The organism is Lacinutrix sp. C3R15 (genome assembly GCF_018860825.1).
Lineage (GTDB): Bacteria > Bacteroidota > Bacteroidia > Flavobacteriales > Flavobacteriaceae > Oceanihabitans.
Genome location: NZ_JAHKPZ010000004.1, coordinates 461371 through 519041, shown reverse-complemented (window position 1 = coordinate 519041; position 57671 = coordinate 461371). Strand labels below are relative to the sequence as shown.

Annotated in this window: 44 protein-coding genes and 1 tRNA gene; 24 read left to right on the top strand and 21 right to left on the bottom strand. The window is 32.0% G+C overall.

Annotated features, from left to right (window positions below):
* Positions 1–783: 783 nt before the first annotated feature.
* The gene (locus KO494_RS02275) at positions 784–1065 is read right to left on the bottom strand and encodes a hypothetical protein (protein WP_215965959.1); all 282 of its coding nucleotides are present in this window, start codon (positions 1063–1065) and stop codon (positions 784–786) included.
* 31 nt (positions 1066–1096) lie between these two features.
* Here KO494_RS02275 and KO494_RS02270 point away from each other — a divergent pair, with 31 nt between their 5' ends.
* The 10 genes from KO494_RS02270 to KO494_RS02225 all read left to right on the top strand — a co-directional run bounded on the left by KO494_RS02270 (position 1097) and on the right by KO494_RS02225 (position 12626).
* Positions 1097–1990: a hypothetical protein gene (locus tag KO494_RS02270; RefSeq protein WP_215965958.1), complete on the top strand. Its 894-nt coding sequence runs from the start codon at positions 1097–1099 to the stop codon at positions 1988–1990.
* Positions 1991–2001: 11 nt separating this feature from the next.
* Complete coding sequence (locus tag KO494_RS02265; protein WP_215965957.1) at positions 2002–2586, top strand: DUF6705 family protein; 585 nt, start codon at positions 2002–2004, stop codon at positions 2584–2586.
* A gap of 245 nt (positions 2587–2831) precedes the next feature.
* Complete coding sequence (pyrH, locus tag KO494_RS02260) at positions 2832–3539, top strand: UMP kinase (protein WP_215965956.1); 708 nt, start codon at positions 2832–2834, stop codon at positions 3537–3539.
* A gap of 205 nt (positions 3540–3744) precedes the next feature.
* Complete coding sequence (gene frr / locus KO494_RS02255; RefSeq protein ID WP_215965955.1) at positions 3745–4302, top strand: ribosome recycling factor; 558 nt, start codon at positions 3745–3747, stop codon at positions 4300–4302.
* Between the two features lie 64 nt (positions 4303–4366).
* The gene (locus KO494_RS02250; protein WP_215965954.1) at positions 4367–5107 is read left to right on the top strand and encodes a peroxiredoxin; all 741 of its coding nucleotides are present in this window, start codon (positions 4367–4369) and stop codon (positions 5105–5107) included.
* 5 nt (positions 5108–5112) lie between these two features.
* Positions 5113–6390 carry a DUF5686 family protein gene (locus KO494_RS02245; RefSeq protein ID WP_252730234.1) on the top strand — a complete coding sequence of 426 codons (1278 nt, stop codon included), beginning with the start codon at positions 5113–5115 and terminating at the stop codon, positions 6388–6390.
* A gap of 119 nt (positions 6391–6509) precedes the next feature.
* Positions 6510–8921, top strand: coding sequence for an RND family transporter (locus KO494_RS02240; protein ID WP_215965953.1), 2412 nt, complete (start codon positions 6510–6512; stop codon positions 8919–8921).
* A gap of 40 nt (positions 8922–8961) precedes the next feature.
* Positions 8962–10395: an asparagine--tRNA ligase gene (asnS, locus tag KO494_RS02235; protein WP_215965952.1), complete on the top strand. Its 1434-nt coding sequence runs from the start codon at positions 8962–8964 to the stop codon at positions 10393–10395.
* A 162-nt stretch (positions 10396–10557) separates the two neighbouring features.
* Entirely contained in the window at positions 10558–12018 is a 1461-nt protein-coding gene (gene rpoN, locus KO494_RS02230) for an RNA polymerase factor sigma-54 (RefSeq protein WP_215965951.1), read from the top strand.
* A complete protein-coding gene (locus tag KO494_RS02225; RefSeq protein WP_215965950.1) occupies positions 12018–12626 on the top strand; it encodes a hypothetical protein in 609 nt (202 codons plus the stop codon). The genes rpoN and KO494_RS02225 overlap by 1 nt, the downstream gene beginning before the upstream one ends.
* Here KO494_RS02225 and KO494_RS02220 read toward each other — a convergent pair.
* The 8 genes from KO494_RS02220 to KO494_RS02185 form a co-directional block, all read right to left on the bottom strand.
* Positions 12623–13321: a porin family protein gene (locus KO494_RS02220; protein WP_215965949.1), complete on the bottom strand. Its 699-nt coding sequence runs from the start codon at positions 13319–13321 to the stop codon at positions 12623–12625. The two genes, KO494_RS02225 and KO494_RS02220, sit on opposite strands and share 4 nt — an antisense overlap.
* 62 nt (positions 13322–13383) lie before the next feature.
* Positions 13384–13869, bottom strand: a complete 486-nt coding sequence (locus KO494_RS02215) for a biopolymer transporter ExbD (protein WP_215965948.1) — start codon at positions 13867–13869, stop codon at positions 13384–13386.
* 15 nt (positions 13870–13884) lie between these two features.
* Positions 13885–14517 (bottom strand): biopolymer transporter ExbD, encoded by a 633-nt coding sequence (locus tag KO494_RS02210; RefSeq protein ID WP_215965947.1) that lies wholly within the window; start codon positions 14515–14517, stop codon positions 13885–13887.
* Between the two features lies 1 nt (position 14518).
* Positions 14519–14956 (bottom strand): hypothetical protein, encoded by a 438-nt coding sequence (locus KO494_RS02205; RefSeq protein ID WP_252730228.1) that lies wholly within the window; start codon positions 14954–14956, stop codon positions 14519–14521.
* 30 nt (positions 14957–14986) lie between these two features.
* Complete coding sequence (locus KO494_RS02200) at positions 14987–15757, bottom strand: MotA/TolQ/ExbB proton channel family protein (protein WP_215965946.1); 771 nt, start codon at positions 15755–15757, stop codon at positions 14987–14989.
* 164 nt (positions 15758–15921) lie between these two features.
* Positions 15922–16009 (bottom strand) — tRNA-Ser (locus tag KO494_RS02195).
* 74 nt (positions 16010–16083) lie between these two features.
* On the bottom strand, positions 16084–17115 hold the full coding sequence (locus KO494_RS02190; RefSeq protein WP_215965945.1) for an asparaginase: 1032 nt from the start codon (positions 17113–17115) through the stop codon (positions 16084–16086).
* A gap of 1 nt (position 17116) precedes the next feature.
* Positions 17117–17884: a TatD family hydrolase gene (locus tag KO494_RS02185; RefSeq protein WP_215965944.1), complete on the bottom strand. Its 768-nt coding sequence runs from the start codon at positions 17882–17884 to the stop codon at positions 17117–17119.
* Positions 17885–17935: 51 nt separating this feature from the next.
* Here KO494_RS02185 and KO494_RS02180 point away from each other — a divergent pair, with 51 nt between their 5' ends.
* Together KO494_RS02180 and KO494_RS02175 are read left to right on the top strand one after the other, a co-directional pair.
* The gene (locus KO494_RS02180; RefSeq protein ID WP_215965943.1) at positions 17936–18379 is read left to right on the top strand and encodes a retropepsin-like aspartic protease; all 444 of its coding nucleotides are present in this window, start codon (positions 17936–17938) and stop codon (positions 18377–18379) included.
* 60 nt (positions 18380–18439) lie between these two features.
* Positions 18440–19072 (top strand): response regulator transcription factor, encoded by a 633-nt coding sequence (locus KO494_RS02175; protein ID WP_215965942.1) that lies wholly within the window; start codon positions 18440–18442, stop codon positions 19070–19072.
* 933 nt (positions 19073–20005) lie between these two features.
* On the opposite strand, the gene odhB is transcribed toward KO494_RS02175, so the two are convergent.
* Complete coding sequence (gene odhB / locus KO494_RS02170) at positions 20006–21214, bottom strand: 2-oxoglutarate dehydrogenase complex dihydrolipoyllysine-residue succinyltransferase (RefSeq protein WP_215965941.1); 1209 nt, start codon at positions 21212–21214, stop codon at positions 20006–20008.
* Between the two features lie 21 nt (positions 21215–21235).
* Positions 21236–23992: a 2-oxoglutarate dehydrogenase E1 component gene (locus KO494_RS02165; RefSeq protein WP_215965940.1), complete on the bottom strand. Its 2757-nt coding sequence runs from the start codon at positions 23990–23992 to the stop codon at positions 21236–21238.
* A 115-nt stretch (positions 23993–24107) separates the two neighbouring features.
* Here KO494_RS02165 and KO494_RS02160 point away from each other — a divergent pair, with 115 nt between their 5' ends.
* Positions 24108–24656 (top strand): alpha-ketoglutarate decarboxylase, encoded by a 549-nt coding sequence (locus KO494_RS02160; RefSeq protein WP_252730226.1) that lies wholly within the window; start codon positions 24108–24110, stop codon positions 24654–24656.
* Between the two features lie 4 nt (positions 24657–24660).
* Here the strand turns inward: KO494_RS02160 and KO494_RS02155 are convergent, their stop codons facing one another.
* Together KO494_RS02155 and KO494_RS02150 are read right to left on the bottom strand one after the other, a co-directional pair.
* On the bottom strand, positions 24661–25011 hold the full coding sequence (locus tag KO494_RS02155; RefSeq protein ID WP_215965939.1) for a hypothetical protein: 351 nt from the start codon (positions 25009–25011) through the stop codon (positions 24661–24663).
* Positions 25012–25087: 76 nt separating this feature from the next.
* Positions 25088–26062: a polyprenyl synthetase family protein gene (locus KO494_RS02150; protein ID WP_215965938.1), complete on the bottom strand. Its 975-nt coding sequence runs from the start codon at positions 26060–26062 to the stop codon at positions 25088–25090.
* 123 nt (positions 26063–26185) lie between these two features.
* Between KO494_RS02150 and KO494_RS02145 the strand changes: the two genes are divergently transcribed.
* The 4 genes from KO494_RS02145 to KO494_RS02130 all read left to right on the top strand — a co-directional run bounded on the left by KO494_RS02145 (position 26186) and on the right by KO494_RS02130 (position 32918).
* Positions 26186–26791 (top strand): TetR/AcrR family transcriptional regulator, encoded by a 606-nt coding sequence (locus tag KO494_RS02145; RefSeq protein WP_215965937.1) that lies wholly within the window; start codon positions 26186–26188, stop codon positions 26789–26791.
* A gap of 6 nt (positions 26792–26797) precedes the next feature.
* On the top strand, positions 26798–28165 hold the full coding sequence (locus KO494_RS02140; RefSeq protein ID WP_215965936.1) for a TolC family protein: 1368 nt from the start codon (positions 26798–26800) through the stop codon (positions 28163–28165).
* A gap of 22 nt (positions 28166–28187) precedes the next feature.
* Complete coding sequence (locus tag KO494_RS02135) at positions 28188–29360, top strand: efflux RND transporter periplasmic adaptor subunit (protein ID WP_215965935.1); 1173 nt, start codon at positions 28188–28190, stop codon at positions 29358–29360.
* A gap of 69 nt (positions 29361–29429) precedes the next feature.
* Entirely contained in the window at positions 29430–32918 is a 3489-nt protein-coding gene (locus KO494_RS02130; protein WP_215965934.1) for an efflux RND transporter permease subunit, read from the top strand.
* 77 nt (positions 32919–32995) lie between these two features.
* Here the strand turns inward: KO494_RS02130 and KO494_RS02125 are convergent, their stop codons facing one another.
* The 3 genes from KO494_RS02125 to KO494_RS02115 all read right to left on the bottom strand — a co-directional run bounded on the left by KO494_RS02125 (position 32996) and on the right by KO494_RS02115 (position 39552).
* Complete coding sequence (locus KO494_RS02125) at positions 32996–33817, bottom strand: hypothetical protein (protein WP_215965933.1); 822 nt, start codon at positions 33815–33817, stop codon at positions 32996–32998.
* A gap of 6 nt (positions 33818–33823) precedes the next feature.
* A complete protein-coding gene (locus tag KO494_RS02120) occupies positions 33824–36700 on the bottom strand; it encodes a TonB-dependent receptor domain-containing protein (protein ID WP_215965932.1) in 2877 nt (958 codons plus the stop codon).
* A 227-nt stretch (positions 36701–36927) separates the two neighbouring features.
* On the bottom strand, positions 36928–39552 hold the full coding sequence (locus tag KO494_RS02115) for a TonB-dependent receptor (protein WP_215965931.1): 2625 nt from the start codon (positions 39550–39552) through the stop codon (positions 36928–36930).
* A 193-nt stretch (positions 39553–39745) separates the two neighbouring features.
* On the opposite strand from KO494_RS02115, the gene aspS reads away from it, so the two are divergent.
* From aspS to KO494_RS02100, 3 genes are read left to right on the top strand one after another with little or no spacing between them, the layout of a single operon-like run.
* Positions 39746–41500, top strand: a complete 1755-nt coding sequence (gene aspS / locus KO494_RS02110; protein WP_215965930.1) for an aspartate--tRNA ligase — start codon at positions 39746–39748, stop codon at positions 41498–41500.
* A 44-nt stretch (positions 41501–41544) separates the two neighbouring features.
* Entirely contained in the window at positions 41545–43335 is a 1791-nt protein-coding gene (locus tag KO494_RS02105; protein WP_215965929.1) for a chloride channel protein, read from the top strand.
* A gap of 51 nt (positions 43336–43386) precedes the next feature.
* Positions 43387–43635 (top strand): hypothetical protein, encoded by a 249-nt coding sequence (locus tag KO494_RS02100; protein WP_215965928.1) that lies wholly within the window; start codon positions 43387–43389, stop codon positions 43633–43635.
* Between the two features lie 221 nt (positions 43636–43856).
* Here the strand turns inward: KO494_RS02100 and KO494_RS02095 are convergent, their stop codons facing one another.
* Entirely contained in the window at positions 43857–44306 is a 450-nt protein-coding gene (locus KO494_RS02095) for a nucleoside deaminase (protein WP_215965927.1), read from the bottom strand.
* Positions 44307–44399: 93 nt separating this feature from the next.
* Between KO494_RS02095 and dxs the strand changes: the two genes are divergently transcribed.
* A complete protein-coding gene (gene dxs / locus KO494_RS02090; protein ID WP_215965926.1) occupies positions 44400–46166 on the top strand; it encodes a 1-deoxy-D-xylulose-5-phosphate synthase in 1767 nt (588 codons plus the stop codon).
* On the opposite strand, the gene KO494_RS16030 is transcribed toward dxs, so the two are convergent.
* From KO494_RS16030 to KO494_RS02080, 3 genes are all read right to left on the bottom strand, one after another.
* Positions 46163–46291 (bottom strand): hypothetical protein, encoded by a 129-nt coding sequence (locus KO494_RS16030; protein WP_256447826.1) that lies wholly within the window; start codon positions 46289–46291, stop codon positions 46163–46165. The genes dxs and KO494_RS16030 overlap by 4 nt on opposite strands.
* 230 nt (positions 46292–46521) lie before the next feature.
* Positions 46522–49710, bottom strand: a complete 3189-nt coding sequence (locus tag KO494_RS02085) for a PA domain-containing protein (RefSeq protein WP_215965925.1) — start codon at positions 49708–49710, stop codon at positions 46522–46524.
* A gap of 58 nt (positions 49711–49768) precedes the next feature.
* On the bottom strand, positions 49769–51115 hold the full coding sequence (locus KO494_RS02080) for a deoxyguanosinetriphosphate triphosphohydrolase (protein WP_215965924.1): 1347 nt from the start codon (positions 51113–51115) through the stop codon (positions 49769–49771).
* A 207-nt stretch (positions 51116–51322) separates the two neighbouring features.
* On the opposite strand from KO494_RS02080, the gene KO494_RS02075 reads away from it, so the two are divergent.
* Together KO494_RS02075 and KO494_RS02070 are read left to right on the top strand one after the other, a co-directional pair.
* Positions 51323–52606: a hypothetical protein gene (locus KO494_RS02075; protein ID WP_215965923.1), complete on the top strand. Its 1284-nt coding sequence runs from the start codon at positions 51323–51325 to the stop codon at positions 52604–52606.
* 141 nt (positions 52607–52747) lie between these two features.
* The gene (locus KO494_RS02070) at positions 52748–55600 is read left to right on the top strand and encodes a TonB-dependent receptor (RefSeq protein WP_215965922.1); all 2853 of its coding nucleotides are present in this window, start codon (positions 52748–52750) and stop codon (positions 55598–55600) included.
* Positions 55601–55675: 75 nt separating this feature from the next.
* Here KO494_RS02070 and KO494_RS02065 read toward each other — a convergent pair whose 3' ends face one another.
* The gene (locus KO494_RS02065) at positions 55676–56032 is read right to left on the bottom strand and encodes a toxin-antitoxin system YwqK family antitoxin (protein ID WP_215965921.1); all 357 of its coding nucleotides are present in this window, start codon (positions 56030–56032) and stop codon (positions 55676–55678) included.
* A 390-nt stretch (positions 56033–56422) separates the two neighbouring features.
* Here KO494_RS02065 and KO494_RS02060 point away from each other — a divergent pair, with 390 nt between their 5' ends.
* Positions 56423–57607, top strand: coding sequence for a porin (locus tag KO494_RS02060; RefSeq protein ID WP_215965920.1), 1185 nt, complete (start codon positions 56423–56425; stop codon positions 57605–57607).
* Positions 57608–57671 lie beyond the last annotated feature (64 nt).

Below are 57671 nucleotides of genomic sequence, written 5' to 3'. Positions count from 1 at the left end.
CAGCATTTTACCTTCCACTTATTACGGTTTTCCCGTAAATGCATACCTGTTTAGAAAATTTACTATAAAAACTTGTCCTATTCATATTTTTTTTTATGTTGAAATGTTAGAGATTATTTTAAGTTATTTAGAAGTCCCTTTTTATAATTTTCTGACATGTTATAACAAACCCAACTTGCGCAAGTTTTTTTATTTTTCCCTAAATATTTAATTGTGCTTAAAAGACTTCTACTAAAAGACTTCTAAAATTTTGACTTCTTAAACATTTTAAGTTAAACCAACAAGCTTTGGTATATATCCAGCTTGCTAAATTTTAGAAAATTGAAATATAAAATATTAAAACCCGTAATACTGCTCTTTAAAACCCGTAATACTGCTCTTTGGTATTGCTTTACTATTTGTAAACTGCCAGAAGGAGGATGAGTTTATAAACCAACAAATTAACACGAAATCTAAACTAACCATTAACAACCTAACCTTAGAGGATTTACAACAAAAAAATAATTTAAAAGAATCTCTAAATAAACTATCTAAAAGCTTTGATGTAAATAAAAATAAGACAAATAAAGATGGAAACGTTTCAAAAATTGATGCTAATGATGGTTCTTTTACTATTCTTACAGAAGAAGTATATGAGGTAACTACAGACTCTTCAGCAACTTATTCCTTTAAAATTGAAAATCCAATTTTACAAGATTCTTCTTTTGAAAACTTTATTCTTGAAATTAAAAATGATACATTAATAAATTATTATATTTCTGCTTATCAAGCAATAGAAACCCCTCAAGAAGACGATTTTCCATATTCCATTTCTTTTTTACCAGTAGATGAAAACTTAATAAATATAGAAAATCTTAACACCCAATTAAACAGTAAAATTTTATCTGTATTTAGTGGTGGTTGCACATTTTTATTCGAAACCACTGATGATTGTAGTTGCAATGGAGGAAGAGCATTAATTTTATTAGATTCTTGGTGCAGTGGTAGTGGTGGTTCTTCGTCTGGTGGTACAGGAAGTTCTGGAGCCAGTTCCTCTGGAGGAGGAGGATCAACAAGTGGTAACACAACAACAGGTGGTTCAGGTTTAGGTGCTCCTATGGCTGTAAACAATACACCAAGCGACAAAGAAAAAGTAGTAGAATGTCTTGAAAGTAGTGGTGCAACATTAACTTCTGCACAACAAGATTGGATTAATGATACTACAAACACAGTAAAAATTAAACAAATGGCTACTTACATTAAAAATATCGGCTGTAACGACATGTCTAATATCATTCAAGATTTTATAGATAATCCTTCACCTAACTTTAATGAATATGCAGACCAAATAATAGAATGTATTGAGTTAAATAAATTAACAGAAAATGCATATTTTACAAATGCAATAACTAATTTAAAAAGCGATGTAGACGATGAAGACCAAGAAAAAGAAAAAGGATATAACATGTATAAAAATAATGATGTAATTACTATTACAGAAGTTCCCATAGAAGACACTGGCGAAACTTATACTAATTACACGCTAACCAATAGCTTTTTTGGTGGCATACATATGCATCAAGAAAATGGTTTATTTCCTATGTTTTCTGCAACAGACATTATGTTATTAGGTCAATTTAATCAAATTTATAGCCCTTTTGAATATCACCAACACGAAGTTATTCATGTATTAGTAACTACCAATGGCGTTTATGCTATTAAAATTAAAAACTATAATAATCTTCTTGGGTTTGTTGGAGCGTATAATTCTGATTCTCGATTTAAAGAAAGAGTTGATCTTTTATCAGAAAGATATTTTTATAAAGAAGTTAATAATATCACAGGTGCTAACACACAAACTTCTACAGAATATCAAAACAATTTTTTGAAGTTCGTAAATCAAGACTTTAATTTGGGAATTACTTTTTTTGAGTTAAGTGATGATTTACAAACTTGGACAAAGAAAACTTTAGACACTAACAATAACACAGTTCCTACAAACTGTAATTAAAAAACAATACTATGAAAGCAATTATAAAACTAATAATAATATTAAGTATCATATCTTGTAAGGCGCAATCGCCTTTATTTAAAGCAGACCCAACATTACCTGCTGGAACTTATTATAAAGATTTAAACAACGATTTAGACAAATTTGTTGGCACATGGAAGTGGGAAGAAAACAATTCTTCTTTTACTATAACTTTACAAAAAATAGAACAATATTTTGATGGAGTAAACTACCAAGATATGCTTATTGGAGAATATAAATACATTGATAATGGTAATCTTGTTGTTAATACCTTACCTCTTTTAAGTGATTCTAGTATTGAAGGCAGCTATCATAATATTAGTGGCTGTCTAATTTTAAACAAATTTATGCCATTACCTTGTGAAGACTGTAGTACAGATGAACGTAGAGTAAAATTATTTTTTGATGACCAAAATATGACCTACAAACAAACAAGTTTTTGGTTAAGACATCGTATCATTAATGGTATAGAACAAATAGATGCAAAACTAATTGGATATAGAGTTGTAGATGAAAATAATGTTTTAGATGGTGGAGGAGTTCCCTTTGGAGAATATACTTTAATCAAACAATAAAAACTAAGCACAACCGTCTATATAAAAAATAGCAGTTAAGGTCTAAACTTTAAGTTCAATTCTTTTCTGCTATCTTGTTTTCAAACTGAAAAATAGCGTATATAAATCTGCTACTTTTCATACCCAAAACCGTAGTGGTTTTTTTATTTCTAACATTCTGCTTTCTTAAAAAAAGATATTGATTATATTTGCTAAACCCTAAGTTTCTGCCAAGGCAGGAATCTATAAAAAAGCTAAACAAAAAAATGAAATACAAAAGAATTCTTTTAAAATTATCTGGCGAAGCACTAATGGGAAACCGTCAATATGGTATAGATCCAGAACGTTTAGCAGAATACGCCAAAGACATTAAAGAAATTACAGAACTAGGTGTAGAAGTAGCCATAGTAATTGGTGGAGGAAACATTTTTAGAGGTGTTGCTGGAGCTATGAATGGTATGGATCGCGTACAAGGAGATCACATGGGAATGCTAGCAACAGTTATAAACGGCTTAGCCTTACAAAACGCATTAGAAGATGCAGATGTAAAAACCCGTTTACAAACAGCAATAAAAATTAATGAAGTAGCAGAACCTTTTATACGCAGAAAAGCATTAAGTCATTTACGTAAAGGGCGCGTTGTTATTTTTGGAGGAGGAACAGGAAACCCTTATTTTACAACAGACTCTGCAGCTGTTTTACGTGCTATAGAAATTGAAGCAGATGTAATTTTAAAAGGTACTCGTGTAGATGGTATTTACAATGCAGATCCTGAAAAAGATAGTACAGCAATTAAATTTGACCATATTACTTTTGATGATGTTTTACGTAAAGGTCTTAAAGTAATGGACACGACTGCCTTTACATTAAGCCAAGAAAACGAATTACCAATTATTGTTTTTGATATGAATAAAAAAGGAAACTTATTAAAAGTAGTTTCTGGAGAAAAAATTGGTACAAAGGTTAACTTGTAACTCACACTATAAGTATTTAACTTAGTAAACTAAAAAAATTAGTATTCCTCAAAAACAGAATTTAAACTTTGGCTTCGTTTTTGAAAACAGACTAAAAAAAAGCAGTTAACTTGGTGTAAACATCTAAAAAACAAACAGAAATTATTTTATTTAGGGAGATAAACGCTAAAAACAAAACCCACTAGTAGGATTAAATTTTTAAAAAATGAACGAAGATATTCAATTTATAATAGACGGAACAAAAGAGGCTATGACAAATGCTATAAAGCATTTAGAAAAACAATTTACAAACATTAGAGCAGGTAAAGCTACTCCTGCAATGCTTGGAAGTGTAATGGTTGATTATTATGGATCACAAACACCATTAAGTCAAGTTGCTAATGTAAATACTCCTGATGGTAGAACCATAACTGTACAACCATGGGAAAAAAATATGCTTCAAGAAATTGAACGAGGTATTGCATATGCTAACCTTGGTTTTAACCCAATGAATAATGGTGAAACTATTATAATTAACGTACCACCTTTAACCGAAGAGCGCAGACGTGATTTAGCAAAACAAGCTAAAGCAGAAGCAGAAGATGCTAAAGTAGGTATAAGAAATGCTAGAAAAGAAGCCAATAACGATCTTAAAAAAATAGATGGCATATCTGAAGATCTTCAGAAAAATGCAGAACAAGATGTACAAAATTTAACAGACAATTACATTAAAAAAGTAGATGAAGTATTGGTTGTTAAAGAAAAAGAGATCATGACAGTATAATTTAAAAGCGACTTTCTTGTCGCTTTTTTTATACCAATACCATCTATTCTTCGTTTATCTAAATATGCAAAAAACACGTAACATATTATTTACACTATGTATATTACATTGCTGGATTGGTATTGCACAAAACAGATATCCTTTTATTGCTAGTAACCAAACGCAATTAACCGAGGCACAAATAAAAAACACACCCATACAAATTACGCCAGATGTAGTATTATACAATGAACAAGGCAAAATACTGCCTATGTCTAGTTTATCTTTAATGACTAACGCTGCGTACAAACCTGTTTTTTTTTCAGACCATTCTGGTAAATTAAAGAGTCTTGTTTTTATAAATAAAAGTAGTGCTCCTGTTGAAATAGAAAAAAATAAGGAAGCCCTGTTTACTCCTGGTGAGCCTGCTTTAGATTTTATTGCCAAAGATTTAAATGGTTCGAGATACAAACTTAGCGAACTAAAAGGAAAGGTAGTAGTGTTAAATTTTTGGTTTACTAAATGTGGTCCTTGCATACAAGAAATGCCTCAACTAAACGAATTAGCCTCTAATTTTAAAGAAAAAGATGTGGTGTTTTTAGCAATTACTTTTAATAAAAAAAATATTGTACACACATTTTTAGAAAGTAATCCTTTTCAATATACTATTTTAGCAGATGCAAATGCTATAATTAGCATGTATGGTGTTAACAGCTTCCCTACTAGTATAGTTATAAATAAAAAAGGAGAAATGGTGCTTAAAGAACTAGGATACAGAACTAATATTAAAGAAGTTTTAGCTACTTCAATAAATGCGTCTTTATAATTTTAATGAAAAAATATTGCTTTACACTCCTACTCTGTTTATCCTTCTTTTTAAGTAAAGCACAAACACCAATTTCTAATGATACCACCAAGGTTGTAAAGAAAGACTCGCTTAAAAGAAAAGCCTTTATACAGCAATTAGGTAACGGTTTTTTTCCTACAAAATACTTTGATATTGATTTAAGATACCTTGTAAAGTATAACCAATATGAAGGATTAAGAAATGGACTTGGCGGACAAACAAACAATACGTTTTCAGAAAACATACGTTTTAACACCTATGTAGTATATGGTTTTAAAGACCATACTTTCAAGTATAGTTTTGGCTCTGGTATAAAACTAAATAAAAAAACAAACACCTGGTTAAATGTATCTTATACCGATGATTTAAGTGAAACTGGAAGCTCTACATTTTTAACAGACAGTAGATTCTTTCAGCTTTTTGAGCCACGACTATTAAACATAAACCTATTTCATAAACACGTAACCAAAACCCTATCACTAGAACACCAATTATCACCAAGTTTAATTGGCGAAACAGAATTTGCTGTAAGTAATATAAATACAACCTATGCGTATAATTTTGTGGTGAATAATACAATATATAACCAAATACAGTTAAGCACCTCTAAAACAGCCCTACAATGGAGTCCGTTTAGCACTTTTGAAACCAAAGACAATAAATTAAAAATTATAAAAGAAGGCTATCCAAAATTCACTTTACAATACACTAAAAGTTTTCATGGTGTTTTTAAAAGTGATTTTAATTTTTCAAAACTTGATTTTAGAACCATCTTTAAAAAACAATATGCTAATGATGCTTTTTCTTTGTTAACGCTAACTGCAGGATTAGCAAATGGTGAAACACCTTTAACTCATTTGTATCATGCCTACCCTAATAATATCAATAAAGAAACCATTATGCAACGTTTTTCTGTTGCTGGAGTAACTAGTTTTGAAACCATGTTTTTTAATGAGTTCTTTTCAGATAGAATTACCACCTTACAACTTAAACACCATTTAAGTCCTTTTAAAATAAGCCGACGTTTTAACCCAGAATTGGTATTAATATCCAGGTTTGCAATTGGTAACATGAGCAATACAGCAAGGCACCAACAAATAAGTTTTAATACCCTTGACAAAGGCTATACAGAATCTGGTTTTGAAATTAATAAACTAATTTTTGGTTTTGGTTTAAGTTTCACTTACAGATATGGAGCGTATCATTTACCGAAGCCAGAAGATAACATGGCATTAAAATTTACTTTTAACGTTACTTTATAACACTTTTAACCATTGTTATACATCGCTTTTTCCTACCTTTGCCAATCCAATTTAACTACATATTTTACCTAGAGTAAAATCCATTTCATGTAATTAAATGGATTTTTTTTAATTACACTATGTTTAAACTATTTACAAAGAGTTTTTGGGACGTTGTTGCAAGACTTATTTTACGTAATAAAATTGCCATTATCCTTGCTATTTTAATAGCTACTGTACTTCTTGCTTCACAATGGAAATACATGCGATTTACCTATACAGAAGCAAATTTATTACCTGATGATCATGAGGTAAATTTAAAATATAATAACTTTCTGGATATTTTTGGTGAAGAAGGAAACCTCATTGTTTTAGGTGTAAAAGATACTACGCTTTTTACAGTTGAAAAGTTAAACGCTTGGAACCAACTCTCGCAAAGTTTTAAAAATTTAGACGAGGTTGAAACCGTTGTATCTATTAGCGATCTTCAAAAACTTGTAAAAGATACCGAAAACCAAAAATTTGCACTAGAGCCTTTTATTAAAGACTCTATCACTTCTATTGCGCAAATTGATGTTTTGCAAGAAGAGTTATTTAAAAAATATCCTTTTTACGACAATTTTTTATTTAATAAAGACACCAAAACAGTACGTACTGCAATTTACATGAACAAAGAAATTGTAAATACTGCTGCCAGAAAAGACTTTGTTTTTGATAATCTAGTTCCTAAAATTCAAGCTTTTGAAAAGCAAACCAATTTAGATGTTAGAGTTTCTGGAATGCCTTATATAAGAACACTTAACGCACAAAATATTGTAGATGAAATTGGCCAATTTATTGGCTTAGCCCTATTGGTTACATCGCTTATTTTCTTTTTGTTTTTCAGATCCTTTAGAGCCACATTTATATCACTAATTGTAGTTTGCTTTGGGGTTATGTGGACCTTTGGTATTATTGGCTTACTAAAATATGAAATTACCGTTTTAACCGCATTGATTCCGCCTTTAATTATTGTAATTGGTATACCTAACTGTATTTTCTTAATCAATAAATACCAAAGAGAAGTAAAGCTACATGGTAATAAAGTAAGATCTTTACAGCGTGTTATTACCAAGGTAGGTAATGCAACATTAATGACTAATGTTACCACAGCATCTGGTTTTGCTACATTTATTTTAACCGAAAGTCAGCTTTTAAAAGAGTTTGGTATTGTTGCTTCTTTAAGCATTTTAGCCATTTTCATGTTATGCTTATTAATTATACCAATTATTTACACGTTTTTACCTTACCCTAAAGACAGACATTTAGAACACTTAAATAAGAAATGGATTGGTGGTTTTGTAGACTGGATAGAGCGTATGGTAAAACAAAAACGTATTACCATATACATTTCTTCTGTGGTGTTATTAACCTTAAGTTTAATTGGTATTTTTCAAATTAAAATTTCTGGTAGCCTTATTGAAGACATGTCTAAAAAAGCCGGATTCTTTCAGGATATTCGCTTTTTTGAAAAAGAATTCAATGGTATTATGCCTTTAGAAGTTTTAATAGACACCAAACGTAAAAAGGGAGTTATGAAACTTTCTACTTTAAAACGTATGGATAAACTAGAAGAAGTTATTTTAGAAACACCAGAACTCTCTAAACCAATATCTGTAGTAAGTTTAGTAAAATACTCTAAACAGGCTTATTATAATGGCAACCCTAAATATTATCAGTTGCCAACCAGTCAAGAAAATAGTTTTATCATGTCTTATGCTAAAAATTCTTCGTCTGATGTAGACTTACTTAAAAATTTTGTAGACAGTACAGGCCAATATGCACGTATCACAACTTTTATGAAAGACATTGGTACAGACAAAATGGAACGTATTGAAGAAAACCTTCAAAATAAGATAGACAAGGTTTTTCCTGAAGAAAACTTTAATGTTACCATGACTGGTAAAGCATTAGTTTTTCAAAAAGGAACCAAATACCTGGTTAAAAATTTAGCCATATCTTTATCGCTAGCCATTATACTAATAGCCTTGTTTATGGCTTATATGTTTCGTTCTTTAAGAATGATTATAATATCTTTAATACCAAACCTTTTACCTTTACTAATTACTGCAGGACTAATGGGTTATTTAGGAGTACCTATAAAACCATCTACCATATTAGTATTTAGTATTGCTTTTGGTATATCTGTAGATGATACCATTCATTTTTTAGCAAAATATAGACAAGAGTTAATTGCCAATCACTGGAAAATAAAAAAATCGGTATACGCAGCATTACGCGAAACAGGAGTAAGTATGTTTTATACTTCCATAGTATTATTCTTTGGGTTTTTAGTATTTACATTCTCTAGTTTTGGTGGTACAGTAGCTTTAGGTGCATTAGTATCTACAACCTTATTATTTGCCATGCTTTCTAACTTATTACTGTTACCTTCTTTATTACTTTCGTTAGAAAGAAGTATAGCAAACAAAGAAGTTTTACGTAAACCAGCAATAAATATTATTCCTGAAGAAAATGATGAAGATGAAAATCTAGAGGTTTCTCAAGAATAAATACAACAATAAATTATATTTGCATTCAAAATAAAATACAATGAACACTAATACAGTTTCACAATTATTAGCAAAAGACCAATTTGGTCTAGAAATAGAGATAAAAGGTTGGGTTAGAACCTTTCGTGCTAACCGTTTTATTGCCTTAAATGATGGCTCTACAATAAATAACATACAATGTGTTGTAGATTTTGAAAACACTAGCGAAGAAACGCTTAAAAGAATAACAACAGGAGCTGCTGTACATATAAAAGGAGAATTGGTAGAAAGCCAAGGTAAAGGTCAAAAAGTAGAAATAGCTGTTACCAGCATTGACATTCTTGGAGACTCTGACCCTGAAACTTACCCAATTCAGCCAAAAAAACACTCTTTTGAGTTTTTACGTGAAAATGCACACCTACGTACACGTACCAATACCTTTAGTGCTGTAATGCGTTTGCGTTCAAGCCTGTCTTTTGCCATACATAAATACTTTAATGAAAACGGCTTTTACTACATGCACACACCAATTATTACAGGTAGTGATGCAGAAGGAGCTGGTGAAATGTTTAGAGTAACTAACTTAGATGCTGAAAACCCACCACTAACCAAAGATGGTAAAGTAGATTTTAAAGAAGACTTTTTTGGTAACGAAACAAACTTAACAGTCTCTGGGCAATTAGAAGCAGAAACCTACGCCATGTCTCTTGGTAAAGTATATACTTTTGGTCCAACCTTTAGAGCAGAAAACTCTAATACTTCTCGTCATTTATCAGAATTTTGGATGATAGAACCAGAAGTTGCTTTTATGGATTTGGCTGGAAATATGGATTTAGCCGAAGATTTTATGAAATCGGTTTTAAGCTATATACTAGAAAATAACAGAGAAGACTTAGAGTTTTTAGAAAAACGCTTATTAGACGAAGAAAAAACGAAACCGCAAGCAGAGCGAAGTGAAATGAGTTTAATTGAAAAATTAAAATTTGTAATCGATAACAACTTTAAGCGTGTAAGTTATACCGAAGCAATAGATATACTTAAAAACTCAAAACCTAATAAAAAGAAAAAATTCAATTATATTATTAAAGAATGGGGAGCAGATTTACAAAGTGAACACGAACGTTTTTTAGTTGAAAAACACTTTAAATGCCCCGTAATTTTATTTGATTATCCTGCAAATATTAAAGCATTTTACATGCGTTTAAATGAAGATGGTAAAACCGTACGTGCTATGGATATTCTTTTTCCTGGAATTGGAGAAATGGTTGGTGGTAGCCAACGTGAAGAACGTTTAGAAGTTTTAAAAGAAAAAATGGCTGCTCTAGACATACCAGAAGAAGAGTTATGGTGGTACTTAGATTTACGCAAATATGGTACAGCTGTGCATTCAGGATTTGGTTTAGGTTTTGAACGTTTAGTAATGTTTGCAACAGGAATGACAAACATTCGCGACGTAATACCTTACCCAAGAACACCACAAAACGCAGAGTTTTAATTTTTATTTAAACAAAATCAAATTCATCTGTTCTTAGAACAGACGTGAATTCTGTAAATATTTTCATAAAACAATCTAGTTTTTTAATAATCTAGATTGTTTTTTTTATTTTTATATCTACTACCATTTTATACCTTAACTTGGTAAAATCAAATAAAAACAATGCTTAAACAATACTTACAATTCAAATTATCTCAAAAACTGTCGCCACAACAAATTCAATTAATGAAATTGATACAGTTGCCAACGCAAGCTTTTGAACAACGTTTAAAGCAAGAATTAGAAGAAAACCCTGCTCTTGAAGGTGGTAAAGAAGAAAAAGAGAACGACTTTGATGATGATTTTGATAATTCTAATGATGAGTACGACGATAATGAAACCATAGATACAGGAGACATTAATGTAGATGAGTATTTAAGTGATGACGAAGTACCTGATTATAGAACACAAGCCAATAACTATAGTGCAGATGATGAGGAAAAAACTATGCCTTATGCCGCAGGAACATCGTTTACACAATATTTAATAAACCAATTAAACACCTATAGATTAAGTGATGACGAACGTGATATTGCAGAGTTTCTTGTAGGTAGTGTAGATGAAAGCGGTTATATACGTAGAGAATTATCGGATATTATGGATGATTTAGCTTTTACACAAAACGTTTTCACCACAGAAGAAAAAATAAAAAAAGTATTACGAATTGTACATCAATTAGATCCTGCTGGAGTTGGAGCTAGAAATTTACAAGAATGCTTATCTATACAATTACACAGAAAAGAACAACATCCTGATGTAGCATTAGCTACTAATATCATTGACAATGCTTTTGATCAATTCACAAAAAAACACTACAAAAAGCTGTTGCAAAAATTTGATATAAGTGAACTACAACTTAAAGATGCTATTCATGAAATTGAACGCTTAAATCCTAAACCAGGAGGAAGCTATGCAGGAAATAACAGAATAGTAGAACACGTAGTACCAGATTTTGCAATAAAAATTGTAAATGGCGAATTAGAACTTACCTTAAACGGAAGAAATGCTCCAGAGCTTCATGTATCTAGAGAGTACAACAACATGCTTAAAGGCTATAAAGACACTAAAGAAAAAAGCAAATCGCAAAAAGATGCGGTTATGTTTATAAAGCAAAAACTAGATGCCGCAAAATGGTTTATTGAAGCTATTAAGCAACGCCAACAAACTCTTTTTGTAACCATGAGTTCTATTATGCATTACCAAAAAGAATATTTTTTAACAGGTGATGAGCGCAAGCTAAAACCAATGATTTTAAAAGATATTGCAGATGAAATTGAAATGGATGTTTCTACCGTTTCGCGTGTTGCAAACAGTAAATATGTAGATACTCCTTATGGTACCAAATTAATTAAAGAGTTCTTTAGTGAATCTATGACTAATGATAAAGGGGAAGAAGTTTCTACCAGAGAAATAAAAAAAATTTTAGAAACTGTAATAGAAGAAGAAAACAAAAAGAAGCCTTTAACAGATGAAGCTTTAGCTAAAATATTAAAAGAAAAAGGCTACCCAATTGCCAGACGTACTGTGGCTAAATATAGAGAACAATTAGATATTCCTGTGGCGAGATTGCGTAAGAAGATTTAATGAATTCTATTTTAAAAAGCATATCATTTATTTTTCACCCTTTAATCATGCCATTAATTGGTGTGATTTTTTACTTCTCAAAATCTCCAAGATTTATTCCTATTGAAATCATTCAAGCAAAGCTTGTATCTATTTCTATATTAACTATTATACTACCTATACTTATTTATTATTTATTAAAAACAATAGGTAAAACCCATAGCATCTACTTAAGATCTGCTAAAGAGCGTATATTACCTTTAGGTCTAAACTGTATTATAATTTATTTAATTGTAAAACGTGTTTTTCCACCAGGAGAGGTTTTAGAGCTTTATTATTTTTTTATAGGCATATTATTGTCTAATCTTACTTGCTTTATTCTAGCTATTCTAAAATTTAAAGCAAGCATACATATGATTGCTGTTTCTGGTGTTTTTATGTTTTATATTGCCTTAAGCCTACACTTTGGTATTAATATTAATGGCACATTAGCTTTAATGGCTATAATTACTGGAGCAATTGCAAGCTCAAGGTTACACTTAGAAGCACATAATTATACAGAGCTAATAGCTGGTTTTTGTATAGGTTTTTTACCACAACTTACCCTATTAAATTACTGGCTTACTTAAAGAATATAAAGCATTAAACCCAATTTAAGGGCATGCATATTTAAAGAAGTTCCATCTATTTGTGCATCCTTATTAAATATACTATTTAGTGCGTAATAAAAATGAATATTCCAGGTGTTGTAACCTGCACTTATAGTAAAACCATATTGTAATTTATTAAAGTCAGAAATATTCGTATTTTTTATGGTAGTATCTCCAATAAACTTAGAAGTGTTGGCAATTATATAGCCTAATTTTAATCCTGTATAAATTCGCCAAAACTTATATTCTGTAGCTGTAGAAGTTCGCCACCTAAACTCTAATGGCATTTCAATCATGTAGGTTGTAAACTTGTTTTTAGAATATGATGTTTCACTATCATCAATAACCGAGTAGTTATAATTGTTATCGCTATCTGTATCTATTAACATATTTTGATTAAAAGAATTAGAAGAAATTCCTAATCCTAAACCAATAGCTACATTTCTTCTGGTATTTAAAGGCATGTCTTTAATGTAGCCTAAATGAAAACCACTAGAAAAGCCACTTTGCGAAACACCGCTTGGTCTTTTTACTAGTAAGTTATAAGTAGCACCAATATAAAACTGATCTTCTTTATACAAAGAATCAACTGCTTGTGTTATGTTTTCTTCTTCTTGTGAAAAAGCATAACTAACGGTAAGCAATAGCATTAAAAGTAGAAGTGTATTTTTCATTGCAAATAAAAAAAGGCGTTAAGATTTCTCAAAACGCCTTTTAATAAAATTAAGATTTATAATTATTGTTTTAAACCTTCTAAGGCATCACCTTTTCTAGTTGTATAATTAATTTTTAATGCGTTTACTTTACGCAATTCTTGCTTAATATCTGTTACCAATCCCATGTTAGCATCACTATCTACTTTTAAAGCAGTAGTAAGAAAAGGAACTTCTTCTTCTCTTTTAGAAGCTCTTTCTGCAGCTATAAAAGCAGCAATATCACTAACATCTGCAAATTTATCATTTAACTGAATTCTTGCTTCGCTACCATATTGGCTTTTATAGTTGGTACTTGGTTTACCAGCATAAATATACATTACCAAGCTCTTTTTATCTAATTTTTCAATTTGATCTGCTTGTGGTAATTTATTCTCAATCATTAAGGTGTTTTGTCTCATAACAGTAGCCACCATGAAAAAGAATAACAGCATGAATACAATATCTGGTAAAGATGCTGTATTTACTGCTGGCATTTCGCCTCCTTTTTTCTTTTTAAATTTAGACATATATAAATTTTTTATCTAATTAGACTTCGGCTCTGCTTCTGAGAATTTTTGAGGTACTAAAGTTTTAATTTCCTCAAGTTTTACTTTAAGCTTTGCTTTGGTTCCAGGGGTTGTTCTTGGATCAGAATATGCTTTTTCTGCCTCTACAAAGTTCATATCTAAACTAGGAAACGCTCTTTTAAATTCTCTATTTCTTAACTCATTATAAGCAGCAATAATTTCATTTTGTACTGCTATATAGGTGTCATACTTAGTGGCTCTGTCATTTTGTAAAGAAATAATTGCTTTATCAAAATTATCAGACGACCTTGGATCTTTTTTTCCTTGGCAATATCTACAAGCATCGTCTCCTGTTCCTCCTCCATTATCTAGAAAAGTTACTGCAGATGCGCGTAAATCTTTTATTTCAATCACCTTTTCCTCTCCTCCAGTTTTTAAAAACAACTGATTGTTTCTATTTACCTCTAATTGGAAAATGTTTTTTTCTTTAATAATCACATCTTGATCCGATTCTTCCATAGGAGGAAGCTTTCTGTTTAAACCAGAATCTGTTTCAATTGTTGTGGTTACTAAGAAGAAAATGAGGAGCAAGAAGGCGATATCAGCCATTGATCCTGCATTAACTTCTGGTGCTGCTCTTTTTGCCATTTTATTTAATCATTTTTTTAATTCCAGATAGTAACATCGTTCCTATCGCTATAATTGCAAGTGCGTAGAACATGTACAATCCAGCTCCTACTAATTTAGAATCGCTAGCAGTAAGTACTTCACCATCTTTCATTGGTGTTTCTACTCCTGTTGCTAGAAAGTAACAAATTAAACCTACAACTAAAAAAGCACCAACACTCATTAAAGTACTCTTTAATGTATCTTTATTGGTTAATATATTTTTTAATGTAAATAGTACTACTAAAATTAGTATTAAACCTAATATAATATACGCTATATACATAAATGTATTAACGATACCATCAGATTCTCCAGCTTTAATAGCTTCATCACCTACTCCAATAATTCTAATTAGGAAGAACATGGCTATTACACCAACTACTCCTGCTATTATGGTAATTATTTTTTGTGAATTCATAATATTATTTAAAATTAGAATTAGTTAGTATTACTTCTTATATTTTGATAACATATCCATTAAGTTAATAGAAGAGTCTTCCATGTCATTAACGATACTATCAATTTTTGCAATAATGTAATTGTAAAAAATTTGAAGAATAATTGCTACTACTAATCCAAATACTGTTGTTAAAAGTGCTACTTTAATACCACCTGCTACTAATGAAGGTTGCATATCACCAGCTGCTTCAATTTTATCGAAGGCTTGAATCATACCAATTACAGTTCCCATGAACCCTAACATTGGTGCTAATGCAATAAATAAAGAAATCCAAGAAACGTTTTTCTCTAATTGCCCCATTTGTACACCACCATAAGCTACAACAGCTTTTTCAGCAGCTTCTAAGTCTCCATCTGCTCTATCTAATCCTTGATAGAAAATAGAAGCAACAGGTCCTTTTGTGTTTCTACATACTTCTTTAGCAGCGTCTAAACCACCAGATTGTAATGCATCTTCTACATTTTGAGTTAATTTTTTTGTGTTTGTTGTTGATAAGTTTAAAAAGATAATTCTTTCAATAGCGATAGCTAATCCAAGAATTAAACATAATAATACGATTCCCATAAATCCTGGTCCACCTTCTATAAATCGTGTTTTAAGTTCTTGGTGAAATCCTTCTGATTCAACTGTTGCTGCATCTGCTGCATCATCTTGAGCTGTAACAACTGTAGTTGCAATAGCGCTTGCATTTGTTGTTGCATTTACTGTTCCGAATGCCATAAAACATACTATGGCTAGAATTGAAAATAATCTTTTCATTTGTTCTTGATCTTAATTTTATTAGTTAAAGTGTTAAAGATATAAAAAAATTGCAATTAAAAAATAAAAAAAACAGTTATACAAAAGGAAACATTCAATCTATATCTCCTAATTATTGTAACACTACAAAAGAATTTTTAAGTTCGTTTATAAAAATTCTTTAGCAGAGAGGAAGGGATTCGAACCCTCGATACCCTTTTGAGGTATACACACTTTCCAGGCGTGCGCCTTCGACCACTCGGCCACCTCTCTGTATTTTTTACCTTTTATTACAGTGGCTCAAATAACAAAAAAAAGTTTAGTTGTTAAAATTTTGAAAGTTAATTTTAAGCCATTTCTCCGCGTAAAGGAGTTTCAAAGGTGATTTTGAATGTTTTAGGCATTATTTTTCGTCCGAGTAAATACATAAGTTTACAAATAGCAGCTTCTGTGGTTATGTCTTTTCCTGAGATAATTCCTATATTTTTTAGTTTTTCACTGGTTTCATACTGTCCCATTGCCACACTTCCACCAGAACATTGGGTTACATTTATTATATGTATGCCTTTTTTTATTGTTTGTTCTAACAATGTTATAAACCATTGTTCGGTTGTGCAGTTTCCTGCACCATAGGTTTCTAAAATAATTCCTTGTAAATTTTTTGTGTTAAAAATAGATTCTAAAAGTGCTTTAGAGATTCCGGGAAATAATTTTACTAAGGCTATATTTTCATTAAAATTTTTAAACACTTTTAGCTTACTTGCTTTTTTTGGTCTTAACAAATACTCTTTGTTTACTTTTAAGTGTACACCAGATTCTGCTAAGTCTGGATAATTTAATGATGCAAAAGCTTCAAAATGTTCTGCATTTATTTTTGTAGTTCTGTTAGCTCTGTATAATTTATATTCAAAATACAATCCTACTTCTTGTATAACGGGTTTGTTATTTTCTTGTAAAGCGGCTATTTGTATAGAAGTGATTAAGTTTTCTTTGGCATCTGTGCGCAAATCACCTATTGGTAATTGCGATCCTGTAAATAGAACTGGTTTACTTAAGTTTTCTAACATAAAACTTAGTGCAGATGCAGTATAACTCATAGTATCACTACCATGTAAGACCACAAAACCATCAAATTTGCTATAATTTTCTTCTATAATTGTAGCAATTTGAGACCAATATTTAAGATTCATGTTACTAGAATCTATGGGTTCTTTAAATGAAATGGTTTGAATATCACAATCTAACAGGTTAAGTTCAGGAATTCTATTAGACAAATTATTAAAATCAAAAGCACGTAAAGCTCCTGTTTTAGAGTCTTTTATCATCCCTATAGTTCCGCCTGTATAAATTAAAAGTATGTTTGGTTTTTTATGAGACATATTAAAGACTAAATATTTCTTTTGAATTTTGTGTTGTAATTGCCGCTATTTCTTCTTGAGAAACTGCATAAATTTCTGCTAGTTTTTCTAACACCTTAATAATGTAACTACTTTCATTTCTTTTTCCTCTGTATGGTTTAGGCGCTAAGTATGGTGAATCGGTTTCTAAAACAATATGCTTTAAGTCTATTTGATTTAAAAACTGATCTATTTTACCATTTTTAAAAGTAGCTACACCACCAATACCAAGTTTCATATTATAAGAAATGGCTTGATGTGCTTGTTCTAGCGTTCCTGTGAAGCAATGAAATATCCCGAAAAGGTCCGCTCCTTTTTCTTCTTCTAAAATTTCAAAAATTTCATTAAAAGCTTCTCTGCAGTGAATAACAATAGGTAATTTATACTTTTTTGCAAGTTTTATTTGATACCTAAAAGCATCTTGTTGTATGGTTAATGTACTTGTATCCCAATATAAATCAATACCTATTTCGCCTATAGCAACAAATTTTCTTTTTGCCAGCATTTCTGTTACATGTGCAAGCTCCTCTTTATAGTTTTCTTTTACAGAGGTAGGATGCAAACCCATCATTAAATGTACGTTTTCTGGAAAATCTGCTTCTAACTGCAACATAGATTGTGTATAGGTAGAGTCAATTGCCGGAATAAAAAAACGGGTAACATTAGCGTTAATAGCACGTTGAATCATTGCTTGTCTGTCTGCATCAAATGCTTCACTATATAAATGTGTATGTGTATCTGTAATTATCATTTGGTAAAAATAATTGTTTTTATAGACTATATTTGTTTTTAAAAAAAAACAATGAAAACTTTACAAGAGTTTTTAGTAAAGCAAGATTATATTAAAATAAAACTAACGCTTACAAAAACAAATCATTTTGAAATTAAAGCCTCAATAAATGGCACCAAAGGACTTTTTATTTTAGATACAGGAGCTTCTAGTTCTTGTGTTGGTTTTGAAGCTGCAGAAAATTTTAAGCTAAAAGTTAAAGATTCTGATATTAAAGCTGCAGGAGCAGGAGCTACCAATATGCTAACGCAAATCTCAAAAAAAAACAAATTAAAAATTGGTACTTGGAAGCAAGAAAAAATAGCACTTATTCTTTTTGACTTAACACATGTTAATACTGCTTTAACCAATCATAAAGCAAAACCGGTAGACGGTATTATTGGTGCAGACATATTAAAAAAGGGAAAAGCTATAATAGATTACCAAAAGAAATATTTGTATCTTAAAAAAACTTAATTTACTGTTTAAATTTCTTACATTTACAAGTAATAGCAACCATTACCTTCTCTAAAACTAATGAATACTTCTATAATAATAGCAGATGACCATCCATTAATGCTTCGAGGCATTCAAGATTTTTTAAGTGCTAAAGGATTTAACATCTTAGGAAGTGCTACAGACGGACAAGCTGCGTACAATCTTATTATTAAAGAAAAACCAGACATTGCGCTTTTAGATATAAGAATGCCACACATGACTGGTTTAGAAATAGCAGATAAGTGTAAGAAAAATAATATTGACACAAAAATAATCTTAATCACTTTTGACAAGGAAGAGGAAATTTTTGATAAAGCAAAAGCACTTGGCGTATATGGCTACATATTAAAAGAATTTGCTATTGAAGAAATTGAGACCTGTATTGCACATGTAGAAATGAATGAGCCTTACTTTAGTGAAGAAATTGCAAACTACCTCAACAAATCAACATCTAACAACACTACAAGTGTACTAGAAAACCTTACTAAGTCTGAAAAAAAAGTAGTTATGCTTATAGCGGAAAACATGACTAGCCAAGAAATTGCAGACAAATTATATATTTCTGTTAGAACCATTGAAAAGCACCGTTCTAATATAGTTGCCAAACTAAAACTTGACAATAAACCCACAGCACTTTCTGTATGGGCAAACCTAAATAAAGATCATTTTTAAAAAATACGTAGAACTACGTATTTTTTTTACCCTTAGTATAGCATACATTTACACTGCTATTAAATCAGTTCTAAGGGGAACTTTTAAAGGCTCTAGTTTTTTTACTAGAGTCTTTATTTGTTAGTAAAACACTTACTTTAAAAAATACGTAGAACTACGTATTTTTTATTTCATAAACATATCTTACCTTTATAATGCTATTAATCGGTTCTTAAGGGAGAATTGTTAAAGGCTCTAGTTTAATTTAAACTAGAGCCTTTATTTTTATTTATATATTCTTGTTTTATAAAAATACGTAGAACTACGTATTTTTTATTTATTCAACTTACTCTATATTTACACTATGCTATTAATTAGTTTTTAGGGAAAATTATTTTTGCAAGAAAACTCTACTTGGTTACCATGTAGAGTTTTCGCTTTTTATAGCAACTCCTAAAAGTATTATTTTGTAAATAATTACGCACCTAAAAGCTTATACTTCGCTTTTGTATTTTTTTTAAATAGAAAAGCTAAATTATTCTTTTTGCAATTAAAAATGAAACAAACAAAACAATATCAAATACTTAGGTGGTTTTGTAAGAAAAATTATGCAATATTATTTTTGTAAAAAAATACGTATAACTACGTATTTTTTTTTTGACTTATCTATTCTATATTTACAATGCTATTTATCAACGACTTATAAACTTACAAACTGTATAATTAAAAAACTACAGTAATTAAATTAGAAAAGAAAATGGAAAATACACTAGAAATGGACAACAAATTAAATTTTACAAACAAACTACTTATTGCTGGTTTAGTTATTCTAATTATTGCAGTTATATTAGTTAATATTTACGTAAATATCTTGTAGTTTTACCTTTAGTTATTAATCAAAAAAAAAAAGCGCAATTTTAAAAAATTGCGCTTTTTTTTTATTGTTTAAAAACATTACATTTCTAAAGCTTTCTTTATATCGTTATTCATTAACAGTTCTACAGGATTTTCTAAAGCTTCTTTAATAGCTACTAGGAAACCAACAGATTCTTTACCATCAATAATTCTATGATCATAAGATAATGCTAAATACATCATTGGGTGAATTTCTACTTTACCATCAACAGCTATTGGTCTTTCAATAATATTATGCATTCCTAAAATTCCACTTTGAGGAGGATTAATAATAGGAGTAGATAACATACTTCCAAAAACACCACCATTAGTAATGGTAAATGTTCCACCTGTCATTTCATCTACAGTAATTTGACCATCTCTAGCACGAAGCGCTAAACGTTTTACTTCAGACTCCACACCTCTAAAAGTTAAGTTTTCAGCATTTCTAATTACTGGAACCATTAAACCTTTAGGTCCTGATACAGCTATACTAATATCACAAAAATCAAAAGAGATCATTTCTTTACCATCCATCATTGAATTTACAGCTGGATACATTTTTAAAGCTCTAACCACTGCAAGAGTAAAGAAACTCATAAAGCCTAAACCAACTCCGTGTTTTGCTTTAAAGTCTTCTTTATATTGTTTACGTAGCTCAAAAATTGGTGTCATGTTAGCTTCGTTAAACGTAGTTAACATTGCTGTTGTATTTTTCACTTCTACCAAACGTTCGGCTACTTTACGACGTAACATAGATAGTTTAGAGCGAGATTCTCCTCGAGATCCACCAGTAGGTGTTCCCATAGATGGCACAGCTTTAACTGCATCTTCTTTAGTTACTCTACCATCTTTACCTGTTCCTTTTACAGCAGCTGCATCTATACCTTTTTCTGCTAAAATCTTTTTTGCTGCAGGACTTGCGGTTCCTGTTGCATAAGTTTCAGCCTTAGGTGCTTCTACTTTTGGTGCTTCGGCCTTTGGAGCCTCAGATTTTGGTGCATCTGGTGTAGCTCCTCCTTCTGGTTTTGCTGCACTTGTATCTATTAAACATACTACTGCACCTACAGCAACAGCGTCTCCTTCTTCTGCTTTAAAGGTAATAGTACCACTTGCTTCTGCAGGAAGTTCTAAAGTTGCTTTGTCGCTATCTACTTCTGCAATAGCTTGGTCTTTTTCTACATAATCACCTTCTTCAACTAACCATGTTGCTATTTCTACTTCTGTAATAGATTCTCCTGGTGAAGGAACTTTCATTTCTAAAATCATGCTCTATAATTTTATTTTATATTATCTCTGATTATTTTTTGTTTTGTCAAACACGAAATCAATTACTTCCTGATGACGTTTTTTAGATCTTACAGAACTACCAGCTGCTGGTGCACCATAAGGTCTTCTACTTGCTACTCTAAATGTTTTAGCTTCGTCTAAATGCATTAACATATGGCTATAAGCTCCCATATTTCTTGGTTCTTCTTGAGCCCAAACAACATCCTCTGCGTTGTTATATTTACTTAATACCTGACGAATATTTTCTATTGGTAATGGAAATAATTGTTCTATACGTACTAAAGCTACATCTTCTCTTTGTAACTTTTCTTGTTCTTCTAATAAATCGTAATAGAACTTTCCGGTTACAAAAACCAATGTTTTTACTTTTTCTGCTTTCGCTTTTTTATCATCTATTAGCATCTGGAAACTTCCGTTTGCTAATTCAGCAACACTAGATACTACTAATGGATGACGTAATAAACTTTTAGGTGTAAATACAATTAAAGGTTTTCTAAAATTAGCTTTCATTTGTTTACGTAACAAATGGTACATATTTGCTGGTGTAGTACAGTCTACAACAAACATATTATCTTTAGCACAAAGCTGTAAGTATCTTTCCATTCTTGCAGAAGAGTGTTCTGCTCCTTGACCTTCATAACCATGTGGTAACAACATTACCAAACCGTTTTGTAGTTTCCATTTATCTTCTGCTGCAGAGATATATTGGTCTAGCATAATTTGTGCTCCATTACTAAAGTCACCAAATTGCGCTTCCCAAATGGTTAGTGTTTTAGGGCTTGCCATAGCATAACCATAATCAAAACCTACAACACCATATTCTGATAACAAGGAATTAAAAATAAAGAATTTTCCTTGTGTGTCACTTATATTATTGTGTAATATAATTTCTTCTTCGCTGTCTTCTACTTTTACAACGGCATGTCTGTGAGAAAAAGTTCCTCTTTCAACATCTTGACCAGAAATTCTAACATCATATCCTTCTTCTAAAAGAGTTCCGTATGCTAAATGTTCTGCCATTGCCCAATCTAACCTATTCTCATCAAACATGGTTTGTCTAGATTCGATAAGACGAGAAATTTTACGAATGAATTTTTTATCTTTAGGAAGATTAGCAAGCACTTTCGTGATTTTTGCTAATTCTTCTGTAGCATAGGTAGTATCTACCGCTTGCATCATTCCGTCTTCTTGTACCGTAGTATAGTTTTCCCATTCATTACTCATAAATGGTGTAATTTCTGTTGTTTTATCTTTACGAGAATCTTCTAATTTTTCTTCTAAAGAATTTTTATAATCTTCTTCTAATTTTAAAACATAAGAATTATCAATAATACCTTCAGCAATTAATTTTGCTGCATAAATATCTCTAGGATTTTTGTGTTTTGCAATAGCTTTATATAGTAAAGGCTGTGTAAATTTAGGCTCATCACCTTCATTATGTCCATATTTTCTATACCCTAATAAATCTATAAAAACATCCCGTTTAAATTTCATTCTAAAATGAAGCGCAAATAAAACGGCGTGTACCACAGCTTCTACATCATCTGCATTAACATGTAATACAGGAGATAGCGTTACTTTACCAACATCTGTACAGTAAGTACTAGATCTTGCATCTAAGTAATTGGTTGTAAACCCTATTTGATTATTTACTACAATATGAATGGTTCCGTTTGTTTTGTAACCATCTAATTGAGCCATTTGTACAATTTCATACACCAAACCTTGTCCTGCAATTGCAGCATCACCATGTACTACTATAGGTAATACTTGCGATGGGTTTTCTGGGTATTTATCGTCTTGCTTAGCTCTTGTTATACCTTCTACTACTGCTCCTACCGTTTCTAAATGCGAAGGGTTAGGTGCAATATTTAAGTTTATTTTTTTTCCTGAGTCTGTTACTCTATCACTGGTCCAACCAAGGTGATATTTTACATCTCCATCAAAAACTTCTTGTTCGTAATCTTTACCATCAAACTCACTAAAAATATCTTTAGCAGATTTACCAAAAATATTTGTAAGTGTACTTAAACGACCACGATGAGCCATACCCATTACAAATTCTTTTACATCGTATTCTGATGCTTTTTCAATTAAGGCATCTAATGCAGGAATTAAAGACTCTCCTCCTTCTAAAGAGAAACGTTTTTGACCTACATATTTAGTATGTAAAAAACTTTCAAAGGAAACCGCTTCGTTTAATTTTTTAAGTATGTGTTTTTTTTCGTCTGCAGAAAAATTTGGTTGGTTATCATTAACGCTCAATTTACTTTGAAGCCACTCCTTACGTTCTACATTTCTAATGTACATATACTCAACACCTATAGAGTCACAATAAATAGCTTCTAAATGGTTGCGTATTTCATGAAGTGTTTTGGCTCCTATACCTATAGTTTCTCCTGCATTAAAAACAGTACCTAAGTCTGCTTGTGATAAACCGAAATTTTCTATTTCAAGCGTTGGCGCGTATTTACGCCTTGCTCTTACAGGGTTTGTTTTAGTAAATAAATGACCTCTGGTTCTGTAACCATCTATTAGTTTTACAACTTGAAATTCTTTTTGAACATGTTCTGGTATTTGAACAGAAACATTTTCTACAATTTCACCTTCCATGCCATAGTTTTCACTACCAAAGTCGTAACCTTGAAAAAAGGCCCTCCAACTTGGCTCTACAGAGTCAGGGTTTTGTAAATATTGGTCGTATAATTCAGCAAAGTATGCTGTATGTGCTGCGTTTAAAAAGGAATATTTATCCATTATTTTCTTTGAAAGAATCTAGCTTCAACAAAATTTCTTCAAAAATACAACATTTACTAAAAATAGATGTAGTTTTATTATATTTATAACATGAAATTTAACATTTTTAATAATTATGAATAAATCTACCTCTTTAGCGTATAAAATTATTGCTTTTTTTGTGTTTACTTGTTTTTTCGCAACATCTGCTAAAGCGCAAGATAATAATGTGAAACAAAAGAGTGCATTTTGGCAAAAAGTTCGCTTTGGTGGTGGAATTGGTTTAAGTACTAGCAACAATATTTTTAGTGCTACATTAGCTCCTAGTGCTATTTATCAATTTAACAACACCTTTGCTCTTGGTGTAGGTTTAAGTGGTTCTTACCTAAGAAACAAAAACACATTAAGAAAATATAAATCTACAATTGTAGGCGGTAGTATAATAGGACTGTACAATCCTATAAATGAAATACAGATTTCTGGTGAATTAGAACAAAATAATGTGAGTAGAAATTTTGACGACTCTAGTTATAGCGATGAAAACTATTGGTCACCTGCTCTTTTTATTGGCGCTGGTTACAGAACAAGAAATATTACCATTGGTGTAAAATACGATTTACTATTTGATGATAACAAAAGCATTTATGCAAACGCATGGTCTCCTTTTGTTAGAGTGTATTTTTAATAAATTAACTGTATTTATTTTTAAACCATACTTTTTGCCATTCGCGTTTTAATATTAAAAACACCACATCTTCTGCCAGCTTAACAGTATCATTACCGCTTAACTCTTTGACTTGTTTTTCTGGCACATCTATTATATAAAGTAGGTTTAAATAATCTGCAAATTTTTCTTGAATAAGCCTATACACCTCTTCATGAAGCAATATTTTTAAACTTGAAGGTACTATTTCTTCATCAAAATCTAAGTCTATATTAGCAAAAAGAAAATCTTTATTAAGTTGCTGTATTAGTTTTTTATAAAGCTCCAGGCTATTTGCTTCTTCTATTAAATCATTAAAGGTTAAAGGTAGCTTCATTTGTATCCTTCCTGTTAACAGGCTTCTATTTTAATTTAGTTTCTATGAATAAGACTCCTATATTTCTGGGAGGAAATTAAACCGTTCTATTCATTAATTGATTACCAAACTGTATTAATGCCGTTTTGTTTTCTTCAGAAATATTTAAATTTTCTAAAACTGAAAACGCTTTGTTTGTATACATTTCAATGGCTTGTTTGGTAGCTTTGGCAGAACCACTTGTGATAAAAATTTCTTTTGTGGCTTCAATTTTATCTGAAGCATCTTTAGGGTTTATACTAAACAAATGCTGCAACTGTATTTGATCTTCTGCAGAAGAAAACTCTAATGCTTTTAAATATAAATAGGTTTTTTTATTTTCAATAATATCTCCCCCTACTTGTTTACCAAAAGTTTTAGGATCTCCAAAAGCGTCTAAATAATCATCTTGTAATTGAAAAGCAATACCCAAGTTTTTACCAAATTGATAAACCATGTTTTGGTCTTCTTCTGTAGCCTGCGCAACAATAGCTCCCATTTGCATAGCAGCACCAACCAAAACAGCGGTTTTGTATTCAATCATTTTTAAATATTCTGCAATAGTAACATCATCACGCGTTTCAAAATCTACATCATATTGTTGTCCTTCGCAAACCTCTAATGCTGTTTTACTAAACAGTTTAGCCAAAGCCTGAAAAGTTTCTGGATTATAGTTTTCAAAAAGTTGATATGCTAAAATTAACATTGCATCACCAGAAAGAATACCTGTATTTACATTCCATTTCTCGTGCACTGTTTCTTTACCTCTGCGCAAAGGAGCATCATCCATAATATCATCATGAACTAAAGAGAAATTATGAAAAACTTCAATACTTAAAGCAGCATCTAAGGCTTTATTATAATCACTATTAAAGATTTCTGCTGTCATTAAAGTTAAAACAGGACGCAATCTTTTTCCACCTAACTCTAATATATAATGAATAGGGTTATATAGTGTTTCTGGCTCGCGTTTAGAAACAAATTTCTCTAAATAGGAAACAAATGCTTCTTGGTAAAATAGAATATTTTGCATCCTGCAAAAATAAGTGAATTATAAAAAAACAAAGCTATTCTTTAAGTAAATGTTAGAAAATTATTAAAACCAAGGAAACTTTTTTGGTTTTTAAAGTTTCCTAATGTACATTTGCACCAAATTATGAGAGAAAAAATAATACAGAAATCAGGAGAACTCTTCTTAAAACTAGGTTTTAAAAGTGTTACCATGGATGACATAGCCAATGAATTAGGTATGTCAAAAAAAACAATTTACCAGCATTTTGAAAACAAAACCAAATTAATTGAAACCACTACAATAAATATATTTAATACTATTTGTGGAGGCATTGATTGTATTTGTAAAACATCACAAAACCCCATTGAAGAATTATATGAAATCAAAATGTACGTGATGCAGAACTTACAAAATGAGAAAACCTCACCACAGTTTCAATTAAAAAAATACTACCCTAAAATTTATCAAAACTTACAAGGCAAGCAATTTGATAAAATGCATAAAACAGTACAAAAAAGCCTAAAAAAAGGGGTAGAAACCGGTTTATTTAGAAAAAACATTGATGTAGACTTTACATCCAGACTATACTTTAATGGTATGGCAGGTATAAAAGATGAAACCATTTTTCCTAGTCAAAAATTCACCATGGATTATCTTATGGAAAGCTATTTAGAATATCACTTAAGAGCCATTTGTAGTGAAGAAGGCTTACTCACTTTAAACAAATTCATAAAAACCAATCAATCATAAAAACGAATGAAAAAAAGAATCACACTTCTATTCTTTTTAATAACAGCGGTAGTTTTTTCGCAAGAAAAAGCAACAAGCTTTAGTTTGCAAGAGGCAATAGATTATGCTTTAGAAAATAATAGAACGGTAAAAAATGCTGCTCGAGATATTAAGGCCGCAGAATTACAAAAATGGGAAACTACAGCAACTGGTTTACCTCAACTTAACGCAAGCGTAGATTACCAAAACTGGTTAAAACAACAAGTATCGCTTCTTCCTGCTAGTTTATTATCCGACGCAACAAGAAATGAATTAGGGCTAGGAGTTAATGATCAATTTCCTGCTGTATTTGGCACAAAACAAAGTACTACAGCTACCGCAACATTAACACAAAAATTATTTGATGGTTCTTATTTAGTAGGCTTACAATCTGCCAAAGTATATTTAGAAATTTCTAAAAATGCAAAAGAAAAAACCGATTTAGAAGTAAGAAAAGCAGTAATAAATGCCTACGGAAACGTATTACTTACAGAAGAAACCATTGCTGTTTTAAACCGAAACATAACTGTTTTAGAAAAAAACATTTTTGAAATCACTAAAATATATGAAAATGGTTTAGAAGAAGAAGAAAGCGTAGAACAACTTCAAATTACACTTTCTGGAGTACAAAGCCAATTGCAAAACACCCTAAGATTAAAAAAACTGGCGTACCAAATGTTTAATATTACAGTTGGTCTAAATGTAAATACACCTAGCACTTTAACAGACAACCTAGAAGGCTTAGCTAACTTTAATACGGTTATAAGCCTACTAGATGCAGATGAAAATGTAGAAAATAATGTAGATTACAAAATAGCTGCAAACGATAAAACCGCTAAAGAGTTATTGCTTAAACTAGAAAAAAGTAAAGCATTACCAACTTTAGATGCTTTTATAAACGGAGGCTATGCAGCTTACAATGAAAAGTTTCACTTTACAAACAGCGACCAAAAATGGTTTGGTTCTTCCTTATTTGGTGTAAGCTTAAACATACCAATATTTAGCTCTGGTATGCGTAGCGCTTCTACACAAAGAGCAAAAGTAAACCTTGAAAAAGCACAAGATGATTTAACAGAAACACAACAACAACTAAAACTACAAATTGCTGCTGCTAAAAGTGATTACCAGTTTGCAATGGAAGATTATCAAAACAAAAAATCGAACCTTAATCTTGCAGAACGTATTGAGCAAAAAAATCAAATCAAATTCTTTGAAGGTATCTCTTCAAGTTTCGATTTACGTCAAGCACAAACTCAACTGTACACAGCACAGCAAGAACTATTACAAGCTATGCTAGATGTTATAAACAAAAAAGCAGAACTAGAAACTGCTTTAAATGAAATACCTAAAAACTAAAACAACCAGAAAATACATTATAATGAAAAATATATATTCACTATTCTTACTTACCCTTTTAATGGTTTCCTGTGGAGGAGAGAAAAAGAAAAATTCTGTAGAAAATATTTTAGCTACTGAAAATCTAGAAAAAATAAGAGCCAAACGTACAGAATTGGTAGATGACCAAAAGGTAATACATGATAAAATCACATTGCTAGATCAAGTAATTTCTAAACTAGATACGGTTAGAAAAGTACCATTAATAACCACATTTACAGCAAAACATGAAGTATTTAAACATGTTCTAGAAATTCAAGGTAATGTAACTACCAAAAACCTTATTGTAATACACCCAGAGTACAATGGTATACTTACTAAAATATACGTAAAAGAAGGGCAAAAAGTTACCAAAGGACAACTGCTAGCAAAAATTGATGATGGTGGACTAAGCCAACAACTAACACAGTTACAAATTCAAGCAGATTTAGCTAAAACCACTTTTGAGCGCCAAGAAAGACTTTGGAATCAAAAGATAGGAAGTGAAATACAATATTTACAAGCAAAATCTAATTACGAAGCACAAACACAAGCAGTAAACCAATTACAACAACAACTAAACAAAACCAATGTTATAGCTCCCTTTTCTGGAACCATAGATGATGTTATTACAGAACAAGGTAGTGTTGTTGCTGCAGGACAATCGCCTCTAATAAGAATTGTTAATCTGGAGGAAATGTATATAGAAACAGATGTACCAGAAGCGTATATAGCGAATATTACAAAAGGAAAAGAAGTTACTGCAGAGTTTCCTATTTTAGGAAAAACAGTTGCTACTAGCATTCGTCAGGCAGGAGATTATATAAATCCTGCAAATCGTACTTTTAAAATAGAAGTTGCTATTCCTAATAAGGATAAATCTATAAAACCAAACTTAACAGCTAAGCTTAAAATTAACGATTACACTAATGAAACAGCAATATTAATCCCACAAAGTATTATATCTGAAAATGCAGAAGGCGAGCAATATGTTTATGTTGTAAACGATAAAAAAAACAACAAAGAAGGTATTGCTAAAAAAATCATTATTAAAACAGGAAGAACACAAGGCGACGTTATTGAAGTTTTAGAAGGTATTGAAAATGACGCAGAAATTATTAAAGAAGGTGCTCGTAGCGTAAAAGATGGACAAACCGTTAAAGTGATTAATTATTAAAAAAGTTTAGAGTTTATAGGTTTATTAAAAACATAAAGCCATAAACTATTTAACAAATACTTTCAATTCATGAGTACAAAGAAAAAAAATGTAGATAAGGAGTTTGGCTTATCTTCCTGGGCAATCAACAATAAGACAACCATGTATGTACTTATTGCTGTAATATTTTATATTGGTGTTTCTGCTTTTTTTAGCATGCCAAGAGAAAATTTCCCTGAAGTAAATGAAACTAAAATATATGTAAGCTCTGTTTTTCCTGGTAATACAGCAGAAGACATTGAAAAACTTATAACAGATCCTCTAGAAGACCGGTTAAAATCAGTAAGTAATGTTGTTGAAATCACCTCAACATCACAAGAAGATTATTCTATGGTTGTTGTAGAGTTTGATGAAAACATTACTGTAGAACAAGCAAAACTAAAAGTAAAAGACGAAATAGACGCAGAAACTTCTGGTGAAGACTGGCCAACTTTTAACGAAGCCAAAGTAGAACCAGATGTGTTTGACTTAAGTCTTTCTGAAGAAATGCCTATTCTTAATATTAATATCTCTGGTGATTATCCTGTAGAAAAATTAAAAGATTTTGCCGAAGACCTTCAAGAAGATATTGAAGATATTCAAGAAATAAAAAAAGCAGACATTCGTGGTGCTCAAGAAAAAGAAGTAGAAGTAGCTGTAGACATTTACAAAATGATGGCTGCCAACGTTACTTTTAACGATGTTATTGGAGCCATTAAAAGCGGTAACGTAACCATGTCTGCTGGTAATTTAATTACAAGTGGTCAAAGACGTACCATTAGAATATTAGGAGAAATTGAAAAACCCTCAGAACTTAATAACTTTGTAGTAAAAGCCGAAAACGGCAACGCTATTTACCTTAAAGAAATAGCAACAATTACTTTTAAAGAAGAAGACAAAACTACATTTGCTCGTGAGTATGGAGAGCCTGTTGTGATGCTTGACGTAAAAAAACGAGCAGGTAAAAATATGGTAGCTGCAGCAGAACAAATACAAGCACTTGTTCAAAACGCAATAGAAAATGAATTTCCACAAGATTTAAAAGTAACCATTACTAATGACCAATCTCCTAAAACAATTGGTCAAGTAGATGATTTGGTAAATAATATTATTTTCGGAATCATCTTAGTAGTTACCGTTTTAATGTTCTTTTTAGGATTTAAAAACGCTCTTTTTGTAGGCTTTGCCATCCCTATGTCTATGTTTATGTCTTTAATGATTTTAAACCTACTTGGTCATAGTTTAAACACTATGGTTTTATTTGGTTTAATCATGGGGCTTGGTATGCTGGTAGACAACGGAATTGTTGTTGTAGAAAACGTATACAGGCTTATGGATGAAGAAGGCATGAGCAGAATTGAAGCCGCAAAAAAAGGAATTGGAGAGATTGCTTTTCCTATTATAATATCTACAGCAACCACTGTTGCTGCTTTTATTCCTTTGGGTTTATGGCCTGGAATTATGGGAGATTTTATGATGATATTACCTATTACGCTATCTGTAGTTTTAGGTTCTTCCTTATTTGTTGCTATTTTCTTTAACTCTGTTTTAGTTTCTAAATTCATGACTATTGAAGATAAAGACATGCCTTTAAAGCAAATTATTAAAACCACAAGCATCATTGCTATCATTGGTATATTAATCTTACTTTTTGGTGGTGCATATAAAGGACTTGGTACCTTAATGCTATTTACAGCAATCATGCTTTGGTTATACCGATGGTTTATACGTAAATGGGCAAATAACTTTCAAACCAAAACCTTAGTACGTTTAGAAAACTGGTATGAACACAAATTACGAAGCGCCCTTTCTGGCAAAATGCCCTATATTTTAAGTATTGGTACTTTTGTTTTATTACTCCTTGCTTTTGTTGCTTTTGGAGCCTCATTAGGTGCGCAACGTACCAAAGTAGAATTCTTTCCAGACAACAAACCAAACCAAATTATTGTTTATATAGAATACCCTGAAGGAACGGCCATTGAAAAAACAAATGCCATTACTAAAGAGATAGAAAAACGTGTTGCAACCGTTTTAAACAATGAGAAATACATGGACAATGGTTACAACTTTATGGTAGAAAGTGCCGTATCTCAAGTTGGTGCTGGTGCAGGAAACGCACAAACAGATATGGGTTCTGCTGCAGAAACACCACACAAGGCAAAAATTACTGCCTCTATGCGAGAATACAAGTACAGAAGAGGTGAGGACAGTGAGCTTTTAAGGCAAAAAGTACAAACCTCATTGGTTGGTATTTACCCAGGAGTTTTAATATCTGTTGAAAAAGACCAAAACGGTCCTCCTGCTGGCTCTCCTATTAATATTGAAATAGAAGGAGACGATTACAACGAACTAATTGCTACTGCAGAAAATATGCGTGAATTTATTAATACCAAAAACATTCCTGGTATTGATGAACTTAAAATTGACGTGAATAAAGACAAGCCTACAATGCGCGTAACTGTAGATCGTGAAAAAGCAGGTGAATTAGGTGTTAGCTCATCGCAAGTAGGACAACAATTACGTAATTCTATTTTTGGTTCTAAAGCGGGAATCTACAAAGAAGATGGTGATGATTTTGATATTTATGTGCGATTTAATGAAGATTTAAGATACAATACAAGCGCTCTTTTTAATCAAAACATAACCTTTAGAGACAACACAGGACAGTTAAAAAGCGTCCCTGTTTCTGCGGTAACAAAATTTGAAAACAATTCTGGTTTTAATGCTATTAAACACAAAGACACCAAGCGCGTGGTAACGGTTTACTCTGCACTTTCTCCTGGTTTTACAGATGCTGGAGTAATTGTTACTCAGATTCAAAATGAAATGAAAAACTATGAAGGTCTACCAGAAAACATACAAGTAGATTACACAGGTCAAATAGAAGAACAAAATAAGCAAATGACTTTTTTAGTTGGTGCATTTTTTACTGGTCTTGGTTTAATTTTCTTTATACTAATTTTTCAATTTAACTCCATTTCAAAGCCAACCATCATTATGCTTGCTATTTTCTTGAGTTTTATTGGTGTGTTTGGTGGTATTGTTATTACAGGAAGCGCATTTGTTATTATGATGACTATGGTAGGTATTATCTCTTTAGCCGGAATTGTAGTAAATAATGGTGTAGTGCTACTAGATTATGCGCAACTTTTAATTGACAGAAAAAAGAATGATTTAAATTTAGATGCAGATGCTTATTTAGAACCTGATGATTTGTTTGAAAGCATTGTAAAAGCAGGTAAAGCGCGTTTACGTCCCGTATTATTAACAGCAATAACCACTATACTAGGTTTAATACCTTTAGCTATTGGGTTAAACATTAACTTCTTTTCTCTGTTTAGTGAGTTTAATCCGCACATATATATGGGAGGAGACAATGTTGTTTTCTGGGGACCATTAGCGTGGACCGTAATTTACGGCTTACTAATAGCTACTTTCTTGACACTAATTGTAGTTCCTATATTATTTTACCTAGTTACCAAATTTAAAATGTGGCTATTAAAAAAAGGAAAATCAACAGAAGTAATACCTGAAGAATAAACCTTTTTTACAATTATTGTACTAAAAAAAATCCGAAGACATACTTCGGATTTTTTTTTAGTACACATACAACTATTTTACAATACTTCATAAGTAAAGGTAACACCTGTATCTGTTTCTGTACCTTCTACTTTAAAAGCAAACTTATCCATATCCATTACTATAGGAAAATCTGTACTTGCGCCATCTTCAATTGCAACCGTTAAAGTTACATCTATGCTAGCATTATCATTATAATAATCTTCTAGGTACAAATAGGTCTCACCTACTAAGTCTGTAGATAATATAGTTACAGCCTCCATATTAGAGATACCACCACTATAACCTAAAGTAGTTAAACCTTCAGGAATTCCATTAGTATACACATCTGTTAACGATGCGTCAAAACCATCTAAATAAAACATATCATAATCATAAAAGGAGTCTGCCCAAACTATAGAAAAAGTAACTGTTGGTACTACTTTATATATAAGTTTTGAAGGTGTATTATTAAGACTTGCACCATCATTACCTGTTATAGAAACCTCATAATCTCCTACATTATAAAACACAACACTACCTGCTCCTTCTTGAGCTCCAGACGCTATGATTCCGTCATTAACAGCATAATCAGTACCTTCTACTGCTGCTGTTCCATCTTGAAACATGACACTAAAAACCACATTAGTATCTGTTGGTAATTCACTTATCGCACTTATATTTAATTCATTTAAAATATTGGTACCTGTATAAATATCTGCAGAATCTGTATCATTATTAAAGAATACCGTATTATTAGTATCTAAGCCAGTATCTATTTGCGAAACAACATCGTTGATGTCATCACTATCATCACAACTTACCACAAATACAACCGCAAGTAGCAAGAATAGTTTATATATTAATTTTATATTTTTCATAATTTTTTATTTTAAAGTGAAAGTTAATCTACCAAAAACATAACGCCCATTAAATCCAAATTGCGAAGTTCTTCTTGAAAAAATGAATTGATCCCCATATTGAGAATCTTCAAAAGGCACTTCGTCTGGATAAATATCAAATAGATTATTAGCTCCTGCTGTTATTTTTAAATTGTCCATTAAATCATACGAAGCAGATAAATCTGTTACAACTTTAGCACCATATTCTACAGGTGTTGCAGTACCTCTAAAATCTGGATCGTTTACAGCACCAAAGTATACATTACGAAGCATTACATTCCATTTTTCGCACTTATAAGTATTGGTTAAATTTAATTTTGTACTCGGCATAGCATCCTCGATATAACCTTTTAGGGTTTCATCTAATATTTCTTCCCCAAGAATTTCTTTTACATTTTTAACTTCTACCTCTCTAAAAGTAGCAGATAGATTGTTGGTTAGATTTCCTTTACCTAAAGCCATAGTATGTGAAATAACAAGATCAACACCTTTATTATCTAAATCAAAACCGTTTGTAAAAAATTTAGCAGCAGTAGCAGAAGCATTATCAAACAATTCTTGAGATTCTGCATCTATAGGACCAAAACTTCTAGTTAAGCCTACTCTATCTTCTACATTTACGATATAACCATCTACTGTAAATTTTAAACCTAAATCTGGCAATTTAGCAGTAAACCCTAAACTAAAGTTTTTAGAAGTTTCTTCTTTTAAACTTGGTATTTCAAGCAATTGTGCCAACCTACTATTATTTGCAAAAGTACCTTGCTCTATAGGTATACCTCCAACAAATTGTGTTGCTGTTGCATTAAAATAAATTTGATGTAAATCTGGCGCTCTAAAACCGGTACTATAAGCCGCTCTTACCGCAAAATCATCTGAAAATTTATATTTAGAAGCTAGTTTCCAGTTAAAGGTATCTCCAAAATCATTATAATTTTCGTACCTAAAAGCAGTACTTAATAAAAACGCTTCGGTAATATCTGCCTCTAAATCTACATAACCAGCATAACTATTTCTGTTCTGATTTACTTCGTTTTCTGGTCTGTATCCTGGAAACACTTGGGCTCCTCCTGGAACTGTGTTTCCAAAATAACTAGTTACCAAGTCTGCATCAGGAGTACTTCCTGTTACTATTTCACCATTCACATCATAACTTGCCCATGAAGCTTCTTCTCCAGCTATTAACTGGTAGTTCTCTACACGATACTCTGCCCCAAAGGCAACATTAAATCCTGAAAAAGTATCTTCATAAAATTTAGAAATATCTAAGTTTGTAGTGTTTTGCGCAAAAGAAAAACCTCCTGCTTCAAACTCTCTAGGAGAAGAGGTACCTAAAGTTGCATTTACTGTATTTTCAATAGTAAAATCGAAACTATTAGTACCATAAGTATTAGAAAAATCTACATCCCAATCTCCAATTTTACCTTTAATTCCTGCTGCTAAAGATTTATCAATAATTTTAGAAGCTATATGTGGTAAAAAACCGTTTGGTAGTGCTTCTTGATTTCCTCTACCATCTGTATAAGCAGGTCTTCTGTAAAACCCTGCTCCTAAACCATCTCTAAAACTAATACCACCAAAAGCATACACCGTAGACCCAGCATCATCTAAAGGCAACTCCATATTCATCAAAAACTTTCCACCGCGTAATTTTGATTGCCCAATTTTCATTCTAAAGTCATCACGAGTCAAGCCTCTTTGCGCTAATTCATACTCGGTAATTGGAGCAGGATTAGAAGTATCACCTTCAAAAGTAGCTCCATCTGAAGCTATAATATCTAAATAAGAATCACCATTAGCAACCCCTTGATCATAAACCGCTTGTAAGGTAGGATCTAAACCAGCAACATAACTTGCTAAAGCTCCAGGATTCATATTATACGCTTCATCATAACCTAAATTTCTAGCAGCAATATCAAACATAGTAAATATAGGCTGCCCCATAGAATCACTTCTGTTTGTAGCTCCTCTATTTTCTAAAGAACCTGTAAAGTTAATATACCCTCCATTTTTACCTAAGTCTACACCATAGTTAGCGTCTATCTGAAATTTCTCACCATCTATACCTCCTTCATCATATTGTTCGGAATGCTTACTAATATTAGCTCCACTATTTACATTTAATGTTAGTTCATTAGTCGCTTTTTTTAAGACAATATTAATTACACCAGCAATAGCATCTGACCCATATTGTGCAGCAGCACCATCACGTAATACTTCTATTTTAGAAATTGCAGAAGAAGGTATAGAATTCATATCTGTACCAACTGTACCAGTACCAACTGTACCATTTACATTTACTAAAGAAGATTTATGTCGTCTTTTTCCGTTGATTAAAACCAACACTTGGTCTGGTCCTAAACCTCTTAAAGATGCAGGATCTACATGATCTGTTCCATCAGAAACGGTTTGCGCATTAGAGGTAAATGAAGGAGCGACATAATTTAAAATTTCATTTACTGTGGTTTGCGCTCCAAGCGATGCTACTTCCTGTACATCAATAACATCTATGGGTACGGGAGAATCTAAAACAGTTCTTCCGGATCTTCTAGACCCAACTAAAACAACTTCATCTAGAGCAACTCCAGACTCTAAAATCACATTCATTACGCTTCCTATTACAATAACTTCTTTGGCGTCATACCCAACATAAGAAAACATTAATGTATCTCCATTTTTGGCTTCTATTGTATATTTACCATCAAAATCTGTTACTGTTCCTGTTGTTGTTCCCTTTACAACCACAGAAGCTCCTGGTATTGGTCCTGTATCATCAGATACCGTTCCCGTAATCTGCTGTTGAGCAACCACTTGTGCAAATCCGAAGAAAAGCAGCATTGCTACTAGATAGTTTTTAATCATAATTTTTGGTTTTTATTGATTAATATTTAATAATATCAAAAATTACTAATAAATTAAATCATTTACAACAATAAGACCTTGTAAATTAAGTATTTATACTGGTTTTAATTAACTTTCAAGATTTATTAACAAGTACTTAGTAAAACAAAAAAACAGAGAAATTACCTTCTCTGTTTTTTACGTGTACTAACACTTATTTAGGTGTTTTATATTTTTTTAACTTTAAATTAGAATTTAAAATTTAATCCACCACTTATTGTGGTTCCGTTAGTTCCAAATTGATTTACCTCCCAAGGATATTTAAATCTTCCACCAAGGTCTGTAACCACATCTCCTCCTGTTTCAATTTCATCTGGATACACATCTAATAAATTACTTACAGATACAGATGCAGAAAGACGATCGCTAAATTCATACCCAAATATTACATCTGTAATCACTTTTCCTGCAAATGTTTGGTCTTTATCTTCATCTGTAGCATGTTGCCAGGTCACTTCTCCAAAATAGGTGTTATTTAATGCCAAATTCCATTTGTTTATTTCATAATCAAAACCTAATAACACTTTAGTTTTAGGTCTGGCAGAAAGAATTCTAGACTGTTCTTTTCTATTAAAAATATCATATCCATTATCTTCTAATAATGTAGGTGTATCAATTTTACCATCAATATCTGTATTATTAAAATTAGCTGCTAATGTAGCGCCTAGTTTACCGCTACCTAATTCTATATTTCTATAATTAGCCACTAGGTCTACACCTGTAGTATTTGTATTTACCGCATTAACAAAGAATTTTAAACTTGTAATAGAGTTATCCATTAAAATTTGCTCTACAGGGTTTGTGGTTCCTGAATCACCATCAAAACCAATTTCATTAGTAAATAATACTCTATTATCTACTTTTACGTTGTAAAAATCTAATGTTAATGATAAATCACTTACAGGCTTAAAGGTTATACCTGCAGAAATATTTTTTGAAGTTTCTGCTGTTAATTGTGGTACACCCAAGCCATCTCTAATTATTGGGTCTACATTATTAAAAGTACCTTGATTAGAAATAGTACCACCAGACACTAAGGTTTGCACATTACTTAAATAAATTTGATGTAGTGAAGGTGCTCTAAATCCTGTACTATAAGATGCTCTAATAGCGCCTTTATCTCCCAGAGAGTAACGACCATTTATTTTCCATGACGTATTATCACCAAAGTCACTAAAATCTTCATAACGAACAGCACCACCAATTAAAATCTTTTCGGTTGGCTCCCAATCTAAAGCACCATAAACGCCATAATTATCTCTAGTTGCACTTACCGCGTTACTTGGTTGTAATCCAGGAAAAGACTGTGCGCCTCCAGAACCTGTTGGATTATAATAAGACGCAAATTCACCAGATTTTGTAGTAAAACGCTCTCCTCTTACCTCAGCACCAAAAGAAACCACAAAGGCTCCAAGTTCTCTACTAAGGTCTAAATTAGCTAGGGTATTGCTAAAGGTATAACCTCCTACTTTAAAAGAGGTAGGACTATTAGCTCCTAAATCTACATTTAAGGTATTATTAACTTCATAGTCTACGGCATTTCTACCAAAGGTTCCACTTAAATCTACCTTAAATCCAAACCAATCCCATTTAAAACCAGCAGTCATATTATTATCTCTAATATCCGTTTCAAAAGTAGGTTGAAACCCTTGATACTCTGTTCCTGCTTCGTGTAATAAATTATAAGGATCTTGTACCCAATATGGCGTACGATATAGTGCAAAACTTTTTCCTGTTCTATAGGTCAAGCCTCCAAAAGTATAAAACTCTGCTCCTTTGTCTCCTATTGGTACTCCTGCATTTACAAAAACATCCATGATTTTTAATTCTGGTTGCCCTACAGTCATTCCTAAATCTGGGTTTTCGGCTAGCCAATCCCCAAAAGTAGGATCATCTGCTGCTACGCCAAATAAATCATCTTTTCCTGGTGTACCTGCTCTATTTGTTTCTTCTTGTTGGTAATACCCAAGTGTAAAATTTAAGTAACTTCCTTCCTTACCTAAGTTTAATGAGGTGTTTAAATCTGCACCAAAATTAAAACCATCTCCTTCTGTAGTTACTCCTGCTTTTGCACTTACGGTTGTAAACTCAACATCCTTTTTTAAAACCATATTAATAACACCTGCAATAGCATCTGATCCATATTGTGCAGAAGCTCCATCTCTTAACACCTCTATACGTTCAATAGCAGCAGCTGGTATACTTTTTAAATCTACACCAACCTCTCCTTTACCAGGAGTATCGTTAATATACACTAAAGCACTTTGATTTTTTCTTTTACCATTTACTAAAACCAATGTTCTACTTGGCCCTAAACCTCTTAAATCTGCAGGATCAAAATGCGCTGTTCCATCAGAAATTGCTTGTGTTGTAGAGTTAAAAGAAGGCACCTTATAGGTTAACATTTTATCTACTGTAGGTTGCCCAGTATTTTTTAACTCTGCCACTCCTATATTATCAATAGGTACAGGAGAGTCTAAAATAGTTCTAGGTTTTGCTCTGTTTCCTACAAGAACAACTTCATCTAGTGAAACTCCAGATTGCAAAGTGATATCCATAATAGTTCCAGAAACTATAGATTCTTGTGGTTCATAACCTACGTATGAAAATATTAAAACATCACCATCATTAGCTTCAATACTAAAATTGCCATCAAAATCTGTGGTTGTTCCTGTGGTTGTTCCTTTTACAACTACAGAAACTCCTGGAATAGGTCCTGTATCATCAGACACACTTCCTTTAATCTGCTGTTGGGCAATGATTTGCGAAGCTCCAAAGAAAAGCATCATTGCTACTAAGTAGTTTTTAATCATAATTTTTGGTTTTTTATTAATTATTATTAAATAACAACAAATTACGTATATTTTTTGAATTATTCTTATTTTTAAAAATATTCAGTAATAATATTCATTATTTTAATGTTAAATACTAGCAAATTAATTTGTTTTAAAATAAGTAATTATAGTCAAAATATAAATGTTAAATTTGCACTTCAAATAAAATTTTATGTATAGAAGTCATAATTGTGGTGAGCTAAATGCATCACATACAAATACAGAAGTAACACTTGCAGGTTGGGTACAAAAATCTAGAGACAAAGGATTTATTGTTTGGGTAGATTTACGTGATAGATACGGAATTACACAATTAGTTTTTGATGAAGAACGCACTTCAAAAAGCCTTTTAGAACAAGCACAAAAACTGGGTCGTGAATTTGTTATACAAGTAAAAGGAACGGTTATTGAGCGTGCCTCTAAAAACCCTAAAATGTCTACTGGTGACATAGAAATTTTAGTTTCTGAATTAACCATTTTAAACGAAGCACTTTTACCTCCTTTTACTATAGAAGATGATACCGATGGAGGTGAAGAGTTACGTATGAAATATCGTTACCTAGATATTCGTCGTAACCCTGTAAAAAACAGCCTTATTTTTAGATCTAAAGTAACCCAAGAAGTTAGAAACTATTTAGCTAAAGAAGGCTTTATAGAAGTAGAAACACCTTATTTAATTAAATCTACTCCAGAAGGTGCACGTGATTTTGTGGTACCAAGTAGAATGAACGAAGGACAATTTTACGCTTTACCACAATCTCCTCAAACGTTCAAGCAATTGCTTATGGTTGGTGGTATGGATAAGTATTTTCAAATTGTAAAATGCTTTAGAGACGAAGATTTACGTGCAGACAGACAGCCAGAATTTACACAAATAGATTGTGAAATGGCATTTATAGACCAAGAAGACATTTTAAATGCTTTTGAAGGTTTAACACGTCATTTATTAAAAGAAGTCAATGGTGTTGAAGTAGAAAAATTCCCAAGAATGCTGTATGATGATGCCATGCGTTTATACGGAAATGACAAACCAGACATTCGTTTCGGGATGCAATTTGGTGAGCTTAATGCAGTTGCACAACATAAAGACTTTGGTGTTTTTAACAATGCCGAACTAGTAGTTGGTATTGCTGTTCCTGGCGGAAATACATATACCAGAAAAGAAATAGACAAACTGATTAGTTGGATTAAACGTCCGCAAATTGGAGCCTTAGGCATGGTGTATTGCAGATATAATGACGACGGAAGCTTTAAATCTTCTGTAGATAAGTTTTACAACCAGGAAGATTTAGCTAAATGGGCTGAAGTTACAGGAGCTAAACCTGGCGACTTAATTTGTATTTTATCTGGTGACACTAATAAAGTAAGAGCACAATTAAGCGCTTTACGTATGGAGCTAGCAACACGTTTAGGTTTACGCGACCCAAAAGTATTTGCTCCACTTTGGGTAATAGACTTCCCTTTATTAGAACTTGACGAAGAAACGGGTAATTACCACGCCATGCATCATCCGTTTACCTCACCAAAACCAGGACAAATAGAATTATTAGACACCAATCCTGGTGAGGTAAAAGCGAATGCTTACGATTTAGTTTTAAACGGAAACGAAATTGGTGGTGGTTCTATTAGAATTCACGACAAGAAAACACAAGGCATCATGTTAAAACATTTAGGTTTTACCGAAGAAGAAGCAAAAGCACAATTTGGCTTTTTAATGGATGCTTTTGAATATGGTGCACCACCACATGGTGGACTCGCTTTTGGATTAGATAGACTGGTAGCTATTTTAGGAGGTCAAGAAACCATTAGAGACTTTATAGCGTTTCCAAAAAACAATTCTGGTCGAGATGTCATGATAGATGCACCTGCTCCTATTGATGAAGAACAACTAACAGAGTTAAATTTAAAACTTAACTTAAAATCATAAATTAAAAATCCTGCTGCTTGCAGGATTTTTTAGTAGTTTTAACTATGCCAGCAAAACATCCTATATTAAAAAGAATACTAATCTGGAGAACCAAGCACGTCTCAAACAAACAGTTTGTATATTTTTTAAGTGCTTTAGTTGGTTTTACCTCAGGTGTTGGTGCAGTAATATTAAAAAACCTAACACACTTCATTCAACATTTATTAGAAACCCGGTTAGTACAATATTACCATCAGGCTTTTTATTTTTTGTTTCCCACCATTGGATTTATTCTCGTTTATTTAATCATAAAATATATTATTAGAGCGAAATTAAGTCATGGTATACCATCAACCTTATACGCAATAGCAAAACGTAAAGGAGTCATAAAAAGCTATCAAATGTTTGGCTCTATACTTACAGCTCCTGTAACCATAGGTTTTGGTGGTTCTGTAGGACTAGAAGGACCTGCTGTTGCTACAGGAGCAGCAATAAGCTCTAATATTTCTAGGTTGTTTAGAATGAACCAAAAAACAAAAACCTTATTAATTGGTTGTGCTGCAGCAGGAGCACTATCATCCATTTTTAAGGCACCTATTGCTGCAATAATTTTTGCAATAGAAGTTTTTAGCTTAGACCTAACCATTGTATCTATGCTACCTTTGCTTTTAGCTTCGCTTTCTGCAATCCTTACTTCCTATTTTTTCTTTGGCGATGATATTTTATTACCTTTTAGAATTGAGGATAAATTTATTATTTCAGACGTTCCTTTTTACATGTTTTTAGGTGTCTGTGCAGCATTTACTTCTATATATTTTAATGAAGTTTACGAAAGGGTTCAAAAACTTTTTGATAAAATAAACACACCTTTAAAAAAACTCCTTTTTGGTGGTGCTGGTATTGGCCTATTGGTATATTTAATTCCACCTCTTTATGGAGAAGGTTTTGACATCATGAACAGTCTTATTGCCGGAAACCCAGAAAAAGCATTAGTAAATAATTTTTTGCATTTAGATTTAACCAATGTTTGGGCTGTAATTCTACTACTAGCTGGACTTGTTTTTTTTAAAGTCATAGCAAGCGCACTTACCTTTGGTGCTGGTGGTGTTGGTGGTATATTTGCTCCTACACTTTTTATGGGAAGCATCATGGGAAACTGCATTGCTAAAATTATAAATAATTGCGGATTGTTTAGCGCTCCTGTTTCCGAAAGCAATTTCACCCTTGTTGGTATGACTGGTTTATTAGCAGGAATTTTACAAGCACCTTTAACCGCTATCTTTTTAATTGCCGAACTTACTGGTGGTTATGATCTATTTATTCCTTTAATGATTACCTCAGCTATTTCTTTTGGTATAACCAAACATTTTGCACCACATTCTGTATATACAATGGAATTAGGCAGAAAAGGAGAACTAATAACACATGACAAAGACCATGCTGTTTTAACCTTAATGGACATTAATAAAGTAATTGAAACCAACTTTATATCTATTACTACTAAAATGACTTTAGGAGAAATTATTAATCAAGCAGTTATAAAATCTAACCGAAACATTTTTCCGGTTATAGATAAAAAACACAAAACACTTAAAGGCATCATTTTATTAGATGATATTAGATCTATCATGTTTGACCAAACACTTTACAACGAAGTAACTGCAATAGATGTCATGCAAAACCCTCCTGAGGTTATCGATATAGAAAAAGACAAAATGACCACTATAATGAAAAAATTTCACGACAGTAGTGCCTGGAATTTACCAGTAGTAAGAAAAGGAGTTTATATTGGCTTTATATCCAAATCTAAATTATTAACAGCTTACCGTCGTGAATTAATTAATTTTACAACCTAACAAATAAACTTAAACACTTAAAACACAATACCTAGGTAGTTACTTAAAAATATGAAACCCATAAAAATCATAACCTTTATAGCCTTTATAGCATCTTTAACAAGCATTATTTCGGGCTTTGCATTAAACCTTCCCTATTCACAAAAACTAATAGGCTTTGGTGTAGTAGGTTTGTTTTTAATAGTATTTCCAATGTTTTCTTACTACAGATGGAAAAACAAAGACATTAACGACTATATGCTTAATAAAGAAAATCTCGATAAAATGCGTAAACGCGAAGGAGATACCAGAAAACTATAATTAGGGCATTCCCCTTTTTCGCAAAAAGCTACAAAGCGTCGCGCTATACACTATATCTTTTTTGTAATACTCCATTTCTGTATTGTAGTACACTTTTTTTAAGCAGCATAAATTAAATTTCAACAAACTACTTTTAAGCACAAAAAAGGATGCCGTTTCTATCGCTAATGCACCAACCTGCCATCTGTATTACTACCAGAGATTTTTTTTAATGTAATTTATTAATTCAAATTTCTTTTTTCTATAAAAAAACGTTTCATAATAGCTGCAGCTTCTTGAGCTAAAACACCTCCTACTATTTCAGTTTTTGGGTGTAAGGTAGTTTTCATAACACCACAACCTCTATGTTCATCTGTGGCACCATAAACAATTTTAGAAATCTGACTCCAATACAAAGCTCCTGCACACATTTGGCAAGGCTCTAAGGTTACATAAAGCGTACAATTTTTAAGATATTTTCCTCCTAAAAAATTAGCAGCAGCAGTAATGGCTTGCATTTCTGCATGTGCAGTTACATCATTTAACAACTCTGTTAAATTATGCGCTCTAGCAATTATTCTATCTTCAACAACAATAACAGCACCCACAGGAATTTCTCCTTTTTCTAATGCAGTCTCTGCTTCTTGAAGCGCTTTGCGCATAAAATAAGTATCATCAAAAGGATTAATCATTCTTTACTAATATTACATTATTAATTATGGTAAAAGTACAATTTCAAATGTTATTAGTATGAGTATCATTTTCAAATATTACATTTGTAGTTCATGAGTAAGATACTAGACCATATAAATTACCCTAAAGATTTACGTCTTTTAAAGCAAGAGCAATTACCAGATCTAGCTAAAGAATTGCGTGAATTTATAATTAATATCGTTGCAACCAAAGAAGGCCATTTAGGCGCAAGTCTTGGTGTTGTAGAACTTACTATTGCCTTACATTATGTATTTAACACACCAGATGATTTATTGGTTTGGGATGTTGGCCACCAAGCCTATGTACACAAATTACTTACTGGTAGAAAAAATATTTTTCACACCAATAGACAGCTAGGAGGTATTTCTGGATTTCCTAAACGCGAAGAAAGCATTTTTGATGCTTTTGGTGTTGGCCACTCCTCTACTTCTATCTCTGCAACGCTAGGTATGGCTTTAGTTTCACAATTAAAAGGAGAAATCAACAAGCAACATATTGCGGTAATTGGAGATGCTTCTATAGCTAGCGGAATGGCTTTTGAAGGTTTAAATCACGCTGGTGTTACTACTGCAAACCTATTAGTTATTTTAAATGATAACGCTATTGGCATAGACCCAAGTGTTGGGGCTTTAAAACAATATTTAACCAACGTAAAAAAGGGAACAGAAAAACAGGATAATATTTTTGAAGCACTAAATTTTAATTATTCTGGACCTATAGACGGACATGATTTATCTGCTATAATTACAGAACTAGAAAGACTAAAAAAAGTAAAAGGACCTAAGTTTTTACACGTTATTACCACCAAAGGGAAAGGTCTTAAACAAGCAGAAGAAGACCAAGTAAAATACCATGCACCAGGAAAATTTGATGCAAAAACAGGAGAATTACACGCAAAGCCCAACACCATAAAAGCTCCTAAATTTCAAGATGTTTTTGGGCATACAATTGTAGAACTTGCGAGAAATAATAAAAAAATAATAGGTATAACACCTGCTATGCCAACAGGAAGCTCTTTAAAATACATGATGCAAGAGTTTCCAGATCGTGCTTTAGATGTTGGTATTGCAGAACAACACGCAGTAACACTAGCAGCAGGAATGGCCACACAAGGCTATATTCCTTTTTGTAATATCTATTCTACTTTTTTACAACGTGCTTATGACCAAGTTATACACGATGTGGCTTTACAAAAGCTACCAGTAATTTTTTGTTTAGACAGAGCTGGACTAGTTGGTGAAGATGGCGCTACACATCATGGTGTTTTTGATATAGCTTATTTAAGATGCATACCCAACCTCATTCTTTATGCTCCTAGAAACGAAATTGATTTGCGTAATATCATGTACACTGCCCAACTAGGTTTAAAAGTACCCATTGCTATTAGATACCCAAGAGGAAGAGGTAAAATTATAGACTGGAAACAACCTTTTAGCAAAATAGAAATAGGCAAAGGTATTTGCTTGCAAAAAGGTAAAGAAATAGCTGTTTTAAGCATTGGCACCATGGCTACTCTTGCAACAGAAGCCATACAATTAGTTAGTAATGAAATAGAGGTTGCACATTACGACATGCAATTTATTAAACCACTAGACAGCGTTTTACTTCACAGTATATGCAAAACATACCAAACCATAATTACTATTGAAGATGGTGTTATACATGGTGGATTTGGAAGTGCTGTTTTAGAGTTTTTAGCAGAAAACAAGTATAAAAACAAACTTAGTATATTAGGTATTCCTGATGCATTTATACATCAAGGAAGCACTCTAGAACTACAAAAAGAATTACAATTAGATGCTATTGGTATTGCTAACCAAATTAAAGAGCTCTATTAGTCTGCAATGTAATATGTATCGTTTTCACTTTCTGCTGCTTGACTCTGCATCACTTCGTTAATTACTAATAAACAAGCAAAGAGTACAAAACAAATAACAAGTGCTCCAAGTAGGTTTTTTTTCATGATTTAAATGTTAATACTCTTGTAAGAAACAACATTATTAAAACTTCATTATTTAAACAATAAGCTTAATAAAAACATATCGATTAAAAACATTTTTAACCTACAAAACACAAGGGTTAATCGTTATTAACCTATAAAACCATGTTTTTTTTTAGAAGTTTATATGAAATTATAGTAAAAAAAATGCCACTTAAAAGTGGCATTTTTTAATAAATAAGTAGGTATTCTACTTATTTCTTGATTATTAATTTCTCTGAATGCGAGAAGTTTGCTCCTTGAATTTTCAACACATACATACCTGTAGCTAAATGATTAGCATTAATAGTAGACTGTTGGTTTAATGATAATTCTGAAGAATATACTTGCTTACCATTCATATCAAAAATAGAAGCAGCTACCTTACCGTAATCTTGAGCTACTTTAATATTAATAGTTCCATTTGAAGGATTTGGAAAAATACTAAATGTACTTTCTGTATTCTCATCAATACTTAAAGAATCTGGAGTAAACTCTCCTGAAAAGATACCACGACCATACGAAGCAGCAAATACCATATTATCATCTCTTAAGTCTAAATCTAATACAGCAACGTTACTCATACCATTATAAGATTGCGTCCATGTAGGAGATGCATCAGAAAAGTTAGTAGTATACCAAACACCTAATTCTGTACCAATAATTACTTCTTCTAAGTTTAATGGGTTTTGTAAAATTGTTTTTACTGGTAAATCTGGTAAGTTACCATCTTTAGGCTCCCAAGTAGTACCAGCATCACCAGAGTACCAAACATTTTGTACACCATAGTTATGTATGGTAACAAAAATTTCACTTTCAGATTGCCCATATTCAATATCAGAAATACTACCAACCATTACATTATCATCTAAGTTAGTCCAAGTTGGTGAAGCAGTATTAGCATTTTCTACTAAGATAACATCACCTAAAACTGTACCTACTAACAATTTAGAAGAAGTTGTAGTATAAGGAGACACTGTAAAAGCAGTTGGTGTTGCTGTTAATTCTACTGCATCTGTTAAATCTGTACTTGTTAAAGTAGAAGCAGACTTAATACCAGAATATCTTTTAATAATAACTTCTGTAGCAGAATAATTAGAATATAAGATATCTAAATTAGAATCTAAAGCTTGCGGATTAATAAAAGCACCATTACTAGCACTTTCATTGTTTATATTAACATCATCATCTCCATTAAAATGACGAAGTGTAATACCACTATTATACACATAGTTTCTAATAAAGTATCTATCTGTACCATCTTGATCAAAGAATGTATACGCACCATCACCACCAAAAGGCTCTGTTGAGCTATCTGTACCTGTAGGGTTTGCGTTTTGAAAAAGTTGTGTACCATTATCTTGTAAACCACCAGCAAAATAATCACCAGTAAAAGCAGTTGTTGGCCCAACACCTACAGTATAAAACTGTGAGGTTATAAAACCATTATTTCTTTCTTCTATAGTTGCACCAGCATCCTCAGAGTAATAAACACCACCATCATTACCAAATAACATTTTATTAGAGTCACCAGGAGCAAATACAGCTACGTGCTGATCTGCATGTACATATTGGTGACCAAAACCACCATACCAGTGTGAAAGCTGACTCCAAGTACCACCTTGATTAGTACTTTTAAATAAATCAATACCACCAACATAAATGGTATTATCATTGTTAGGATCTATAGCAATCATTAAATCATAAAATGCTTGCCCTCTTGTAAAATCATATACTGTAATAGAAGGCTCAGAATCATTAGGCACTGTTTTTACAGTATCAAGAAAAGAAGGGAAGAATCCTACTGGTGAAGTAATAACACTTACCTTATATTCATTATCACCTGTATTACTTAATTCTGCTAAAACATAAACTCTAGTTGAAGATTTAGAAGCTACTATTTGCGTTCTTACTCCATTAGTAACAGTATATCTTGTTTCAAAAGTAGTTCCTGCATCTTCTGAAGAAAACACCATACCACCACCATCACCATAAAGTGCACTTCTAGTAGTAGCTACAAATATATCACCATCAACATCATAATCTAAATCATTAGGTTCGTGTTTATGACCATCTGCAGTTAAAGGCATATCTAATTCTGTCCAGTTTGCACCAGCATCAGAAGATTTATATAAACCATACGCATCACCACCAATTGTAGTTCCTGCATTTGACGCACTATAAAGTCCTTCACCAACAGCAACATAAACATCAGAAACACCATTATTATCTACAACAATAACATCATTAATATGTTGTGCTCCAGGAACTACAAGTGCAGTAAAATCTCCGCTTGTTGGGTTCAAGGAAACATTTACTGTTCCTGAAGCTACTGCAGCTTCTAAAATATCACCATCAGCTTGAGATATCATTACTGAAGGAATTGTAATTGTATCATCAGTACCTCCCATTGGTACAGGTTCACCAGCAACATTATTCATCATAATAACTCCAATAGCACCATTATCTTGTGCATTTTTCACTTTTTCAACAAAAGCACATTCTCCACGACGTATTAAAGCTATTTTACCAGTAGCACTTGCTCCAAACTCTTCACAAGCTTCTGTAGGCTCAGCACCTACTGTATCATTTGCTAATACTAAGTCTGCAGTTATTACATCTGTAATTTCAGGACCAAAATTTGTTGTTGGGTAAGATTGGTAGTCACCTGCAACACTTGCTGGTGAATTTGCAGTAATATTAGAAGCAGAAACAAAATAACTGTCTCCAGACATACCTCCAAATATTCTTGCCCAAGTAGTACCTCCATCTGTAGATTGCCATAAACCATCTCCAGAAACATCTCCACCAGTATAGCTCTCTCCTGTACCAGCGTAGAAAATTTGTGTATTATTAGGGTCATAAGTAAGTACTGAAATACTTAAGTTTTCTGGAATACCTACTCTTTCCCATTCTGTATTTGCATTAGAAATATCTGTGTTTTTCCATAAACCACCACTAACACCTCCAGCAAATACTGTATTATTAGAAGTATCATTAGGATCAAACATAACACCTCTTGTTCTTCCTCCTACATTATTTGGACCACGAGAAATCCATCCATTATCTAATGCGTCACCAGGTACTCTTCCTTCAGCAAGAGTAGTTGCTCTTTGCTCTAAAAGGTCTTTTTGTATTTCTGCAATTTTTTCTGGGGTTGGTCTTCCTAATTCAGGATTCATAGTTAACTCCCACATTTGCTCATTGTACTTGTTAGGCGTTAATCTATTTTCTTTTCTTTCTTTTTTACTCAACTCAAGTCGTTCAGTAAAAGGGCTTTTTGCTAAATTTTTAGCATGTAATTCTTTTAAATGTGTTACATCTTTTTTCGATTCTTGGTTAGAATTACATCCAACTAAAAGGAAAACAAAAAAAACACTTAATAGATTGGTAATCTTTTTCATAATTTATTTTTTTGTAGTAAAAGCAAATATAATGAAACTAGGCTTATAAAAAAAAATCTTAAATGTTAAAGCTAAGACCGTTAATTTTTTTATAAACCATGATAGCTTTACTGTCTGATAGCAAAGAAACGTAGTTACATAAACGCAACAATCTTAGATATAAGCTATCTTCATTTACAATAACACTTTCTGGCAAGCTTTTAATTATAAGCTTATCATAATTAGTAGGGTTTTGGTTATAATTATTATTTACGGCATTGGTATATACTTTAAGTAACGTATTTAAAACCTGATAGCCTGAAATTTCTTTATCTATAACCTCTGTAGATTGGTATACTTTATCTACACTAATTTTAATGATATCATTGATTTGTGCTTCATATTTACTTTTATCTAATAATGCAACATGAAACGCATCTTTTAAAATAGCTTCTTCATTAGCTATAAAGATAGCTACAGCTTCATTAATAAGCGTGTTAATAGCCAAGGCTCTTAAATAACTTACACGATCTTGTGTGTTGCTTAATTGGTGGTATTTTTTGGTGTTTATGGTTTCTTTAACCAAATTAATTAAATACTCTAAAGCGTATTCTTCTTGAATTAGTCCTAAATTAATGCCGTCCTCAAAATCAATGATAGTATAACAAATATCATCTGCAGCTTCCACTAAAAAAGCTAACGGATGGCGTGAAAAACTAATATCTGTATCACTTCTACGTATTAAACCTAATTCATTTGCAACATCTATAAAGGCTTCCTTTTCACTTTGAAAAAAGCCATACTTTTTATCTGCAATATGTTTGGTTGGTTTTTTAGGCAAAGACTCTTTTGGATACTTCATAAAAGCACCAAGAGTAGCATAACTTAAACGCAAACCTCCTTGACGCCCTTCTCTGTTTTCTGTAACAATTTTAAAACCGTTTGCATTTCCTTCAAAATCACATAAATCTTGATATTCTTTTGCAGAAAGTTGGTCTTTATACTTTTTACCTTCACCTGTTTTAAAGAATTCGCCAATAGCTTTTTCTCCTGAATGCCCAAAAGGAGGGTTACCAATATCATGAGCAAGAGCTGCAGATGCTACAATAGCACCAAAATCATTTGCTTGATAGCCATGAATATTTTGTAAATGCGGATATTTTTCTAATAACTTCAACCCTACTTTTCTTCCTAAAGATCTTGCCACCACGCTAACCTCTAGACTATGTGTTAATCGCGTATGCACAAAGTCGGTTTGCGAAAGTGGTATTACCTGTGTTTTATCTTGTAGGCTTCTAAATTCTGCAGAAAATATGACACGATCATAATCCACTTCAAACCCTAAACGGGTTTCGTCTTGTTCTTTTCTTAACCTTTTATTGGTATCGCCAAAGCGTTTTAAAGAGAGTAGTTGTTCCCAGTTCATCTTGTGTATTTAATAATTTGCAAGATAGTATTTTTGAATGTTAAGAAATTATTTCCAAATAAAAATAATAAGCAAATCTCATAACATTAAGCTAACTGTTTTATTACGCTTCTTTAACTTGTGGTTAACACCAACTTTACACAGTTGAGGTTTCTTTGCTAAAAATTATTTAACTCAAAAAAAATTACATTTTAAAAACAAATTCTGATGAAAAAATTATTCTTATCTGCTTTAGCAGTATTGGCTTTAGGTTTTACTTCTTGTATAGAAGATGATGATACTCCTATTATTATCGAAGAAGTGACTAACAATTACAATAATAGTGGTGATGGAGAAGATTCCGACGACTCTTGTATAGTAAAATCTGGAGGTATTGCTATAGATGAAACTTGGACTGCTGATAACTGTTATATTTTAGACAGAAAAGTTGTTGTTCAAGAAGGTGTTACTTTAACTATTGAGCCTGGAACTATAATTAAAGGACGTGCAGGAACAGGATCTTTATCTTCTGCATTAATTGTTGCTAGAGGAGGAAAAATCATGGCAGAAGGAACAGCATCTCAACCTATTATTTTCACTTCAGAAGCAGACAATATTTCAATAGGAGAAACAGCTGGAACAAATTTAGACGAAAACAACATTGGTCTTTGGGGTGGTGTTATTGTTTTAGGTAGAGCAACTTGTTCTTTCTCTGGAGATGTAAGTGAGGTACAAATTGAAGGTATTGCTGCTAGTGATACATTTGGTTTATATGGTCCTGGTGATGCAGGAGCTATTGACGATGACAACTCTGGAGTATTAAAATATATTTCTATTCGTCATGGAGGTTCTTTATTAGGTGAAGGAAATGAAATTAACGGATTAACATTAGGTGGTGTTGGTTCTGGAACAACTATAGATAACATTGAAGTTATTGCTAACAAAGATGACGGAATTGAATTTTTTGGAGGAACAGTAAATGCTTCAAACATTTTAATCTGGGCACAAGGAGATGATGCTTTAGATGTAGATCAAGCGTACTCAGGAACAATATCTAACGCTGTTGTTGTTTTAGGAGATGCTTCTGACCATGCATTAGAAATTGACGGACCAGAAGGTTCAATCAATGGTACTTGTATTTTACAAGATTTAACATTAATTGGTAACGGAGACATAAACTCTGAATATGCTGACTACAGAAGTAACGCGCAAGCAGAAACACATAACGTATATGCTTATGGTTTTGGTTCTGGTGCAGATGTTGAGTTAGATAACGATGGTGTAGCAACAAACTACAACAATGGTCTTGTTGCTTTTAGCAACTGGGAAATAGTACTTCCTGCAGGTGTAACTGCTGTAGAAGATATATTTGCTAACAAAGCAACTACTGTAGTAACACCAGGATTTGGTTCTGAAGGTACTGCAATTACTTTAGGTGCTAATACTTATGGAGCTAATACAGCTAACTTAAGTTGGACGTATGCTAATACTGTTGGAGGTTTAGGTTTCTAATCAATACCAAAGTATTTATTGGTAATGACTATAAGCTTTAAAATAATAGTTGTTCATCTTAATAAACATTGTTTTAATTAATTAAAAACACAAATCTAGCAACTGCTCTTTTTTGAGCAGTTGCTTTTATAGAAAACAAAAATGAAAAACTCAAAATATCTTATCAACATACTAATTCTATTTATCTCCTGCGTAGCATTTTCGCAATCAGGTAAAGTTGTTGGTACTGTAATTGATGGTGATTTTACTGAACCACTTGCGTTTGCAAATATTTTAGTTAAAGGAACAACTACTGGTACTGCTTCTGATTTTGATGGTAAGTATAATATTGATTTAGATGAAGGGACACATACTTTAATCTTTTCTTTTGTTGGTTATAACTCACAAGAAATTACAGATGTAGTTATTAAGTCTGGAGAAATTATAACTCTAGATGTTACTTTATCTGCTAACACTTTAGAAACAGTAGTAGTATCAACATCTGTAAAAAGAAACACGGAGAATGCTGTTTTAAATTTTCAAAAAAAATCGGCAAATTTATTAGACGGTCTTTCTGCTCAAACTATCAAGAAAACAGGTGCTAGCAACATAGCTTCTGCTGTTAAAAGTGTGCCTGGAGTTTCTGTAGAAGGAGGTAAATATGTGTATGTTCGTGGTCTTGGTGACCGTTACACAAAATCTATATTAAATGGTGTAGACATTCCTGGTTTAGATCCTGATAGAAATACCATACCAATGGATATTTTTCCAACAAATATTATTGATAACGTTATTGTAGTTAAGTCTGCTGCTGCAGAATATCCTGCAGATTTTACTGGTGGTATTGTAAATATTGTTACTAAAGATTTCCCTACAAAAGAAGAATACTCTGTATCTGTAGGTATGTCTTTTAATCCAAACATGCACTTAAAAGATAATTACCTAAGCTATGATGGAAGCAATTCAGACTTTTTAGGTTATGACAACGGAGCACGTAATAGACCTATTAACAGATACCAGTCAATTCCTGGAACATTCGAAAACAAACAACTTCTTACTACTTTAACTAGCAGTTTTGATTCTCAATTAGGAGCAGACGTAGAAAAAAGTGGGTTAAATTATGACTTTGGCTTTACCCTAGGTAACCAATACGAAGTAGGAGACAGTAACAAATTAGGGTATCAAGCTTCACTTTCTTATAAAAACAAAACAACTTTTTATGAAGAAACTAAAGATGGTTCATACACTCGTGACAACTCTAATGGTAATTTAAATAACGAATTAGCTATAAACCGTACTGTTGAAGGGTCTTACGGACAAAATGAAATTTTATTAAACGGATTAATTGGTTTAGCCTATAAAACAGATAATTCTAAATATAAATTAACCGCTTTACATATTCAAAATGGAGAGTCTACAGCTGGAAATTACGACTTATTAATTAGTGAAGCTGGAGTTGGTTCTGGATTATTAAACGGTACCAATGATGTACTTTTATACACAGAGCGTTCTATTACAAATTTTGCAATTTCTGGAGACCATTCTTTAGACGCTAATTCTGACATTAAATTAGACTGGGTATTTTCTCCATCTTTTTCTAGAGTTTTAGACAAAGATCACAGAACAACACCTTTAAGAATTGTAGAAAACCAAGGCACTACACAATACGAAATTGATGCAAGTTCTGTAGGAAGCCCATTAAGAGTTTGGAGAACATTATCTGAAGAAAGTTGGGTAGGAAACGTAAACCTAAGCAAGAAATACGAATTATTTAACAGACCTGCTAAATTAAAAGTTGGTGGTGGTTATACTTTTAAATATCGTGATTTTAGTACAGACCAATATTTATTTGATGTAACCTCTCCTATCGTTGCTAACGGAGATGTAAATAATCTTTTAGCACAAGAAAACATTTGGACAACAGAAACACAGTCTGGTACTTTCTTAGACTCTAACAATGCATTTGATGCACAAAACGCCTACGAAGGAGAATACAATGTAGGATCTATGTATATTTCTAATGAGTTTAATCCTGCCGAAAAGTTAAAAGCTATTGTTGGTTTACGAACAGAAAAATTTGATTTGTACTACACAGGAGTAACCAATGAAGGTGCTGTAATTGGAAAAAACACAATAGATAAATTTGATTTTTTCCCTTCTGCTAACTTAATCTTTGCTGTTTCTGACAGAACAAACATTAGAGGTTCTTATTCACGTACCACTGCAAGACCTTCATTTAAAGAAGCATCTACAGCACAAATTTATGATCCAACTACCAACCGTTTTTTTATTGGTGGTCTAGATAATAATACATTTGATAATGTAAAACCATCTTACATAAACAACTTTGATTTACGTTACGAAGTATTTAGAGAAAAAGGACAAATGATTGCTTTAAGTGGTTTCTACAAAGACTTTAAAGACCCTATTGAGCTAGTATCTTTCCCACAAGCGTCTAACCAAATGACGGTTACCAATACTGGTAATGCACAAGTAATAGGAGCCGAAATTGAACTTAGACAAGCTTTAGGTTTTATTGCTAATTCTCTAGAAAACTTACGTTTTAATGCCAATGTATCTGTTATAAACTCTGAGTTAAAAATGACAGATCAGGAATATAACCTAAGATTAACTAACGCAAGAGTTGGTGAAAACATTGAAGACACCAGACAAATGCAAGGACAATCTCCATTTTTATTAAATGCAGGTTTTGATTATGGTAATGATGACAATGGGTTTAGAACTGGTATTTACTACAATGTACAAGGTAAAACTTTAGAAGTAGTAGGTAACGGATTTGTACCAGACGTATACACTAAGCCTTTTCATAGTTTAAACTTTACACTTAACAAGGCATTTGGTGAAAACAAAAACTCTGCTATAGATTTTAAAATATCAAACATTTTAGGATCTGATAGAGAGAGTGTTTATGAATCTTATAATGCTAACGACCAAATATTTAAATTACGTTCTCCTGGAACAGAAATTTCTTTGGGCTATTCTTATAAATTCTAAATACTGTTTTAAATAAAACAAAAAAAAGCATCCTTAAATTAAGGATGCTTTTTTTATTATATGCTTTATAACTTACTATTCTCTAATAGCTAAGGTAGATTTGTTTGACCACTCATTTACACCAGTTATTAAATTATTGGTATAATCTACTTCTTTTAACTTGTTATCATTCCAGAAAAACCATTTCCCCACCTTTACTCCATTGTCGTATTTAGCAGAAACTGTTTTTACTCCTTCTAAGTCAAAACTTAACCATTCTCCTTGAAGTTTACCTTCTTTATTAAAAAACCCTGTTTGACTTACCGTTCCATTATCGTGAAAGTATGTTGCTTCAAACAAGTTTGTGTCTTCGTTAAATTTTATACTTTTTTCGTTTTGTGCAAAAGTTACCATTGTAAATAATAAGATTGCTATAGATAATATTTTTTTCATTTCGTATTTGTATTTAATTAATGATTCTGTAACAAATATAGATATTTTTTTACAATTATGAAACTATTTGGTAACATTAAATTAACATTGAGGCTTTATTCAACTGATTTACATCTTGTTACATTTTAAAAACCAAGTTATTATATTAATAATTCCTTAATATTGACTTAATATTAACCTTACTTATAAGATAGATATTTGATTGTATTTTAAAATACCACAAAAGTACTTCATATAATACATTAGTTTTTGTCGACTATATTATCATGAATTCTATAGGCTGCTTTGGCCAAAGCAGCCTTGTTTTGTTTGTAAAATTTAATGATTTAGAAACATTTAGTTAACATTAATATTGGTTCTTTGCAGTGACAAAAACTAATAAGTAACTTAATGAATATCAGGTATTTATTAATTGCAATTTCTCTACTTGCAATTAACTCACTACGTGCACAAGAAAACCAAGCTTCTAAATTTGGACAAGGTTTATTTAATCTTATAGGAAAAGATAGCACCTTTACCATGAAGATTGGAGCTAGAATGCAGTTTCTTGCAATGTCTAGTTGGCAAGAAGGTGAAGCTAACGAATCTAACTTTTTAGTGCGTCGTGCCAGATTCAAGTTTGATGGTTTTGCACTAACTCCTAAATTAAAATATAAAATAGAACTGGGTGCTTCTAATAGAGATATTGCTGGAGCTTCAGAATATACTAGTAATGCACCAAGATATATTCTTGACGCAGTAATAAAATGGAATTTTCACAAAAACTTTGTGCTTTGGTTTGGGCAAACAAAACTACCTGGAAATAGAGAGCGTATAATTTCATCAGCCAACATGCAACTTGTAGATCGCTCTTTATTAAACAGAAGGTTTAATATAGATCGTGATTTAGGAATTCAATTAAGACATCATTTTAATATTTCAGACACCTTTATTATAAAAGAAGCATTTGCTATTTCACAAGGAGAAGGTAGAAATATTACTTCTGGAAATATTGGAGGCCATCAATACACAACACGTATAGAGTTTTTACCTTTTGGAAACTTTTCTGGCAATGGAGATTATGTTGGTAGTTCTTTACAACGTGAAGCAACATCAAAACTAGCTATAGGTGTTACTTATGATTACAATAATAACGCTGTAAAAACAAGAAGCAATCAAGGGGATTATATGATTAATGAAAATGGTGATTTTCATGAAACAAACATATCTACTTTATTTATAGATGCCATGTTTAAATACAAAGGGGTTTCTTTTATGGCAGAATATGCTAACAGAAACGCCGATGATGTATTTTACACCAATGAAGATAATGAAATTAAAGCCGTACAAATAGGTAATGCCTTAAATTTACAAGCAGGATACTTATTTAAAAAAAATTGGGAAATTTCAGGAAGGTATACCAATATAGATTGGAATAAACGTATTGAAAACCAAAATGAAAATCAATATACTATAGGTGTTTCCAAATATATAGTGGGTCATAAACTAAAGGTACAATCTGACATTAGCCACTTAGAAACAACCAATAGCAACAATGAACTTATGTATAGATTACAATTTGAAATTCATTTTTAAAAACATAACAATTACGTAACATATTAGTCAAGAACACTAAAGATATTTGCAAACATTTTTAACT

Coding starts and splice junctions, on each gene's coding strand:
- KO494_RS02080 (WP_215965924.1), bottom strand. CDS start 51,115: ATGAACTGGGAACAACTACTCTCTTTAAAACGCTTTGGCGATACCAAT.
- KO494_RS02190 (WP_215965945.1), bottom strand. CDS start 17,115: ATGTCTCATAAAAAACCAAACATACTTTTAATTTATACAGGCGGAACT.
- KO494_RS02070 (WP_215965922.1), top strand. CDS start 52,748: ATGAAAAACTCAAAATATCTTATCAACATACTAATTCTATTTATCTCC.
- KO494_RS02150 (WP_215965938.1), bottom strand. CDS start 26,062: ATGCAAAATATTCTATTTTACCAAGAAGCATTTGTTTCCTATTTAGAG.
- KO494_RS02145 (WP_215965937.1), top strand. CDS start 26,186: ATGAGAGAAAAAATAATACAGAAATCAGGAGAACTCTTCTTAAAACTA.
- KO494_RS02175 (WP_215965942.1), top strand. CDS start 18,440: ATGAATACTTCTATAATAATAGCAGATGACCATCCATTAATGCTTCGA.
- KO494_RS02250 (WP_215965954.1), top strand. CDS start 4,367: ATGCAAAAAACACGTAACATATTATTTACACTATGTATATTACATTGC.
- KO494_RS02120 (WP_215965932.1), bottom strand. CDS start 36,700: ATGATTAAAAACTATCTAGTAGCAATGCTGCTTTTCTTCGGATTTGCA.
- KO494_RS02200 (WP_215965946.1), bottom strand. CDS start 15,757: ATGAAAAGATTATTTTCAATTCTAGCCATAGTATGTTTTATGGCATTC.
- KO494_RS16030 (WP_256447826.1), bottom strand. CDS start 46,291: ATGAAAAAAAACCTACTTGGAGCACTTGTTATTTGTTTTGTACTCTTT.
- rpoN (WP_215965951.1), top strand. CDS start 10,558: ATGCTTAAACAATACTTACAATTCAAATTATCTCAAAAACTGTCGCCA.
- frr (WP_215965955.1), top strand. CDS start 3,745: ATGAACGAAGATATTCAATTTATAATAGACGGAACAAAAGAGGCTATG.
- KO494_RS02240 (WP_215965953.1), top strand. CDS start 6,510: ATGTTTAAACTATTTACAAAGAGTTTTTGGGACGTTGTTGCAAGACTT.
- KO494_RS02140 (WP_215965936.1), top strand. CDS start 26,798: ATGAAAAAAAGAATCACACTTCTATTCTTTTTAATAACAGCGGTAGTT.
- KO494_RS02185 (WP_215965944.1), bottom strand. CDS start 17,884: ATGATAATTACAGATACACATACACATTTATATAGTGAAGCATTTGAT.
- KO494_RS02135 (WP_215965935.1), top strand. CDS start 28,188: ATGAAAAATATATATTCACTATTCTTACTTACCCTTTTAATGGTTTCC.
- KO494_RS02270 (WP_215965958.1), top strand. CDS start 1,097: ATGGCTGTAAACAATACACCAAGCGACAAAGAAAAAGTAGTAGAATGT.
- KO494_RS02105 (WP_215965929.1), top strand. CDS start 41,545: ATGCCAGCAAAACATCCTATATTAAAAAGAATACTAATCTGGAGAACC.
- KO494_RS02205 (WP_252730228.1), bottom strand. CDS start 14,956: ATGAATTCACAAAAAATAATTACCATAATAGCAGGAGTAGTTGGTGTA.
- KO494_RS02100 (WP_215965928.1), top strand. CDS start 43,387: ATGAAACCCATAAAAATCATAACCTTTATAGCCTTTATAGCATCTTTA.
- KO494_RS02085 (WP_215965925.1), bottom strand. CDS start 49,710: ATGAAAAAGATTACCAATCTATTAAGTGTTTTTTTTGTTTTCCTTTTA.
- KO494_RS02220 (WP_215965949.1), bottom strand. CDS start 13,321: ATGAAAAATACACTTCTACTTTTAATGCTATTGCTTACCGTTAGTTAT.
- KO494_RS02095 (WP_215965927.1), bottom strand. CDS start 44,306: ATGATTAATCCTTTTGATGATACTTATTTTATGCGCAAAGCGCTTCAA.
- KO494_RS02125 (WP_215965933.1), bottom strand. CDS start 33,817: ATGAAAAATATAAAATTAATATATAAACTATTCTTGCTACTTGCGGTT.
- KO494_RS02210 (WP_215965947.1), bottom strand. CDS start 14,517: ATGGCAAAAAGAGCAGCACCAGAAGTTAATGCAGGATCAATGGCTGAT.
- asnS (WP_215965952.1), top strand. CDS start 8,962: ATGAACACTAATACAGTTTCACAATTATTAGCAAAAGACCAATTTGGT.
- KO494_RS02245 (WP_252730234.1), top strand. CDS start 5,113: ATGAAAAAATATTGCTTTACACTCCTACTCTGTTTATCCTTCTTTTTA.
- aspS (WP_215965930.1), top strand. CDS start 39,746: ATGTATAGAAGTCATAATTGTGGTGAGCTAAATGCATCACATACAAAT.
- KO494_RS02265 (WP_215965957.1), top strand. CDS start 2,002: ATGAAAGCAATTATAAAACTAATAATAATATTAAGTATCATATCTTGT.
- KO494_RS02165 (WP_215965940.1), bottom strand. CDS start 23,992: ATGGATAAATATTCCTTTTTAAACGCAGCACATACAGCATACTTTGCT.
- KO494_RS02060 (WP_215965920.1), top strand. CDS start 56,423: ATGAATATCAGGTATTTATTAATTGCAATTTCTCTACTTGCAATTAAC.
- KO494_RS02155 (WP_215965939.1), bottom strand. CDS start 25,011: ATGAAGCTACCTTTAACCTTTAATGATTTAATAGAAGAAGCAAATAGC.
- KO494_RS02130 (WP_215965934.1), top strand. CDS start 29,430: ATGAGTACAAAGAAAAAAAATGTAGATAAGGAGTTTGGCTTATCTTCC.
- KO494_RS02075 (WP_215965923.1), top strand. CDS start 51,323: ATGAAAAAATTATTCTTATCTGCTTTAGCAGTATTGGCTTTAGGTTTT.
- odhB (WP_215965941.1), bottom strand. CDS start 21,214: ATGATTTTAGAAATGAAAGTTCCTTCACCAGGAGAATCTATTACAGAA.
- KO494_RS02215 (WP_215965948.1), bottom strand. CDS start 13,869: ATGTCTAAATTTAAAAAGAAAAAAGGAGGCGAAATGCCAGCAGTAAAT.
- dxs (WP_215965926.1), top strand. CDS start 44,400: ATGAGTAAGATACTAGACCATATAAATTACCCTAAAGATTTACGTCTT.
- pyrH (WP_215965956.1), top strand. CDS start 2,832: ATGAAATACAAAAGAATTCTTTTAAAATTATCTGGCGAAGCACTAATG.
- KO494_RS02115 (WP_215965931.1), bottom strand. CDS start 39,552: ATGATTAAAAACTACTTAGTAGCAATGATGCTTTTCTTTGGAGCTTCG.
- KO494_RS02160 (WP_252730226.1), top strand. CDS start 24,108: ATGAATAAATCTACCTCTTTAGCGTATAAAATTATTGCTTTTTTTGTG.
- KO494_RS02180 (WP_215965943.1), top strand. CDS start 17,936: ATGAAAACTTTACAAGAGTTTTTAGTAAAGCAAGATTATATTAAAATA.
- KO494_RS02065 (WP_215965921.1), bottom strand. CDS start 56,032: ATGAAAAAAATATTATCTATAGCAATCTTATTATTTACAATGGTAACT.
- KO494_RS02225 (WP_215965950.1), top strand. CDS start 12,018: ATGAATTCTATTTTAAAAAGCATATCATTTATTTTTCACCCTTTAATC.